Here is a 57,671-nt window from a genome sequence, read left to right as displayed (position 1 = left end):
GCCAATTAACAGTAACATCACAATATATGGTGGCGTACTTTTGATAACTTCTAAATACGGCTTTTTGAACACAGCACTTGCGGTAAATATATCGACACCAAATGGTGGTGTAGCTGAACCTAGTGCTGCTTGGAATGTAATTATGATTCCTAAATGAATTAAATTTACATCCGCTGCTTCTGCTGCCGGAGCAAAGATAGGTGTTAAAATCAAAATAACTACAATCGGATCAACAAACATACACCCAACAAAGAAGAAAATACTAACCATAATCAAGACATATAATGCACTTGGATCTGTTCCAAGTACTGCTTCTGTAATTTGTTGAGGAATTCGTGCAAATCCAAGTACCCATGTAAATAATTGTCCACCAGCAACTAAAATGAAGACAGCTGATGTAACTAGCCCTGTAGACAATGCAATACTCGGGATTTTTTTCCACGGAATTGTCTTAAATATCAATACTTCTAAGATCAACGCATATAATACCGAGATACCTGAAGCTTCTACTGGTGTGAATATTCCTAAATAAATTCCACCTACGATTAGAACAGGAAATCCTAATGGTAATAATGCTTTTCTAAAATAAACAAGTCTCTCTCTCCAACCAATGCGTTCTGCTAATGGAATATTTTTGATTTTTGCATAAACTACACTGTAAATCGCAAATGATAAAAATACGATTAAACCAGGAATAATCCCTGCAATAAATAAGTCTCCTACAGATACTCCTTTACCTGCAGCTAATGCATAAATAATCATTCCAATACTTGGCGGAATAAGTAGTGCTACGTCACTTGCATTGATAATTAATGCCATCGCACTGGAATCTTTATATCCAATTTTCAGTAGACGCTCACGCATTGGACGTCCAATTGCTACAACTGTTGCTTGAGTCGAACCAGATATAGCTCCAAATAATGTACAAGCAGCTGCAGTTGTTACCGCATACCCACCACGCATATGACCAACAAATGAACCGATAAAGTCTAATAAACGATTCGACGTCTTACCAGATGTCATAATATCTGCAGCAAATATAAATAGCGGCACACATAATAATACAGGTGATTCAATCCCTGTCATTAATTGTTTCATAAGTAAATCCATATTGATTGCTGGGTTATAAATCATCATGATAATGACTGGTGCTAAAATAAGCGGTATCATCATCGGAAAATTTAGTAACAACAGCACAATCATTATTGACATTAATGTTGTTAACATAGTTTTTTACCTCTCTACTTTTTTATACACCTAAGTCTTCTAATTTCACTTCTTTATCTTCATCTTTCGTATCGTTATAATCTACTGCATCAATACCTAAATAAACTTTATCCTTTGCCTTCGCGGTGAAATTCACATAGGTATTACGAATAAATTGGATACCTGCTAAAAAGAAACCAATCGGAATAAATACTGCCATTAAATAGCGTGGCAATTGTAAGGATGTAGTGATTGCGCCTGTATTATATTCAAACATTACATAACTGTATGAATAATATGCCATCATAAACATTACAATAGCTGTTACGAAGTTAATGATAATCATCATTACTTTTCGCACCTTGAATGGTGCAAAATCATAAAATGCTGACATACTGATATGACGGCCTTTTCTTGCTGCATAACCAATCCCCATAAATGTTGCGATAATAATTGCAAATTTACTTACTTCATAAGCAAAGAAAAAAGCACCAGAGTGAAAAATCTCGCGTGCAATTACATTTCCAACAATCATAATGGAAATTAATATAATTGCAAAGCTCAAAATAAACTCTTCGATCTTCATCATTGCTTTATCTAATAACCGAAAAATATTCAAGCCTTCTCTGCCTCCTTATTGTTTTTTGTCATGCCGATATTTCTCTTATATTAAATGTTACAGAAATGTTTCAAGCATCACAAATTTACTATACCCTTAAATGTTCGGATTAAACGACATATGATGTACTGAACAAAATATGTCCGCAAATCGTGGATATATCGTAACGAATGCTAGCAAATAATCGTTAATCCTTAAAAAATGCTACTATTTAACAAAGATATACAAATGTTTTATGACATTGCCTGAGGGAGTAATTCTTGCTATCACAAACAAATTCGGCTACGATTTAAATAAATATGGTGAGAAATTATAAGATGCTATGGGGTGAAAAAAATGAATCGTAAAGAAATAGAATTAGAGATTGAAGATTTGAAAGCAGACCATACGAGGTTATCTCACGACATGGAGAAAGTTGTCTATGTAAAAGGAAAGACAGAAATTACAGAAAAAGAACTTGAGCGTATTGAAAAAGAGATATCCAGACTCAGACAACAACTAGCTGAGTTATAAGAATTTAATTCCATTTGATTACGTGTATGTATCGTTAGTTATTAGTGTGAGCCTTTATAAAAATAGGATGATACGACACAGTTCTAATGAGCAATTTTGAAATAATTTATGTGCGTATACCCCGCTCTGGCTTGCCCACTCCCCTTTACACGGGCTTTTTTCTTGAGCTAACTTATTCACGGACAAGCCAGTGCGAGTGCCAAACACATATAAAAACTCAAAATGAAAGAATAGAATTATCTTTTAATATGAAAAAAATCCAAACGACTCGATAAATAGCTTTTCGAATCATTTGGATTTTTTTACGTTAAAGAATCCAATTGTCTCCATTTATTTTTGTTGGTTCGTACCTCATCGTGATTCCTTTTCCACGGTGAAGCGACTGTAATACCCACAACATAATATGAAGTGTGAAAAGGTAATTCTGTGTTGTGGGTAAACTGTCACTAACACCCTGATAAGTTTCGCTATCAATAAGTCATCATCGATTCGCAAGCTCATCGTGATTCCTTTATTTCTGTTAATTCGCTCCAGTCTCTACGTTTTTAATCGGTCACTTTCGCTTTTGTTTTTCCCTTCTAATTTTTGTTTTATTTTATTAAATTCTTTACTTGGGGGTGTCATGCTTACGATGATATCACCGGGTTGGGCGGTGGTATCTACACCTTCTATGAAAAATTCTAGTTGTTTGGATTGTTTTAGTACAAATAACAATATGGTTTCTTTATCTCTATCACGAAGGTATTCTTCACATGTATATTGTTCTGTTAATGTTGTTTTACGGAAAACGTATCCTGCTTTGATTTTGTATTTTAATTCTTCTAACCCTTCAGCAGGTCGGAATAATTCTTGACCACCAATTGTGTGATCAATATCATCTAGCTGGTCACCACTATGATTCTGTCTCGGTAGTCTGTATACATTTTTGCGTCCAAATTCTGGTATAAATGTGGAACTAACTAATGCATTATATGAATCATATTCTGATGCACTAATTAAATAATCATATGGCGTGAAATCAATCGTGTACTCCATTTGCTCAGACAAGATTTCTCCGTGATTATGTGCCACCCCTGCTCTTCTGGCACTATATAACCTTCCCCAAGAAGAATCAACAACGAGTACAGGAATACCGAGTTCCTCCATTACTTTGGCAAGGGAGACTGAGAATCGATTGGAACCGACGATGATTGCGCCTGGCTTTCCATCTGATGACAAATTCAATTTCTTAGCTAACCACCCAATCGAAAACCCATGTGCACACACTGTAGCAAATACTAATGCAAATGTAAGAGATGTAACGAGTGAAGCGCCTTGGAATCCCTCATCTTCTAATACTCCTGCAAAGTAACTAGCAACAGTCAATGCTACAATCCCTCTTGGAGCAATCCATCCGATTAATGTTTTTTCTTGTATAGATAATCCCGAACCAATTGTTGATAGGAAAATGGACAATGGTCTTACAACAAATAACATTAATAGAACATAACCGATGATTTCAGGACGAAACACATCTTTTAATGTATCCATTGTTAAGGATGCTGTTAACAAAATAAATACAGTAGAAATTAGCAATATAGAAATATTTTCTTTGAAATGACGCATATCTTTAATCGAAGAAATGCCTAAATTAGCCAATGTCATCCCCATTGCTGTTACCGCAAGTAATCCTGTCTCATGCCACACTTCATCTGCAATGGTAAAACAAGCAATAACAGCACTTAACACAGTTGGTGATTTCAAGAATTCTGGAATATGGCCTGCTTCAAAAAACCAACCAATTAATTTTCCGAATATATATCCAAGCAACACAGCAAAAAATGACGCTAAGAAAAATAAGAATAAAGACGAAGCATCTCTTGAATCAGATGAAATAAATAGAATTATTTCAAAAGCAAAGACAGCAAGTAGTGCACCGAATGGATCAACAACGATTCCTTCCCATTTTAAAATCTTAGCTGGTGTTGGTTTTAATTTAGATTGTCTTAATAATGGCAAAATAACGGTGGGACCTGTTACAATAAAGATACCACCAATGACAAATGCCACAGCAAGAGACAATCCTGCTACATAATAAGCTGTAAGCGAGCCAAGAATCCATGCAATAAATGCTCCCCATGTAATAATGCGAAAAACAGGTTTGCCTAATCCTTTTAACTCTTTAAAGTTTAAATTCAAACTACCTTCAAATAATATTATCGCGACAGCAATTGAAATAAACGGTCGATACAATTCCCCAAATTCTTGTTCAGGATTAATCAAGCCAAAAATCGGACCTGCAAGTAACCCTGCAATCGACATGACTACAATTGCTGGTAATTGAAATTTCCATGCGATCCATTGCGAACCAATTCCCAATACCGCAATGAACATAAATACAAGTAACAACGAATCTACCATATATTCGCCTCCCTACAATCATTTTTTCTATAGTATTACGTTTTTATAGATTAAAGGTTTTTTTCAATAGTTGCAATAATAATGTTATGATAATTTATAGAATAGTAAGAAAGGATCGTCGTGTATGTTACAAGAAGCAAAAAAAGTATTAAAAACATATTATGGATATGATGAATTTAGACATGGACAAGCATTAGCTATTGAACATATTTTACATAAACAAAATACACTTGCAATTATGCCAACAGGCGGTGGAAAATCGATATGCTATCAAATTCCTGGGTTAATTACAGATGGCACTACATTAGTTATTTCTCCACTCATTTCCTTAATGAAGGATCAAGTTGATGCATTGCAATCACTCGGAATTCAAGCAACCTTTATTAATAGTTCTCTTACAATGGAAGAACAGCGAGAGCGAATGGATTTATTACGACAAGGAGCTTATCAATTCATATATGTTGCTCCAGAACGATTCGAATCCGATTATTTTCTATCTGTGTTAAATCAAATTCATTTATCATTGATTGCATTTGATGAAGCACACTGTATTTCACAATGGGGCCATGATTTTAGACCAAGTTATCGCACAGTAGTAGATAGAGTTAAACAATTACACGTTGTTCCGACATTAATGGGATTAACAGCAACAGCTACTGATTTAGTACAAGATGATTTGCAACAATTATTAGAAGTGCAGCCTGACCATATTATCAATACTGGATTTGCTCGTGATAATCTAACTTTTTCTATCGTAAAAGGACAAGATCGTACTGCATATATTGAAGAGTATGTCCGATTCCATAAAGAAGAGCCTGGAATTATTTATGCAATTACAAGAAAACAAGTGGATCAATTATTTTACTTACTTCAATCAAAAGGTTTGCCTGTTGCTAAATACCATGCAGGCATGTCTGAGGATGCTAGAAAAAATGCACAAAATGCATTTATCCAAGATGATGTGACAATCATGATTGCAACAAATGCTTTTGGAATGGGAATTGATAAATCAAATGTGCGCTATGTGATTCATTATGCTTTACCTAAAAACTTAGAAAGTTATTACCAAGAGGCTGGACGTGCAGGACGAGATGGTGCACCAAGTGAATGTAACCTTTTATTCTCAGGTCAAGATATCCAAACACAAAAATATTTAATTGAACAATCTGAAATGATGGACGAGAAGAAAAAACAAGAATACGGCAAACTTCAAGCAATGATTAATTATTGCCATACAGGTAAATGTTTGCAGCAATATGTATTAGATTATTTCAATGATCAAACAAATAGCGAGGATTGTGGCAGATGCTCTAATTGTATCGATGATGTAGAAAAAGTTGACAGAACGAAAGAGGCACAAATGGTCTTATCATGCGTCAAACGAATGGGAGAACGATTTGGTGCGAGTTTAACTGCAAAAGTCTTAAAAGGTTCTAATGACAAAAAGGTCAAACAATTTCGTTTTAATCAATTAAGCACATACGGTCTATTACGTCATTATACAGAGAAAGAATTGACGCATTTTATTCAGTTTCTTGTGGCAGAGAATTATTTACTTGCTGAAGAAGGGAAATTCCCGATTTTACGTCTCAATCAAAAATCTCTAGCTATCTTAAAAGGTGAAATTCCTGTCTATATGCAAGTAGTTAAAGTAGAAAAGAAAATCGCAGAAGATTACAATGTCGAGTTATTTGAATTGCTACGTGAAGAACGAAAAAAAATTGCCGACGAAAATGGATTGCCTCCATATGTCGTTTTTACAGATCGTTCTTTAACAGAATTCGCCAGACTATTTCCCGAGAACAAAAGTGATATGCTCCGTATACATGGCGTCGGTGAGAAAAAATATGAGCAATATGGAGAACACTTTTTACAGTTAATTCAAACATTTAAAACAACAGTGTGAAATGAAAATCCGAACTATTTCAAAAGAATAGTTCGGATTTTTTGATTCACTCCACTCGCTACGTTTCTTAACGGACGCTTTCATTCCATCCAGCTCAAGCGTCCAGAAACTAGGGGACTTCGCAAATCAACTATCAATAAGTCATCATCGGTTCGTTCCTCACCGTGATTCCTTTATTTCTGTTGATTCACTCCAGTCTCTACGTTTTTAATCGGTCACTTTCGCTTTTGACCATCCAGCTCAAGTGACCAAAAACTAGGAGACTTCGCAAATCAACTATCAATAAGTCATCATCGGTTCGTTCCTCACCGTGATTCCTTTATTTCTGTTGATTCACTCCAGTCTCTACGTTTTTAATCGGTCGCTTTCGCTTTTGACTATTCCAAAGACCATTCGCCTTGGCGGAATACGGGTTCTAATTTTCCGTCGGCTGTTTCTCCGTCTATATTTAAATCTGCGGAACCGATCATAAAATCGACATGTGTTAAGCTATCATTCACACCATGTTGATCTAATTCTTTTTCGTTCATATCTGATCCGCCTTTTAAATTTGTCGGGTATGCCTTTCCTAATGCAATGTGACAAGATGCATTCTCATCATAAAGTGTGTTATAAAATATAAGACCGGATTGAGAAACTGGCGAAGAATGTGGCACTAAAGCAAGCTCTCCAAGACGTGTTGCTCCTTCATCTGTTTCTAACAAATGCTTCAATGTTTCATATCCTTGTTCTGCTTCAAAATCGACCACTTTACCGTCTTTAAATGTAAGACTAAATCCATCAATTCGATTTCCACCATATACAAGCGGCTTAGTTGCTGTAACTTTCCCGTTCACACCATATTTATGTGGGACTGTAAAGACTTCTTCTGTAGGCATATTTGGATTAAATGTAAATCCAGAAGTTGTTTCTGCAGAGCCGCCTTTCCAAATGTGGCCTTCAGGTAACTCAAATCGTATATCTGTACCTTCAGATTTAAAAATAAGGGCACGATATGCTTTTTTATTCAAAAATGCTCTCGCATCATGTAATAATTGATTATGTGCTTCCCAAGCAGCAATCGGATCTTCTTGATCGACACGAACAATTTTGAAGATTTCCTTCCATAAGCTTTCTATTGCTTCTTCTTTTGACAATTGAGGGAAAATCTTTTGAGCCCAATCCCCTGTCGGAATAGAAATAATCGACCACGGAATTCTGTCATTCATCGTATATTTGCGGAATTCTTTCATTGCTTCTGCACTTGCTTTATTTGCTTTTGCTACTTTTTTAGGATCAATATCTTTTAACAAATCAGGATTTGTGGAACGAATCGATAGTAATGCAGCTCCATCTTTTGCAAATGCAAGATGTTTCTCTATTTGCCAGTTAGGAATGTCTGCAAGTACGTCTTCTTCTACATGTTTGTATTTCAAAAATGTTAATTCATCATCTGTCCAATTAATGTGTACATCTTTCGCACCAATTTCATATGCTTTTCTTACAACAATTCTTGTAAAATCCGCACCTTCAATGGATGAATTAATCACTAATGCTTGCCCTTTTTGTAAATTCACACCTGTACGTAAAGCTAATTCAGCGTATTTCTCTAACATATGTTGTTCTGCCATTATACTTCCTCCTCCAATTGTTCTATTAATAATGATAATTCTTCCCATCTAGTCATTTTATGCTCTAATTGTGTTTCTACTTCTTTTTGTTTTTCAAAAAGAGGGTTGATTTTCCCAATATCACTTCCTGCAGCTACAATCTCTTGTTCAATCGTCTCCAGTTCTTGTTCTAATGCCGTAATATCTTCTTCGATTGTGTCCCATTCTTTTTGGTCTTTGTAAGAGAGTTTTTTCTTTTTTCTTTTCGGTTGTTCAGCGGATTGTTTAACAGATTGTACTTTCTCTTTTTCTTCTCTTGCTTGTTGCTCTCTAAATTCGGAATAATTCCCATAAAATTTTGTCAATGTTTCACTACCTGTAAATGCAATCACATTGTCAATCGTTTTGTCCAAAAAGTATCGATCGTGCGAGACTGTAAGCATGACACCAGGGAAACCTTCCAAATAATCTTCTAATACTGCTAATGTTTCTGTGTCTAAATCATTTGTAGGCTCATCTAAGAAAAGGACATTCGGCTCTTGCATGAGCACAGTTAATAAGTATAATCTTCTTCTTTCCCCACCAGATAATTTGCGGACATGTGTCCATTGTTGTGCTCTTGGAAACAAAAAGCGTTCGAGCATTTGCTCTGCAGAAATGGTTTGTCCATCTATCGTTGTGACCACTTCCGCCACATCGCGTACCACATCTATCACTTTTGCTTCTTCATTAAGTGGTGGATGATCTTGTGTATAATAGCCAATCTTTACTGTTTCCCCAATATCGATGGTTCCTTCATCTGGCTTTATTTTATCTGCTAATATATTTAATAAGGTTGTTTTTCCGCTGCCATTAGCCCCTACGATACCAATTCTATCTCCAGGCTTAATGAGGAAGTCGAAATGGCGAAATAGTACCTTCTCTCCATAACTTTTCCCTAAATCCTTTACTTCTATTACTTTGTTTCCTAATCTAACAGAACCTATCTCAAAACGAAAGTCACGTTTTGTTGTATCAAAGGACACTTCTTTTAGTTGTTCTGCTCGATCTATTCTTGCTTTTTGTTTGGTCGTTCTCGCCTTCACACCACTTCTTAGCCAAGCAATCTCCTTTTTCAACAAGCTTTGGTGTTTCTTCTCAGCAACTTCCAACTGTTCTTCCCTTAACGCCTTTTGTTCAAGGAATGTTTGGTAATTGCCTTCATATGTATAAAGATTTCCCTTATCTAATTCAAAAATTCGATTTGTCATACGATTTAAGAAATAACGATCATGTGTAACTAGAAGAATTGCTCCATGATAATTTGGCAAATAATCTTCCAACCATTCAATAATATCGTTATCTAAATGGTTTGTTGGTTCGTCTAATATTAATAAATCAGCAGGCTGAATTAACGCTTTTGCTATAGCAACTCTTTTTCGCTGGCCTCCTGATAATTCTTTGACATGTTGTTCTAATTTTTTTACCCCTAGCCTTGTCAAAATAGATTTTGCTACAGTCATCGCGTCCCATGCTTCTTGTTGGTCCATCTCTTCTTGCATATGTAATAGTTGTTTTTGTAATACTTCACTTTCAGGACTTTTTTCTAACTTCAACACAGCCTGTTCATAGGCACGTAATGTCACAATTATTTGTGCATTCCCATAATAGATTTGTTCTAATACCGTTAACTCTTCGTCAAGATTTGGATCTTGGTCTAAATATTCGATACGATAATCATTTGGATGTGTCATCGTCCCTGCTTCACTATGGTCGATTCCTGCAAGTACTTTCAATAATGTCGATTTACCTGTACCGTTTACTCCAATTAGCCCGATACGTTCTTTTTCTGTAATAGAAAAGGAGATATGGTCAAATAATACCTTTTCTCCAAATGTCTTTGTTAGTCCTTCTATTTTTAATTCACGCAATGGATTGTTCACCCTTTCTTTCCATAAGGCCATCTGTGATGTGAACATACATGTCTCATCGAATATATCTAGCATTCAAGAGACATATATAACACACTGCTATAATATTGGCGAAATTAAGCGTGCAATGGATTCTTTGAATTTAATCCATTTTGGTCTTTGTTGATATAGTCCATATGTCAATTGTGTCACATGTTCCATATCTTTTTCAAATTCATCAACTAGCATTTCCGCTAATGTCTCATTATATAAGAATGCATTCACTTCGAAATTAAGTCTAAAACTTCTCACATCAATATTCGCTGTTCCTACAGATGCAATTTTACTATCGACAACGATTGTCTTCGCATGTAAGAATCCTTTTTGATAAATGTATACCGTCGCACCTGCATTTAGCATTTCTCCAATATAAGAGTAAGTGGCCCAATACACAAATGGATGGTCAGGCTTGTTCGGAATCATAATTCTTACATCTACACCTGATAAACAAGCAATTTTAAGCGCATCTAATAAACTTTCATCTGGAATGAAGTATGGTGTTTGGATATATATATAATCCTTTGCTGACATTATCATTTTGATATAGCCATGTTTGATTTGTTCCCAGTCTGAATCAGGACCACTTGAAACAATTTGCATTCCGACTTTTCCTTTTCCTTTTGCTACATAATATCTTTCGTCATAGTCAATATCATGGCGAGAAGCTTGATTCCAGTCAAGAATAAATCGTGTTTGCATATTCTTCACTGCACTACCGACAACTCTCAGATGTGTATCACGCCAATAACCAAATTTCTTATCCATTCCTAAGTATTCATCGCCAATATTAAACCCACCGATGTAGCCAATTTTTCCATCAATGATTACTAATTTTCGGTGGTTCCTGTGATTAATCTTAAAGTTGACCTTAGGAATTAATGGTGGGAAGAAGCCTTCTACTTCTGCACCTGCTGCTCTCATTTCTTTAATAAGTTTACGACTTAATTGGCGCGAACCCATGTCGTCATATAAAAATCGTACTTGTACACCTTCTTTTGCCTTCTTCATTAATACTTCAGCTAATCTTCTTCCCAATTTATCTGAACGTACAATATAGTAGACTAGATGAATATGATCTGTTGCATTTTCTATATCTTCAATTAAAGAATTGAATTTTCTATTCCCATCTGTATAAATACGCACATCATTGTCTTGTGTGAAAATAGCATCATTGTTCCGTAAATGTAAATAGAATAAATCTTTGTATTGATTTAATCGATGATCATTTATTTCAAATTCATTTGCTTCAATTTCTCGTAATTGATGTTGTACTGCTGTTTTGACACCGAGCTTACTTTTTGTATCCCAAGTAAAAATAGTCTTATTACTAAGCTTACGACCAAATATAAGATATAAAATAAATCCGACTACTGGAATAAATGTTAATACCATAATCCATGCCCATGAAGCTGTTGCGTCTTTTCGTTCTAAGAAGATAATGGCTAGAGATAATATAATATTAAAAATCAAAATAATGGAGATAACTAGTTGAAAAATATCCACAGATCCCTTCCCCCTTTCTACATCTAAATATAGCACATTTCCACTAAAAAAAGGGATGGAAGCTATCAATGTATTGATTTATTTTTTCGGTATCCTCACTCGTAGAAGCCCGTTCGTAAATGTCGCCTTCATCTTGTCAATCTCTCCATCTGTTGGAATACGAATCGTTCTTTCCCTCAAGTATTCTTTTTGTTCTTTATGATAAAATCTATTTTGTTGGTCATACTGTTCTGTTTCTTCCTTGTGCACTATAGCAATCGTCATTGTTTTATCATTATACGTCACTTTAATTTGCTCTTTCTTCACATTTGGTATGTGCACATCGACAGTCCAATATGTGTCAAATTCTTTCTCTTCGATTGGAATCGCTATTTTTTGTTTGGATTGTTCAAAAAAATCATTCATCTGACTTAAAACGTCTTTTGTAGGATTCTCATATATTAATGCATCTAACTTGCGGACAATTGAAATTCCCCATTCAGGGATTAAGTTTTTACGTTCATTGTGATCCATTATTATCACCTACAATCATTATTTCTAATTAGTGTATGCACCTAAAAACGAAAAGCATAGGCAATTACCTCGACAAATTACTCAAATAATCAAATAATTCTGACAAAACAGTTGACGAATGGATAGGTTGTTGCTTATAATGTAAACAATTGAATCGAAACACTCTTATTTAGAGCGGCAGAGGGACTAGGCCCGTCGAAGCCCGGCAACCGTCAGCATAGATTATTCTAAGTTGAAATGGTGCTAATTCCTACAAGTGTATACGCACTTGGAAGATAAGAGGAGGCAAATATGACAAGACAACCTCTTCTTAAAAACTAAGAAGAGGTTTTTTATTATCCAGGAGGGGATTTCATTGACACATTCATTTAACATTACAGGAAACGAAACAACATTGCTACATGGCGGCCAACAAGTTGATCCAACAACTAATTCTCGTGCAGTGCCAATCTATCAAACTACTTCTTATGTATTTAACGATACAGAACATGCACAGAACTTATTCGCATTAGCAGAACCTGGTAACATTTATACTCGTATTATGAACCCAACTGTAGATGCATTTGAACAGCGAATCGCTCTACTTGAAGATGGCGTAGCAGCTGTTGCAACTTCTTCTGGTATGGCTGCAATTACAATGGCTATTTTGAACCTTGCCCATGCCGGTGATGAGATTATTGCAGATAGCAACTTGTATGGTGGTACATTCAATTTATTTAGTGTTACATTACCAAAATACGGTATTGACGTAAAATTTGTAGATGGAACAGATCCAGAGAATTTCCGTTCTGCAATTACAGAAAAGACAAAGGCAATCTTTGGTGAAGTGATTACAAATCCTAGTTTAAATGTTTTTGATATCGAGAAAGTAGCAGATATTGCACACGAAAATGGTATCCCACTAATTATTGATAATACATTTGCAACACCTTACTTATGTAAACCAATTCAATGGGGTGCTGACATTGTCGTTCATTCTGCTACAAAGTGGATAGGTGGACATGGTACAACAATCGGTGGAATCGTTGTAGATGGCGGGCGTTTCAACTGGAACAGCGACAAATTTCCAGGATTTACAGAACCAGATCATACGTATCATGGTATTCGATTTGGAATTGATATCGGCGCACCTGCATTTGCTATCAAATTGCGTGTACAATTACTACGTGATATCGGCGCGTGCTTAAGCCCACAAAATGCATTCTATTTCTTACAAGGACTAGAAACATTACACTTACGTATCGAGCGTCACAATGAGAATACACAAGCAGTTGCTGAATATTTGACGAAACATCCACAAATTGAATGGGTAACATATCCAGGTTTAGAAACACACCCATCACATGAAAAAGCGAAAAAATACTTAAAAGGTCAATTTGGTTCTATCATCACTTTTGGTATTAAAGGTGGTCGTGATGCCGGTCGCGCAATTATTGATCATATTACGTTATGGTCACATGTTGCAAATGTTGGTGATGCAAAATCGTTAATTATTCACCCTGCATCTACCACACACCAACAACTAAATAGTGAACAGCTAAAAACTGCTGGTGTAACGGAAGAATTAGTTCGTTTATCTGTCGGAATTGAGACAGTTGATGATATCATTCAAGATTTAGATCAAGCTATCGCTAAAGCAACAAATACTGAACCAACAGTACAACCTGATACTGAAAAAGCAATTAGTTGGGCACTTTCTTCAGCTTACGACCGTACAGATGGCGGTATTCGCGTAAAACAAATTGCTGTAATCGGGTCTAGTGAAGAAGCAACAGATACAATCAAATCTTTACGTAAAATTGGATTCCAAGTAACAGATGCAAGTGAAGCAGAAGGTGAGATTGATATTACATTAGTTGTTGATCCATCTAAGAAAGAGCTTGTGTCTCATCAATCTAAACTTGTTTGGTTCAGACATGAAGCTGATCAAACAATCAAACAACAAGCGGAAGCAAATGGACAAATTGTTGTGGAACACCGTTGTCCATTCCAAGAAGCAGACCGCTTACGTCGAGGAGAATAATTCTCCATAACCTTATGATATTTATCTCCCCAAGATAAATTAATTAAACCGTGAGTCATTAATTGATTCACGGTTTTTTCCTTTTTATGATATTATTTTAGCAACTATATTTTTTGAGTTTTCTATCCATCTACACATGTTAATCCAGTTTTTTGCATAAACTGACAGTGTAGAATCTAGTAAAATCGGGTATAGTTAATTTATACAAACGTTAATGTTACTGAAGGTGTGTACAATGAAAAAAAAGCAACGAATGCTCATTCTTACAATCACAAGTTTACTTGTATTAATACTAGGTATTTTCCTAGTTACAATAAATCAAAATGAAGAACAGATTCCTCCCACACAAGATGATACAACTGAAACGACCGAAGAGGAAGAAATTGAACAAGCAACCGAAGAGCAAGAATCTACTACAACAGGTGATATAGAAGAGACTGAAGAGACGAATGCATTTAAAGATACAGTTAAAGAAGTAGTAATAGATGCACTGAATTTCTTTAAAAAGGATACACATATCACTGCAATTGGTGACTCGCTCACTCAAGGTGTAGGTGATGAAACTGAGAATGGTGGGTATGTCGGTATATTAGAAGAACAATTTCGTGAAGCAGATGTTCAAGTAACGATTGATAACTTTGGAAAAAGAGGCAATCGCACAGATCAATTGTTAAAAAGATTAGAGAAAGAAGAAATCGTTGAATCCATCGAAGAGTCTCAAATTGTGTTAATTACAATTGGTGCAAATGATATTATGAAAATAGTAAAAGATAATTTTATGGATTTAACTGAAGAGCCATTTATACAAGAACAAGAACCATATAATGACAGGCTAACACAAATTATCGAACGTATCCAATCAATTAATAATGAAGCAGACATCTATCTTTTAGGTTTTTATAACCCTTTTGAGAAATATTTTAGCGATATTGAAGCACTCAACTCTATTTTAACTCGCTGGAATAATGAGAGTAGAGTTGTTGCTAATGAATTTGACAATGTAACGTATATCCCAATGGAGGATATTTATCAAAATCGAAGTGGAAATTTCTTTGCAGAAGACAATTTCCATCCCAACTATAATGGATATGAATTGATGGCTAATCGTGTATGGTCTTATTTGCAATCAAGTATGAACATCGACAACTCGCAGTAGGTGATAACAATGGAAGAGAAACGTATGATTAATTGGAAGAAACTCTTTATTATATTAGCAGTAATAAATGGCGCAGTACTACTCTCATTACTTCTTCTCATTAAGTGGCCAGTTAATGAAGAAGATTATCCTGAAAAAACTTTCTTAGAGGATCAATCTGGTGCTGAATTTACTATTAAATCAAGTAAAGAAAATCTAACGCAACTTGTAAATGCATATATCGATAAATTAATGAAAGATAAAAATGATCAGTATAGTGTATCGTTTGATGAAGAAGTGCATCTTATGGGAACAATTGAAGCTTTTTTTACAGAAGTGCCAGTAAAAATCACATTTGTGCCGATTGTACAAGAAAATGGTGACATTATTCTTCAATCTGAGGAAATGTCTCTAGGATTATTGCGTTTACCTCAAGATAAAATATTGAAATATGTGAATGACAAAATTGATACACCAGAATGGGTCGTCATTAATCCTAAAGAGGAATCCATTTATATTGCATTAACACAAATGGAATTAAAAAGTAACTTCAAAGTACGTGCACAGCAAATTGATTTAAAAAATGATAATATTACTTTCCGTATCAAAGTACCAAATGAAACGCTTGGTCTATAACAACTAAGAAGACTTGATACTTGAATCATGAATATTGTTCTTCACATAAGCCACGAACTATGCCATATGTGTTTTATGGCAATAAAAAGATGATATTCAATTAATAATGGTGAAATGAATGATGTGCGTATAACCGCTCCGGCTTGCCCACTCCCCTTTCCATGGGCTTTTTCCTTCAGCTAACTTTTTCACGCACAAACCGCATGAAAAAGTGGATCTTCAGGAAAAAGAATCCCATAGGAGTGGGAGTGGGCGCCTATGCTAATGGAAGTTCTACAATGTTTAGAAGTGCTGGCATTTGGGTTTGTTACGAATATGAACTGTAATCTAATGACACAATCTTAGTTGATATGAAAAAAGTCAACATTGTTATAAATACTTCAATCGTAGAGTAAAAAAAGCGTAGGTGTCCGTTTCCACTCCTGTGGGATGTTTTTACCCTAAGATCCACTTTTTTAGTGCCCTTTACTAAAAAAGTTAGCTTAGGGTAAAAACCCACGGAAAGGGAAACGGACAAGCCGGAGCGGTTGCCAAGCACATACAAAATTTAAAAACCGTCAGATAAAGTTATATATCACTTTTGTTGCTTTTGATTTACTTTAATCCATTTCGATAGCAATACACTGCTGCTTGGGTACGATCTTGTACTTGTAATTTACTTAATATATTACTCACATGGACCTTCGTTGTTTTTAATGCGATATATAACTCATCTGCAATTTCTTGATTTGACTTTCCATCTGCTATTAAGAGAAGGATCTCCATTTCGCGATTCGTCAATGCTTCATGGAGATTGGTTGATTTCGGTTGCCTGAAATTTTTCATCATTTTGGCTGTTACTTCTTTTTCTAAAACAGATTCTCCATTGTATGTATCTCGAATAGCATTAGCAATAACATCTGCTTTAGATGTTTTAAGAATATAGCTCGTTGCACCAGCTTCTAATGCAGGATATACCTTATCATCATCAATAAAGCTAGTCACAATAAGAATTTTTGCTTCAGACCATTGTTCTACAATTCTTCTTGTTGCTTCAATGCCATCCATTTCTTCCATGACTAAATCCATTAAAATGACATCAGGTCGCAGTTCAAGTGCTAAATCAATCGCTTTTCGGCCATTGTCTGCTTCTGCAATTACTTCCATATCTGGTTGTGTCGATAAAAATGCACTCACACCTATTCTTACCATCTCATGATCATCCACAAAAAGTACACGAATCATATACGATCCTCCTCTATACACGGAACACGTACTTCCAATTTAGTTCCTTCATTTGGTATGCTGACAATATGAATATGTCCACCTATTTCTTCTACTCGTTCTTTCATATTTGTCATTCCATATGAATCTACCTTTGTTTCCTCCATATTGAAGCCAATCCCATTATCTTTCACTCGCAAAATCACAAACTGATCACGCACAATACATAAAATATCAATTACTTCTGCTTTCGCATGACGTAATGCATTCGATAAGGCTTCCTGCAATACACGGAATAAATGATCTTCTACCCCTTTATTTACATAGACATCTTCAATTTTATAGGAAATAGTTATTGGAACTTTTGCTTGTAACTCTTGCAATAATTGTTCCATTCCTTCTTTTAACGTCTTATCTCTTAAAGCAACAGGCCTTAAGTGCAATAGAAGTGCGCGCATTTCTAGTTGCGCTTGTTGGATAATTGTTTCAATTTGTTCTAGTTGTCTTGTTGTTTGTTCATTTTTACCCGTATTTGTTGCATTCACTGCAGATACTAACATCGATGCTGCAAATAATTCTTGGCTAACAGAATCATGTAATTCTCTTGCCAATCGATTTCGTTCTTCTGAAATGACTTGATTCATTTTTTCTTCATAATCGTTCGCTCTGTCTTCAATTAATTTCTGTGCGCGTATGGTTTGTTGTTGAATATAATGCTGTAATTCTCTCAATTTATCTTGAACTACCACCATATCTTCAAATGATGGGTTATCCGAAAAGGTTTGGTTTTTTACAATCATAGAAAGATTTTTTTCTAAGTAATCCACACGTTTTTGCACAATGATTGATGTAATCACACCAATGGAAATGCCAAATAAAACCGTAAGTATTGGGACAATGATAATAAATGGTACTTCTAATACTTTCACTTCCCACAAAACGGATATCTTCTCTAATGGAAAGGCCAGATAATAGAGAAAACTAATAAATAGCAAAAAGGTAAATGTTAATGTAATACTTATCGCAATTAATCGACTGTATATTTTCATCCGCGCTTCACCTCAAGCTTTCCAATCCATACTTGAGTATATATACGCACCCTTTGAATCGATGTATCATAACCTTCTGATTTCATTTGTATATTTCGATTAAATCCATATTGTAATTCTTGATCAAAAACAACTGTATCTCCATACAATACGGAATGATCGATAATTACCTCTATTTCATATGGCACGATAATGGTGACTTTCCCAACAATTTGTCTAATGATTATTGTTGCTTCATCTGGCAATACTGTATTATTTAAATCTATTGTAATATCACTAACAATAGATTGAATGTTAATATCTTCCCAAACGTAAGCATGTGCACCTTGATGTATTGAGCCGAACCATTTGTTTCCATATAACTTTCCATTCTCTCTATTCGCTTCTTTTGTAGTTGGAATACAAATAGGCCCTTGTTGCTCTTGCCTTCTTTTGTACCATTTCCAAAATAAATAAATGACGATTACTAATAACAGAAATCTAACCGCAAATGTGTTTAAAATTGTGATAAATAAAAAGAACGCACCACCCCAAAACAATACCTTCCCTGTTGTTTTGTAGTAACGCTTCCGACCGTAATAGATAGCAATAGAAGCGGTAATAACAATAAATAGTAGTCCAGTTTCAATAAAAATAAACTCAATAAAAAACAAAATACATCCAATAATAACTATTAGATGAATCCATTCTGATTTTGATTTATTTTTCATTATACCGCCCCTATCTAACTTATTTATATGTAAAAAAAGTGTTGCCGCTAACATACAGTTTTTCCATGTTAGCAGCATAAAATTTCTATATTTCATCGCATTTTCGCATTATTCTATTTCATACTATATCAGAATACCATGTTTTTAGTTAGAGTTAGAAGCCTTTTTTTCTAGTTCAGCAAATCTTGCATCTAGTGTATGCAAGCGATATTCTGAGTGCACACGTTGCTCAATTCTTTCGATATAACTTTCTAATTCTGCAAACTTGGATGCGCTTTTGGAGATCAATTCTGTTTCTAGCACTTTATTCATTCCTTGTTTTGTACGTGCAATATTCTCTCTGCTTCTTAATTCAAGGCGTTTTACATATAAATCTTTTAATTTTTGTTTCATTTGCACATATTTTGTTTCTACTTGTTCCAAATCTTTAATTGCTTGTACTTCCATTGATTCTAATTGTTCCACACGTTTGTTGAATTGATCCACTTCTAATTGCACTTCATTTGCAAGCTCTGTTTCTTCCATAGATACTGCTAAATCATACTGACGATTACGTTTTTCTTTCATTAATTTTGCTTGGCTAAGTTCACGTGAAATATCATGTTTTATTTCATATTGTTTTTCTACTAATCGTTTGATTTTTTTTACTTCATTTTCGCATTCACGAATATATTGATTTACGTGTGCAATTGGATTTTTTTCTTCTTTTTGATCAACTAATTCATGTAGATCAGCTACAATGGAATCTTTAATACGTGTAAATAAGTTTGACATTTTTCATTCCTCCGATTTTTTAAAGTTTGTCCCAATTTAAATTTGTATATGTTGCATTGGTTTTCTCTTTTTTCCATTTTTTATATGTGTAATAAAGTACTACGAATGCTACCACACCAATCAATGCAGGTATGTTTGACAACGAGATGGAAGCACCTATAAGTATGACGATTGCCCACAATACTTTGGAACTTGTTGCGGCTGCTAATATGAATTTTCTTACTCCGTAATACGCAATAGCTATACTTATTGCTAACATAATCATCGGTCCAATATTCACAAGTACAGTGATACCTGCGATGACACCTAAACAAATGAGTAAAAATGTTTTCATTTGTGTTCCCTCCTTCCATATCTCTATATTAGCTTGTCCCGCTCTTTTTCATAACAGGCCTAAGACATAAATTAACTAAGACCTAAGACGTATTATCAAAAGCGGAAATGCCCGTTAAGAAACGCAGGGACTGGAACGCATCAAACAAAAATAAAGGAATCACGATGAGGAACGAATCGATGATGACTTATTTGATGGTTGATTCGTGAAGTCACCTAGTTTCTGGGCGCTTCCGCTAGCCGGTTCAAAAGCGACAACGCCCGTTAAGAAACGTAGGGACTGTAGGGAAACAAACAAAGTAATTAGAGATTTTATGTTAAAATAAAAATCAAGATTAGACAATGTTTCACACAAATTTTTGGAGGGGCAAAATGAAATCACGAATTCCCGTCATTACATTGGGAGTAGATGATTTGAAAAGATCCTTGGAATTTTATCAAACCGGACTTGGACTTCCAACTCAAGGTATCATAGGCAAAAAATCTGAACATGGAGCAGTTGCTTTCTTTGATTTACAACCTGGTTTCAAGCTTGGCATTTGGAAACGGAAAGACATCGCTCATGATACAAAAATTGGCCAAACACCAATAACTCCAACTGAATTTACTATTGGTCACAATGTTGCTACTAAAGAAGATGTCAATCTCATCATGGAACAAGCTGGGAAGGATGGTGCAGTCATTACAGTTCCAGCACACGATACCTTTTGGGGTGGGTACTCTGGATATTTTCAGGATCCAGATCATCATTTGTGGGAAGTTGTTTGGAATCCAGAATGGGAAAATTTCGAATGAAGTTAAGTAGATATCCTCTTTGACTGATTTACCATTTAATAATTAAAAGCTGTTTTCTAAAGGATTGTTGTTTTCTGATCGAATATTTGGTAAATTGCTATAATATGTTAAAATATAGAAAAACGGGAGGGGCATGCACATGAGTAAAGATAAAGAAACGCCTGAAGATAGAAGAGAAAGAATGAGACAAATAGAATTAAAAAATTCTTCAAGTAGTATTCACGGAAGCACCCTTTCTGATTTAGTGGGTAGTTTGGGCTGGAAGGGTACAGGAATACTTATTCTTGTAGTCATAATAGCTTTTATTGTCGTATCCATATTCTTAAAGTAAGACTTGCTATAGTGATTAAAATTTTACGTATCCAATAAAAAGCAGTAGAGATGCGTATTTTAAGTCGTTGGGTGATTTTTCGTAAGGTGTATCGTGAGCCTAAAAATGTGATATCAATTAGATCACTGAATGTTTCCTTGCAATCTTTAATTAACGAGTACGATATTCTCTATTATGTCTTACAAATGTATTTCCACACTAAAAAGCCAATACCGAAAAAAATCATGCCATTTGCTCTGTTTTTGGTAATTAGCTGAACTCTTCAATCAACCTACTTAAAAAAGCGCTCAGAAAATTTTCTGAGCACTTTTAATTATGTTGCCATTTTCTTATGCCATGCTTGTGGAATTTGTTGCATAGCACCTTGCTTTTGTAGATACGTTCTTAACCCGCCATGGTATATTAACGTTAACTCTTGCCATTCTTTCAAATCTTGTGGTCTTGTTAAACACGCAGGTTTTGCATCTGTATAAATACCTGCTTCATGCAAAATTGTCGCAACAAACTCTGAACAGAAGAAAGCTCGATCTCGGTTCCATTCTAAATTAAATAATACACCTATAAGTCCTAATAAATTATACCGATAATAATCTGTTCTTGCTTCCATTTGTTTGACACGACTTCTGAGTATTTCATATGTTTCTTCTGTGATAGTTAGTTGGTATATCGCGCAAGTTGCATTACTGAAAAATGATCCTCTTACATTCTCTTGTACAAATCCACCGCTCCACGGATTATACGGTTGCTTTCGTCCAAAGCTATACACTTCATTTAAATGTTCATCAAAGCTAATCGATGCATGATTCAAATTTGATTTTGTAAATAAGTTAATTACCCTTGATAATAGCGTTCCTGTATCCGTGAAAAGAAGATATACCTTTCTCACCTTCCATATCACCATCCTTTAAATTGCCAATCTTATCTAGATAGATTGCCATAAAGTGTTACGATTTCATTCACATAATTAGAAAAAAATGCAAATCAGTATGTATTATAACTATAGTACAACATGAAACGTTGTGCAAGATAGTTTTTAAAATTGGTGTGTAATTACCATATTTTGAGCTAACATTCGAATTAGTGTATGTATTACTCAAATTATATTAAAAATTCGGAGTAGTAAGTCTACTCCGAATTTGTTCATCTATGCAAAATTGACCTGATCTTGATCATTTTGCATTATTCTATTATGATTTTTCTCTACTTTTACCTTTTTTACTCGTCTATTTGAAACATCATCTACTATTATTTTCACATATTCATAATCAAAATGATCGCCAACTTCTGGTATTGCTTCGAAATTCTCGATAATCCATCCACCTAATGTGTGATAGGTACTTTCAGGAGTGACGATTCCAATATATTCTGCAAACTCATCTAATTGGCACTGTGCATCAAATGTAAAGCTGTTTTCATCGATTTGCGTCATTGCATTTGTCTTTTCATCTTGTTCATCCCAGATTTCACCAACGATTTCTTCTAACACATCCTCTAATGTAAGAAGTCCAGAAGTGCCGCCAAATTCATCTACAACAATTGCCATATGCACCTTTTCTCTTTGCAATTGTGGTAGTAATGATGAGATTTTCATTGATTCGACAACAAACAATGGCTCTCGAATTAATTCACGAATATTCACATCTTTATATTTAATCACATGTGTTAAAAATTCCTTTTCCGATAAAATCCCAATAATATTATCAATACTGTCTTCATATACAGGGATCCTAGAGAAACGCTCTTCGAAGAAAATTGTCTTAATCTCCTCGATCGATTGTTCTACATTAATAGCTATCATGTCAATTCTTGGTGTTAATATTTCTGCTGCAATTGTGTCATCAAAGTCCATGGAACGGTGAATTAATGCTCGCTCCTCCTTATCAATAACACCTTCTTCTTCACTTATATCTAACATCACTTTAATCTCTTCTTCTGTAACAGATGGCATTGGGTCATTTTTAGCAAATAACCTTGATGCTAACTTCTTCAGTTGCATGAAAAGGAAATTAATTGGTGTTAATACTTTGATTAATATAAATAACACCCCAGAAATAAGTAAAGAGTATGATTCTGCATGCTCTTTCGCAAGTGACTTCGGTAAAATCTCACCAAAAATTAAAATAAGAATTGTCATGACAACAGTACTTATCACTAATCCATAGTTCTCTCCAAATAACTCACTTGCTAGCGCTGCGGAAATACTTGCTGCAGCAATATTTACAATATTATTACCAATCAGAATTGTTGATAATGTGCTGTCAAAATTCTCTGCTAAGTGAAGTGCTTTTTTACTTCCTTTTCTAGCTTCTTCTACAAGGTTTTTCAACCTTATTTTATTCACACTCGAAAAGGCTGTTTCTGCTGATGAGAAGAAAGCTGACAACAGAATTAATGTAACTAATAAAACAATCGAACTCAGTGGTATATCGTCCAACAATTTCACTCTCCTATTATTTTTTTATGTGGAAAAAAGCAGCAATGTTTGCATTAATTCAGTTGACTTATCATGCAATGTGCTTTTCACATTAACTTGTGTTGGTGATTCCAATTTATTTAATACGTGATAAAATGCTTCTAATTCCAATTGCAATGTATGCATTTTCATAATCACATCTTCTTTTTGTAATAGTATGTCATCCCAATTCAGTTCATTCATATCCATTACTTGTTTTTTTTCTTTGATTTCTGCAAGACTTAAATTCCATTCTTTGCATTTCTCAATAAACTGTAAATCTTGGAGTGTCTTTTCGTTATACACTCTGTAATTAGAGCTATTCTTTTCACACTCTAACAAACCTAAATTCGTATAATAATCAATCGTGCGTTTTGATACATTCGCAACTGTTGCTAGTTCACCAATTCGATACACCTTCCCAATATGATCACCTCGAGACAATTATACTCGAACATAACCGAACTGTACAGTTAAACGTTATTGTTTTCAAATAAAAAAAGAGAAGCAACCAACACCTAATGTGTTCGTTCTTCTCTTCTTCTAGATTATATAAAAATATTAGCTATTGTCTTCTGTTCCTTCAATTTCCGTATCTTCCTCTACTTCACCATTATCTTCTTCTGGCTCTGTCATTTCCTCTTCTGCTGTGTCTTGATCCATTGAGTTATCTTCTTCCATTGTGTTATCCTCTTCTACAGCTGGAGCTTCTTCATCTGTCGCTGGTGTCTCTTGCATTGGTGCATCTTCTGCTGGCATCTCCTCATCTGTATCTCCACATGCTGTTAATAAACCAAATGATACAATAGATGCTCCTACTAATGTGATTAATTTTTTATTTTTCATTTTCTATTCCTCCTAGTATGTTGTTAGATAACTAATACCCGTGAGAAAAAGAATAAATCATAAATAGAGTACTTTTAACTGTTTCGTAATACAACCCTAACATTAGCAACGTTTATGAAAATAAGTTGCAACAATGTCATCATTTATTTACAGTTTACTTTTTTAAGCAATTTACAACCTATGTTGCCCCCTTCATCCTATTTTTTCAATTTTTTTAATGCATCTGCTAATGCTGTATTTACAAAGTCATCCTCTTGTTTCTTAAGATATTTATTCACATCACGCTTTGTCGCCTTGTTTTGACCTTGCTTATTTTTTCTTTTCTGGAAGTTTGATAATTTTTCTCGATAGCCACAGCTACAAGAGAAAGTCTGTGCATCGCCTTGTCCTCTAAGTTCCATACGTTTGTGACAATTCGGACAGCGGGCATTTGTTTTCTTCGCAATTGGCTTACGCTCGCCACATTCTCGATCTTGGCACACGAGCATACGTCCCTTTTTCCCATTCACTTCTAACATTAATTTCCCACAACTCGGACATTTCGTTCCTGTCACATTGTCATGTTTAAACTTCTGCTCTGTATTCTTAACCTCGTGTACGATTTGTTTTGTATATGTTTTAATTTCTTTAATAAATACATCTTTCTTCAATTTTCCACTTGCAATTTGAGCAAGCTGTTCTTCCCATTTTGCTGTTAATACTGGTGAGCGCAATTCTTCTGGTACAAGCTCTAATAATTGCTTCCCTTTTGAAGTAACATATAAATATTGACCCTTCTTTTCTACATAAAAAGTATGGAATAATTTCTCGATAATATCTGCTCGTGTCGCAACAGTTCCTAGTCCACCTGTTTGTTTCAGTGTTTGCTTTTCTTTCTCTTCGCCTTTTTCTAGAAATTTCGTTGGATTTTCCATTGCTTCAAGTAACGTGCCTTCAGTAAGGCGTTGTGGTGGCTGTGTTTCTCCTTTTACTAAAGTTATTACAGCACCTTTTATGACATCTCCGTCTTTCAAGCCACTAATTGTTTGTACATTCTCTTTTTCTTCATTTTGAAACAATTGTTTAAAACCTAGTTGAATCATTCGATTACCTGTTGCGTATAATTTCTCTCCATTGATTTCTGCCTCCACTCGCACTTGTTCATATTCGTATGGTGGTAGTAACACAGCTAAAAATCGTTTAATGACTAAATCATATATTTTTCTTTCTTGGTCTGTAAATTTAGACAAGTACACAGGCTCTTCTGTTGGGATGATGGCATGATGATCTGAGACTTTCTTATCATCCACAAATGACTTATTTGCTTTTATTTGTTTGCTTTTAATTTGATTCGCAATCAATGCGTATTCTCCAATCCCACAACTGGAGACTCGTTCTTTTAATGTTGGGACAATATCTGTTGAGATATATTTGGAATCCGTACGTGGATATGTTAATACTTTATGCTGCTCATATAACTTTTGCATAATGGACAGTGTTTGCTTACCAGAGAAGCCAAAAATCCTGTTTGCATCACGTTGTAAGTCTGTTAAATCATAGAGTGTCGGTGCAAATTGCTTTTTAAGCTTTGTTTCGACTTTCTTTATAGATAAATCATTCGCACTCACTTTTCGTTTTAACTCATTCGCGCTTTGTTCTGAGAATATACGAGACTCTCCTTTATGGTTTTTCCACAGAAAAGTGATTCCATTTGTTGTTTTAGCTTGTAATTGGTAATATTTCTTTGGTTGGAAGTGTTTAATTTCCTCTTCTCTTGCTGCAATCATTGCTAAAGTCGGTGTTTGTACACGTCCACAATTTAATTGTGCATTAAATTTCGTAGTTAATGCGCGTGTAGCATTTAATCCCACATACCAATCTGCTTCCGAACGCGCTACAGCTGATTGGTACAGATTTTCATACATATACCCTGGTTTTAATTGTTTAAAGCCTTGTTTAATTGCTTGATCTGTTACAGAGGAAATCCATAGACGTTGTACAGGTTTATGAACACGAGCTTTTGCAAGTATCCATCTTGCAACAAGTTCCCCCTCACGTCCCGCATCTGTCGCAATCACAATATCTTTTACATCTTTTCTCATTAATTGTGTCTTCACTGTCTGAAATTGTTTTCCTGTCTGTTTAATGACAACTAATTTCAAATCTTCTGGTAGCATTGGTAAATCTTCTAATTTCCATGTTTTATATTTATCATCATAATTTTCTGGATCCTGTAATGTAACCAAATGCCCTAACGCCCATGTAACGATATACTGTGAACCTTCCATATATCCATTGGCTTTTTTAGTACATTGAAGTACTCTTGCTATATCTCTTCCTACAGAAGGCTTTTCTGCGATTACTACTGTTTTACTCAAACTATCCAATCCTTCCTTTGACTAGTATATTTCTACTTTAGCTTAATCCGAAGAGAAAAACAAAATCTGCAATTATCCTATAATTTGATTATGAAATTGGATTCCTTTCAAATCATACGACTTCATTTTTCCCATACGAGAGACGGCAAAACTCATCTATTTTCACTCTGTTCGAGGCAGGTTTTTCGGCGACTACTTCCATGTAAAGTATAGCGCACTATACTTTACTACGTAAAGGTGCGCTCTGCCGAGGGCTGTTTCAGCTTTCGCCGAGCCCTACTTGAGCATGGCAAAACCTTGGGCTTCTCGTCCAAACCTAGCCAACGTAGCACGTTGAATCGCCCCTGTCTTCAACGGCTCGAAAAATGAGATTTTCTACAATGCCAAGAGGATTAGGACTATTGCAATTTGTCAACGCCTTTTCGTTCCTCTACCACGACAAGCCATTGACAAATACACAAATACTGCGTTGAAACCATAAACAGACTAACATCCAAAATGAATGGAATCTTTTTACTTTATCTTTCCATCCATTTTTAAAGAATCTCCCTAATTATTATACTAAATGGTAAAATATACATTGTCGAACTTAGCTAAATTATATTTTTTAGAAAAGAGGAGAAAGAATAAAATTTTTAAAGAAAATGTTTTTAGGTGTTATAGTTATCGCGTTCTTATTCACTTTGTTACCACATTAGAGTGAAGCAGCAACTTATAAACCAGGAGATATTTTTATCACCAAATCAACATCAGCGAAGGGAGTGACAGGTCATGTAGGAATTGCAATTGATTCAAAAACAATATTGCACACTTCAGGCAGAAAGGGAGAACCTTATCCTTTAGCAATTTCAATAAAGGATTGGGGAAAAAGATACTCAAAAACAAAAGTAATTCGTCCTAATTCATCATCACTAGGAGAAAAAGCTGCTACAATGGCGAAGAAATACTTTAAAGGCAAAAAAATATCCTATAACATTCCTTCAGCAACACTAAAAGGTTCTAAATATACTTATTGCAGTCAACTAGTATGGAAATCATATTACAAAGCAGGAAAATCTTACGAGACGGCGTCCCAAATAGGTAACGCAGGGAGATTAACTTGGAAAGTCCCTTTAAAAATATTACCCTATGATTTTAGCAATAAGACATATGTAAAACATAATGGCTTTAAATTTGTTAAAAGCACATGGGGAAAAGTCCAATAGAAGAATAAAAAGAGAGCCCAGCAATACTAGGGCTCTCTTTTTATTCTTCTATTGGATCTTCATATTCATCGCTTTCCAACTGATAAGGATAAGAAGATTCTAGTATAACTTTATCTTCTTTTGTGTCTTTATAATAATAATATATATTTTCATCATCTTTGAATCTAACAGAGACCTGAAAATTTTTATCCCCTTCTATATTTGCAATCAAAGGAGTTAACATAACGATATCATCTTCATTTACACCAGTAAACAACAAGTAATCTTCTACATCATTTTTCAAAGAAACTTTTTTAAATGTCACATATCCATATATACTCATAACAATAAGCAAAACTATTATCCCAAAAATCAACAGTCCTTTTTTCATAAAATCAACCTCGTTTTATTTGTTTATATATCATTTTCCCAACATGTTCATTCTCATGATAAGCCTTAAACACCACTGCATTTTCGTCTATCAATTGTTGCTCTAATTCCTTAACCTCTTTAGCAGTCAATGACTTCTCAGATGGCTTGATTAATCCTCTCGATTGAAAAAACAGCTTCTTGTTTTTCTTTTTTGTACTGAACCCATAAAGTTACCACTATTTTATTTTACTAAGAAGTTAGAAGTTAAGTTATACCGTGGAACGGACACTCATCTTATCTTTTATACTCTTACGCATTACTCGTGTTTTTCATATGAACGTCAAATATACGACCATTTAATTCAGAAAATTAAACATGCATAGTTTCAGCACCAATTATTAAACAAGGATTTCAAGAACTCATTCAAGTTAATGTGTTTTTTGAACATCATTATCCAACAATAATCCGCTCTTTCGGATAACGGTAATGTGTATCCTTTTCTTTTATATGAAACAAGAAAATAAATGATAAGATTCCGATTCTTCCAATAAACATTAATGCGATAATGACAATCTTACCAACCGTACTCAGATCGCTTGTAATCCCCATGGATAATCCAGTTGTTCCAAATGCTGAGCTAATTTCGAATGCAATTTGCATAAACGAAAAAGGTTCCGTAGCTGTTAAAATAATAAATGCAACAAAACAAATAAACATCGCTAAAAATGTGACGACAACAGATTTTCGAACATCTTCTTCATCAATCTCTCGTTTAAAGACTTTAATTGATTTCTGACCACGTGCAAATGCGATGATTAACAATACAATTACAGCAAATGTCGTTGTCCGAATCCCTCCACCTACAGAACTAGGCGATGCACCGATAAACATAAGTAGGCAAATAACTAATAGTGTTGGTATGGTAAATTCGCTCACATCCATTGTTGCAAGTCCACCATTTCTAGTCGTTGATGATTGAAACAAGCTATAGAATAAGGACTCATGCCAAGCTTTATCAGCAAAAAAGTGTGGTAGTTCTAGTAAAAAGATAAGTAAAGCTCCACCAAACATTAAAGAGAAAAACGTAACTGACGTTAATTTAGTGTATAAGCTAAAACGAAACGGAATAGATGTTTGTCTTTTCTTTAAAAACTCTTTCACCTCAATTAATACCGGGAATCCAATCGCTCCTAATGTAAGCAAGATAATATTAATTGTTTGAACAAAATAATCTTGTGCAAAAGGAATTAAGGATTGACCAGTAATATCGAATCCTGCATTTGTTGTTGCACTTACTGATGCAAATAAACCTTGTAAGTAGGCCTCTTGCCATGTATCAAAATATTTTAAGAAATACGTTCCTAAAACAAGTGCTCCGATGAGTTCTATTGTAATGATTAGTGTTAAGATTTGCTTCATTAATCGAACTAATCCAGACATATGTGTTTGATTTTGATCTGTACTGATTAGTTGTCGCTCTCTTAAGCCGATTTTTTTCCCAATCATAAGCCAAAAGAATGTCCCTAATGTCATAATTCCAATGCCACCAAATTGTAGAATAAACATTAGAATAAAAATTCCCGCGGTACTAAATGTGTCTACAGTAGAAATAACAGACAGACCAGTCACACTAATTGCACTTACTGCTGTAAATAACACATCTACAAAACTCCAATGCACGCCTTCTTTAAGAGCAAATGGTAAGCTCAATAGACATACAGAAATAAGTGTTGCACCAACATAAAATAAGACAATTAATTGCGCTGGTCTTAGATAATCCAACTTCAACCATCGGTACATATTCGTTCCCCTTTTCCTATAGACCTTTTTCTTCAAATTTCTTTAAATCTTGGTTACTCCCCATCACTATAAGGATGTCTCCTTCTTCTATTTTGTCATCTGATGAAGGTGAAAGATTTAAAGAATGATTGTTTTTCACGCCAAGTAATGTACAACTATAGCGTTCCCTTACATATAGATCACGGATTTTTTTATGTGCTATCTTTTTCGGTGTACTTAATTCAATAATGCTATAATCCTCTGATAATTCAATATAATCTATCACTTTATCTGAATGTAGTTGTGTTGCAATGCGAATTCCCATTTCTTCTTCTGGGTGTATAATGCGATCTGCCCCAATCTTTTCTAATAATTTATGATGCTGTGCTGTCTGAGCTTTTACCCACACTTTTCGCACACCCATCTCTTTTAATATTAATGTACACAATATACTAGATTGTATATTGTCGCCAATTGCAATAATTGCTTGATCAAAATTTCTTATCCCAAATGATTTTAGTGCTTCTTCGTCAATCGCATCTGCAACCACCGCATGTGAGCAGCCTCTCATTATTTGAGCCACTTTATCTTTATTATGGTCAATTGCTAGTATCTCATGTCCTAGCTCATGCAATTCTCGACAAACTGTACTACCAAAACTCCCTAACCCAATAACAACGAATTGCTTTTTCATTACTTCTGCCTTCTTTCATGTAAATAACTTGTATAAGAACACAAAAAAGACCATCACAAACACGAATGGTCTTTTCTTTAACGAGACCCTTCTCTCCAAATGAACGCTTACGAGGTTAGCTGTCGGATTAGGAATAGAGAGTATCCCTTCTTACAAAAGTAAGATTCACCCCAAATAAGTGGTTCCCCCGCTCAATCATGACTCAGCGATTAAAGGCGATATATAATTATCTGTTACATCTAATTTCTTGACACACAAGTGCTCACCATCATTAGAACACTGTATAATCTACTCCTGTTTATTTAAAATGTCAATATCCTTTTTTCTAATAATTTTTGTCGGACATATATGTAAAAGACAACAAAAAAACCGAACATTTCTCTGTTCGGAATTTATTGCCTTGTTCTCTCATATTCTCTTACCATCAATTCATAATTTAATGGCCCATAAACTTGATATTGTATGATACCATTTGTGTCAATAAATAAAGAAGTTGGAATTGGTCGAATGCGATACATCTCAGATGCTTTATTGCCATTATCTAATAAAATAGGGAAAGTCAATTGATATTCTTCTACAAATGATGTGATCTGGTCCATGCTTGACTCTGAATCTACCAGGTTAATTGCTAATATTTCAATATCTGTATCTTGATAGAATTTTTCCATATCAGGCATTTCCGCTCTGCATGGTGGACACCATGTTGCCCAAAAATTAAGCATCACAGTCTTTCCACGATAATCTGATAATTTCACAAATTCTCCATTTAATGTTTGCAATTCAAAATCTGGTGCTACTTCTCCTATTTCTAAACCTACTTGTTCATCCTCATTGACTATTTCATCTATTTGATACGGATATGCTTCCTTTTCCTTCGTATAGAAAGAAACGACCGCATAACCAAGCATGCCTAGTAATACAATCGAGATGAGCCATTTTTTCATCTATTTACATTCCTTTCTTTTTTTCCATCACATACATAGCAATAAGCAACAGCATTAGTGAACTATAAAATATAATGGATGGTGAGTAATAATAGAAAGTTAGATTCACAAAGAAATAAAAGATGATTTGTAAGAACAGCCATAGGATTAAACTACTATATGTAACGATAGATAATGGCACTTTCCCTGTACTTATAATCATACCTAATAACAAAACAAATGAAACAAGTAATTCTAACCATTGCGGATGATTTCCTATTGTCATTTGTAAGAAATAAAAGGTGAACAATGAAGTCAATAATACGACTGACCAAGTATATAAGGTGAGTGTCCATGATTGATTTGTACGTTGATATTTCCATCCATTATATAGTATGACAAGCATCGTTCCAATATACAGGGCATTTCCATCACCCGGATATGCTAAAACAGCAATGGGATCTTCCACAAATAAGGACAGATGTAACACTATTTTTCCTATTATTATTGCAATAACCAATTGGAATAATTGGGTTGTTACGATATCTATCAAAACTTTCTTTTGTGTTTTTTGAAAAGGACTAACACTACTAAATACTATAAGCCCTATAACGATACTTATTAGCATATACAGTATATCTGCTTTTATAACAAATGGTCCAAGTACCCAACCACCCAAAGAAACCCCTCCTCTTCTTTCATGAAAAAAAGAGACTACAACATAAGCAAGGATAATAAGGGATAAGCTTGACTGAATTGTCATCTTACCCCTATTACTTTGTTTTCGTCTCTATAAAAATATTCCTTATTTTGCTTTTTTAATCCAAAACTTGAATACACCGTTCTCTTCTACATCTTTCAGCATTTCGTGTCCACCTGATTTTGCCCATGCAGTTAAATCACTTTTAGACCCTTTATCTGTTGCGTGTACTTCTAATACTTCTCCCACTTGCAATGTTGCCATTTCCTTTTTTGTTTTCACAATTGGCATTGGGCAAGCTAATCCTTTTGCATCTAATACTTTATTTGATTCCATTTATAAAACATCTCCTTTTATTTTATCCAATTTAAATTAGTTACTTATCTTACAGCACAACGGTTTGGACCAATTTCCATTTCTCGTTGTTCTTCCTCCAAAGGGGTGATTTTACCCATATTTGTTTCACGAATTTGTTGATACGCATTTGGTTGTGGCGGTAAATTCTCTGTTACCATTTTTCTAAATATCTCTTCATCCTTCACATTCAATCCGTGATTTTCCTCAAAAAGGGTTCCTAGTCTTGCTGCAACAGAGCCATCTTCATTCAATTCCGCTACAATCATAAAATGTGCTGGTAACACAATGAGTGCTTCAGATAACTCTTTATATCTTATATATAAGCTTTCTCTTAAATCTTTTACCCAATCTTCTGCTTTCCCTGCCAAATCTGGGCGACCAATCGAGTCAATAAACAAGATATCACCAGATAATAGATATTTTTGATCTATAACAAAGGATGTAGAACCAATTGTATGACCTGGTGTATATAACGCCATAATATCTATTGTCGCGTTTCCTATTGTTACTTTGCTTCCATCTTCTAATGGTTGATAAGCAAATGTAACTTCTTCCGCATCTTTTGGTGGTAACCAATAAGTCGCATTTGTTTTTTCTGCAATATTTCGCCCACCTGAGATATGATCGGCATGTAAGTGTGTATCAAAAACATGTTTGATTTCCACACCTTTTTCATCTGCGAATCGTGCAAATACTTCTGTCATTCTTGTTGCATCAATAATTGCAGCTTCTCCATTTGATACAAGCATATAGGAAAGACACCCTTTTCCAATACGAACAAATTGGTATAACTCGCCACCACCTTGTAGGTCCCCAATCTTCACTGGTTCAAGGTGTTCACTCCATGCTTTCATACCACCCTCTAAATAGGAAACGTCTTTCCCGGCTTCAGAAAGCATCTCTGCTACCATCACAGATGAACCTTCTTTGGCACATACTACTACTACTTCTTTATCTTGTGGAAGATGGTCTAGAATATCTTCTACACCATCTAACAAATCAAAGTAAGGGATATTTAAATATTCAAAATTTACGCCTTCAACTTTCCAATCACGATATGCATCTTCTGTACGTACATCAAGAATAAACAATGATTGTTTGTCAAATATCTTTCTAGTCATTTCTGTTGCGGTCATTTTCTTCACAGTCATTCTACTTTATACCTCCTATTGTATAAAGTTTATCCTTATTATTCTATTTTCCACTTTGTTTTCTTTATTAATCATTTTTTTCGATATCAAATTGCCATTCACTCATACCCGGCAGTACATTCTTCACATGTTGAAAACCTTGTTCTTGTAACTTTTGTGCTGCAAGGTCACTTCTACTTCCTGTTCGGCATACAACATATACATCTTTATCTTTATTTATCTCATTTATTCTGTCCTCTAGTTCTCCTAAAGGAATGGAAATTGCACCATGAATATGGCCAAATGCATATTCTGCTTCTTCTCTTACATCTAAAATAGTAAAGTCTCCACCAGAATTCATAAGTTCTGCTAATCCTTCATTTGACACAGTATGTGGATGCTTCTTCTCAACAGTCTCTTCATCTGTTGCTTTGCGTAAATAATGTTTGAGCACTTCTCCTTCTTCTAATGTCCCCAAATAATGATGTCCTGAACTTTTCGCCCATGCTGCCAAATCTGCTTTAGAACCTTTGTCAGTTGCTTGTACTTCTATTACTTGCCCTGCTTCTAATTCTTGTATTGCTTTCTTTGTTTTCACAATTGGCATTGGACAAGCTAATCCTTTTGCGTCTAAGACCATATTTGTTTGAATGTTATTCATTTCATTACCTCCTATACCTATCTGGGTATAAATTTATTTAAAAAAATATTTAGTTTTGGATTTCAAACAGCGTCGATTACCCCTATGGGTATAAATATACAAGAAATACTTTTGTGTGTCAACCCTTCTCCTTTTTTTATTACAAATTTATATATACTCAACTACTAACAATTTGCCTTCTCTATCTAACACATACACCTATCTATTTATCATGAAATTAGATATAATGCTTCTGTATGCCTTATCAATTATTAGGAAGAGCGACATCTGCTTCAGTATTATGTATTCGCTCCCAACATATTAACTATACAAAGAAATGAGGGAATGAATGGTGCAAAATAATTTAGTAAAAAAAATCACGATGGTGGTTATCGGTAATTTGTTCATTGGTATTGCAGTTGCATTACTTAGGATCACAGAGTTTGGTACAGATCCATTTACTACGTTAAATCTCGGTATAAGCAGTGTATTACCAATCTCATTCGGCCTTTATCAGTTACTCTTTAATATCGTATTACTCGGATTTGTTTTTCTATACTATAAATCTTCTATCGGATTAGGAACATTAATTAATATGGTTGGTATTGGCTTTATATCTGATTTTTTAGTTTTTTGTTATCAATCTTTATTTGATGATATGCCTATTCTAGCTATACGTATTGTGTTAATTCTCTTAGCTGTCGTACTTGCAAGTTTAGGAGTTGCTCTTTATATTACACCTAATTTAGGAATGGCTCCATATGATGCGCTTGGTTTTGTTGTAGAAAAGATATCTCATCAAAAGATTTCATTCCCTGTAGCTAGAGTTAGTCTTGATATAATTAGTGTAGCTATTGGATTTACATTCGGAGCAACAGTTGGTTTTGCAACAATCATTCTCGCATTTTGCACTGGGCCATTTGTTCAATTCTTCCGAAAAACAATTGCACAGCCTATGCTTAACAAATCTTCACACATACCAAGCCATAAGAAGAAATTAGCATAATCTCTGTTTTTAAATTAAGTCCTGCAAATTGAGCCACATATCTTTCTGTATACTAAAAAAAGATACCATTATTTTTTTAAAAAAATTTTAGTGGTATCTTTTTTTTATAGTTAGAATGAACGACTTGAGTTTGGAACATAAAGGGATGATACAACACTACTATACTTAAGTATTGTGTGAAATGATTCGTGTGCGTATACCCACTACGTTTCTAAACGGGCGCTTTTGCTTTTGATTTATCCTTTTACTGATCCTGATGCTAGTCCTTTGATGAAGTATTTTTGTAAGAATAAGAAAAGGACAACCATTGGTAACATTGCGATAAAGGCTGCGGATGCTACTAGGTTTAGGTTATTTGCATTTTCACCAAAGAATCCAGATAGTGCTACTGTCATTGTTTTCACAGATTCATCTTGTAAGAAGAAAATCGCAAATTGATAGTCATTCCATATAAACACACAAGAGATGATTAGAATCGATGCAGTAACTGGCTTTAATAATGGGAAAACAATTCGGAAGAAAATCCCCATTGTACTCGCCCCATCAATTCTTGCCGCTTCTTCCAATGATTTTGGAATCGTAGAACGAATGAATCCAGCATACAAAAAGATAGTTAATGGAATAAATGATGCAACATTATTTAACACCGCTACCGTTCTTGTATTCATTAATCCGATATTTACAACTAATTGATATAACGGAACTAATGCTGCTAGTGGCGGAATTACCATAATTGAAACAAAAAACATAAACACAAATTTGTTTAATTTCGTTTGTCTCCTAGCTAGTGGATATGCCGCTAGTGATCCAATTACGATTAACAGGATTGCTGCAAAAAATGTAATGATTGTTGTATTCCATAATGCATTACCGAGATTTGCTCGTTCCCATGCCTCTGAGAAATTGGCCCAATACACTTCTTGAGGAAATTGCCATTTTGAACTGAAATCACCTTTTGGTTTGAGTGCCGTAGTCATCAGTATATAGAATGGCATAATATGAAACACAGAGATAATAATCGCAATGATTGACAATGTATATTTTTTCTTTTTAGAAGTATAATCCATTATGCTTCAACCTCCTGACGTCTAAAGTAGACTAGTGCTGCTAAGCTTAGAACAAGAATAATTACCATCATGAGTACACCTTGTGTTGCTGCATATCCCGCATCTTGACGAGAGAAATATAATGTATACATAAATGTCGACATGGATTGTGATGCATTACCAGGTCCCCCACCTGTTAAGGAGATTATGACATCAAATAATTTTAGACCACCAATAATATTAATTACCATATTAATCGTTACAGATGGCATAATAAGTGGCAATGTAATATTTTTAAATTGTTGAAACGGTGTTGCTCCATCAATATCTGCTGCCTCATAGAAATCTTTTGATATACTTTGTAAACCAGCTAAATAAATAATCATTGCAATCCCTACATATTGGAACGTATTTACAAATACAATGATCCAAATATTTAAATCAGGATTACCTAATGCATTAATTTTATCCATACCGAGCGCCATTAAGATATCGTTCAATGCACCATCTTGGTAGGCAAAGAAGAAATACCAAATATACCCCATAATTAACGGACTAATAATAACAGGTAAATAAACAATCGTTCTTGTAATCGCTTTAAATTTAATGCTTTGATTTAATAATAGCGCATACGTTAAACCGACTACATTTTGAAAAATCGTACTACCTAGACCAAATAATAACGTATTTCTAACTACGAGCCATGTATCTGGATCTGTTAGCATTCGGCTATATTGTTGTAACCCTACAAAATCGTAATTTTGTGAAAAACCATTCCAATTTGTAAAGGAGATGCGAATACCATCTAAGAATGGATATACGATAAAGAATCCAACGAATATAAAAGCAGGTACATACATCCACCATAAAGAAGAATTGGTTTCTATTTTAGATTTTTTTCTTAAGCTCATTTTTAAAATCACTCCTATTCGTGTAACGTGTGACTGTAATCAGTAGGAGTTTGTTTACTCCACTTGTTACTCGGTAAAACGTATCAGGAATGTTAGCGTCCGTTTACCTCAGGCGAAATTCCGTACATTATTCGCGCAAAGGTATTACGGACGATAACACTGTGATAAAGTAGTAGGAGTGATTATCCCTCACTCCTACTCGTTATCCAAGTATTATTCTGAACCTTTTTGTTCTAATAAACGGTTGTATTCTGTTGCCATTTTCTCTGATACGCCTTCAGGAGTAAGTGCACCTGATAATAACTCTTGACCTGCTGTTCCCATTGGTTCCCACATGCCACTTGGTAAGAATACACGATCAAAATACGGCTCTACAACTACATCTGAATACTCATCATAATATGTTTGATAATAAATATCTGCAGATGCATTTGTTAAACCTGTTGGAAGTGATGTACCTTCTGCTAGTGCTTGTACATTTTCTGGTTGTGCTAAAAATTCAATAAATTTCTTCGTTTCTTCTGGATGTTTTGTATCTTTCCATATTGCAAATGTATGTCTTTCTCCACCAATCCAGCTTTGCTTTCCACCTTCATGAATTGCTGGAACTGGCATGACACCTAATTCTGCATCTGGATTTAATTCTTTCACTGCGTTTACTGGTGTTGTTCCCATCAAAAAGGCAATTTTCCCTTGTGCTAATAAGGAATCACTTTGGTGACCTTGTGCTGTTAACGCATCTTCATTAATTAAATCTTTTTCTTGCATTTCTAGTAATTTCTCTGGTAAGAATGTGTATGCTTCCCAGTCAAATGTTCCATCAAGTAACGCTTCACTGTAGTCATGTTCAGGATGTGTAATTAATAACGGTGTTGCGAATTGATCAAAGAATTGACCGAATGCACCATAGTCAGACCCACCAAACCATAATGGTGTTACTTCTCCATTACTTTCTGCTTTAATTGTTTCTAATGCTTCCATAAATTCATCAAAAGTCTCTGGTGGAGTAATACCATACTCATCCAGTACATTTTTGTTGTATGTTAATCCATCTTTTGCTTGATTAATTGGATATGCATATACTTTTCCACTTTCATCTTTAAAAATTTGCTCTAATGCTGGATCTAAATTTTCTACCCAATCCATATCTTTCAAATCCATTGTATATTCACCGTATCGATTTTGTGCCCATCCGTGTGTATCGAATAAGTCTGGCATATCATTTGCAGCCATTTTTACACGTAATTGACTTTCATACTCTCCCGCCGGAAAATTAGCATCTATTTTAATATCAGGGTTTGCTTCTTCAAACTTTGCAATCATATCTTCCATCGCTGTTTTATCTGCTTCATTTGTCACTGTTGAATATAAAGATAATGTGACACTATCACCATTGTTATCGTTTCCATTTTCATCATTAGAAGAACATCCAATAAGTACACCTGCGATCATTACTGTTACTAAAAATGCTTGTAATAATTTGGACATGTTTTTACCCCTTTTCTTATTTAAATTCATGTTCTTAGTTGCTAGGAGCTTTCTATTCTTCTATACTAGAATTATCTATGCTCTAACAACTAGAGTGTTGATTTCGTCCTAGATGCGTTCCGCCAAAAACCTATCTAGGACGATTTACTTATACTTCTTTATTAACTCCTTGAATTCTATCACCCCTTTCAAATGATTACTTTAGTTTCTATCCCAGCCACAACTTTCTCTTTTTACAATCTTCGTTGGTAAGGTCACTTTAACCGGTAGTTCTCGTCCTTTTAAGCGATCCATCAATAACTTTACTGCAGATATTCCCATTTCTTTTGTAGGTACATGTATTGTTGATAATGGGCAACTAGCGAATTTCGCCATTTCGATATCATCAAAACTCATGATTGCTACATCCTCTGGTACTTTTATATCGTTCTCTTGAAGTGCTCGTAATGCACCGATTGCCATTGGATCACTTGCAATAAAATACGCATCAGGCAAATTTCCTTTGTCGATGGATTGCTTCATCATTCGATATCCATCTGTCATCGTGAACTCTCCAATAAAGGTATGTTCTTGAGTTAATTTCCCTTCGTTTTCCATTCTTTGATGAAATACTTTATACCTTTCATCTTCAAATAACCTTTTTTCTTTTGTCGGACCATGCGCTGCTTGTTCTCCACCAATGTAGCCAATTTTCTCATAACCCAAGTTCATTAAATGATCCAATGCTTGGTTTGTCGCTTTTTCAAAATCTATCACGACAGAATCAAATACTCCTTCATCTGGAGCGTAATCCACATACACGATATGATCCACTTTCTTTTTTAATTTATTTACTAAATCTAATTCTACTTTACCTACTACAATTAATCCGTCTAATCCTTCACTTAAATGTGATGCTTGAAAGTTATGAATACGATACATCTCTGTTGTTTCAATACCATATTCTTTACACTGTGTTTCTACACCTTGTCTAATCGACAGAAAATACGGATCATTCAATTCCTCTTCCAATGACTGGCACAGAAAAAGGCCGACTCGATAACCCGATTTTGGGTTTGGTGCTTGTTGCTTTCTCACTCTTACTGTTTTGTAATTCAATGTCTTAGCAACATCTAATATTCGTTGTCTCGTTTCTTCTGCAACTGATAAAGATATATCATTATTCAATACACGTGACACTGTTGCAGGAGAAACATTGGACTTTATCGCAATTTCCTTTATTGTCACCATAGTATGTCCCTTCCTCGCATTTACTAAATTTTATTAATTATTTAGTAAACTTTTCTTGATGTAATCTTAACATATACATAAAGCGCTTTCAACAGTTTTTTATAGTTATTTGAAAATTTACTTTGTTTATTTACTAAACTATTACTATAACAAAAAAAGACCTTTACTGAGTTTATCAATAAAGGTCTTCTATCGTTATAACTATCTCATGACAATTCGTACTTGTCTCTTCTTATTCGTAAGTTGGTAACCAATCTCCATGTGCTTCAATCAAGTCATCACATAATGAAATGATATCATCTAGAGATAACTCTGCTGCTGTATGTGGATCAAGCATTGCAGCTTGGTAAATTTTTTCTTTCTTCTTTGTTAATGCTGCTTCAACTGTTAGAAGTTGCGTATTTATATTTGTGCGATTTAATGCTGCTAATTGCTCTGGTAAATCTCCAACATATGTCGGTGTAATGCCGCTAGCATCTACTAGACATGGTACTTCTACTACAGCATTCTCTGGTAAATTCGAGATTAATCTACCAGTATTCAACACATTCCCACCAATTTTAAACGGTATATTTGTCTCCATCGCTTCAATAATATAGGAACCATACTCGTGTGAACGCTCATGTGACAGATTCACATCATGAACTAAATCATCACGCATTTTTTTCCATCCTTCAATTTGATTCACACAACGGCGTGGATATTCATCTAAAGGAATATTGTACTTCTCAATTAGTTCTGGATAGTTACTTTTAATAAAGTATGGGTGATATTCTGCATTATGCTCAGATGATTCTGTGACATAGTAGCCGAATTTATCCATTAATTCAAAACGAACCATATCATCATGTTTTTCTTTTTGTTTTTCTTTTGCTTTTTCTTTAATTTCTGGATAAATATCTTTACCATTACGAGTAATCTCTAGTAACCATGCCATATGATTAATTCCCGCAATTTTCCACTGAATGTTATCTTTCGGCATTTCTAATGCATCTAATAAGTGATCTGCACATACTTGTACACTATGACATAACCCTACTGTTTTAATTCCTTCTTTTAACATCACATTTGTTAATACAGCCATCGGATTGGTATAATTTAAAAACCATGCATCAGGACAAACTTCTTTCATGTCACGTGCGAATTCTTGCATAACAGGAATCGTTCTTAAGTTACGGAAGATTCCACCAATCCCTAATGTATCTGCTATTGTTTGACGCAAACCATATTTTTTCGGTACTTCAAAATCTGTAATCGTACATGGATCATATCCACCTACTTGAATTGCATTGATTACATACTTCGCACCACGTAACGCTTCTTTGCGATCTTGATATGCTTTTACTGTTACTGTTGAATTCATACTATTTTTTAAATTATTTAACATCATTTCTGAATCCTGTAAACGTTCCTGATCAATATCAAATAATGCAAACTCAAAATCTTGTAATGCTTCGACTGACATACAATCCCCAAGGACATTTTTTGCAAAAACCGTACTACCTGCTCCTAAAAAAGTAATTTTAGACATATGCGATACCTCCATTTATAATAGTATATTGCTTTTATACTCACTATGATATATCGCTATGTAAGCCATTACAATCGTAAATATTTTTAAAAAGAGTAATATATTGCTCTTTCAATCGATAATTAATTGATCAACAGGCATGAAAGAGTCGTTATTTCGGTATTTAGATGGTGTAATATGAAGTAGTTGTTTAAACACTTTACTAAAATAATTAGCATTCGTATATCCAACTGCTATAGCAATCTCCTCAATAGATAATTCTTTTTGTTTTAGTAGTTCGATTGCTTGTTGCATTCTTATTTTTGTTACATATTGGATTGGGGTTTGATTAGTATACTTCGTAAACAAGCGTGTAAAGTGATATTTAGATAATTGGGATACTTCCACAATATCCTCTAAACCAATATCTTGATCGTAATTTTTTTCAATAAACGAAATCGCTTCTTGGATGGGGATAGGTATTTTTACATTTGTTTGTTGCTCATATTCAAAGTATTGCATCACTTCCATTAAAAACGAATAGGCATAGCTAGAAGCCTCATAGCTATTATACACACCTACTGTTTCTAACTTTTCTAATACTCGATAAATATGTCTGATTGGTTTTGCGTTTGTTGGCATAGAAATAATATTCCCGACACTTTGCTGCATATGTTCATAAAAACGCGTTGCTTCAGTACCATATACGGAGATATAAATAAATTCCCACTCATTCGAATCGTCAGGCAAATAGTAACAATGATCACTTGGGAATTGGACAAGGAATGCTTGTCCTTTCGTTAGTGTCGTGACATGATTTCCTATTCGAATCGCACCTTTTCCATTTAGTGTATATTGAAATACGACTCTACCATTTTCTCCAGCACGTCTCATCCCATCCCAGCGATAACTTAATTCTGTTTGTACTTCTCTACCTATAGCATGTAATCCTGCCACTCTTTCTTGATGTGCTCCCTTTAATCGAAAACCATATGAATTGGAATTATTTTTTATCATGACTATTTCACCCCTGTCTGAATCTTCCTATTTTTTTCATTATAAAACACATAAGTGAAAAAAACATTTATCAAAATACCAAAAAGAGGTTAGGGTACAAATATTGTTCTTCACCCAAAACACGATTGATGCCATATGTATTGTTTCGTAGTAAAAGAGTGATATAACACTATTGTAAACAGTAATTATGAGATGATTTATGTGTGTATACTCCACTCCGGCTTGCCAACTTCCCTTTCCACTACTACGGGAAAAACCCACGGAAAGAGAAACGGACAAGCCGGAGCGAGTGCATAGCACACATAAATTCTCCAAATAACCAAATTGTTTTTTTCTTCTAATACATATAAAATCCAAACGACTCTCGGTAAATAACTTCGAATCGTTTGGATTTTTATAATGAAAGAATTCTTTTATCCTAATCTCTTGCACTTACACAGCATGCTATATTTAATTCCACACTTCATCTGCAATTTCTTTAATCAATTGTAGTTTCTTCCACTGTTGTTCTTCAGTTAGAATATTTCCCTCTTCTGTAGATGCAAATCCACATTGTGGGCTAATACATAAGCGATGTAGTGAAACAAACTTAGAAGCTTCTTCGATACGCTTCTTAATTGCTTCTTTATCCTCTAATTCGCCAGTTTTTGATGAGAACAATCCTAATACAACAAATTTATTCTCACTAACATGCGCTAGTGGCTCAAAACCACCTGAGCGTTCTGTATCGTATTCTAAGTAGTATGCAGATACATTTTCTTTTGCAAATAAGATCTCTGCAATTGGGTCATACCCACCAGATGATGCCCATGTTGAGTGATAGTTACCCCGACATACGTGTGTTGTCACAACTAAGTCTTCTGGTAAATTTGCAATCGCCGCATTATTCACATTTACATATAATTCACCAATTTGCTTTACATCTCCACCTGTATGACGACTTGCCCAGTATTTAGGATCCACAAGCATTCCCCATGTACAATCATCTAATTGCACGCTTCTACACCCTTTTGCATACAAATCTTTAATAACTGTTTGATACGCTTTCGCAATATCTGTCACTAAATCATCTATATTTGGATAAATTTCTTCTGTTTTCGCAATATTCTCAGGTCGTTGCAACTCTGCTAGAAATTGAGCTGGAGCAGGTATCGTCTGTCTCGCAATTACATCTTCTGTAGCAAATTGTTGCACAAAAGCAAAATCATCTACAAATGGATGATTTTCTCCACTTATTTTCCCTGTTAATCTAGCAGTCTCTGCTCTTGTTTCTTCTCCGTTAAACTTATATCCTTGACTACTCTTCTCTTTTTCCACACCATTTAGGCCCCACATAAAATCAAGGTGCCACCACGAACGACGGAATTCACCATCTGTAATCACTTGTAGTCCGACTTCTTTTTGTTTCTTTACTAATGCTTCAATGGATTGGTCTTCTACTTTCTTTAAATCTTCCGCACTAATTCTTCCTTCATTGTAGTCTGCACGCGCTTGTTTTAACTGTTCTGGACGTAGAAAACTCCCCACATTATCATAACGAAACGGTGTAACTACTCGTTTTCCTGCTTTCACTGCAATTGCCATGCTTGTCTCTCCCTTTGTACAAGTTGTATATACATATTTTAGCATGGTGTCTGGTTAATTATGTAAAGCGAAAAACCTATCATTTGCTATAGTTTTTTCCTATAGCTGATTCCGCTCCAAAGCTACCGTTTCTTTTAAATAATCAATATATATATTCGCCATCGGACTTCTGGTGACATTTTTATGTGTAATATATCCTACTTCCAGTTGCTCATTTACCCTTAATGGAATAGAAATAATATTATCTCCATTTAATTCTTTACTTAAAATACCAGTAGAAATGGTATATCCATTTAAACCAATAAGTAAGTTAAACAAAGTGGCACGATCACTCACATGAATATTTTTCGGTCGAGACAATGTACTAAGTATCTCTTCTGAAAAATAGAAAGAATTATATTCTCCTTGTTCATAAGATAAGTATGGGTATTCTCGTAAATCCTGTAATGTGACACAATCTTTTTTTGCTAAAGGGTTTGTAGCGCTTATAAACACATGTGGCTTCGCTTCAAATAAATGATGAAAAATAAGATTCCCTTCACGCAAAAACTTAGAGATAACATGTTGATTGAAATCATTTAAGTAAAGAATACCAATTTCACTCCGCAAATTTTTTACATCTTCAATAATTTCGTATGTTTTTGTTTCTCGAAAGGTAAATTCATATTCTGTCGTTTGATAATCTTTTAATAATCTTACAAATGCACTAACAGCAAACGCGTAATGCTGGGACGATACAGCAAAATGATGTTGGGAGGATGTTGTTTGATACCTATTCTCTAGCAATTCTGCTTGTTCAATGACTTGGCGCGCATATCCTAAGAATTCTGATCCTTCTGGCGTAATATGAATCCCGCGATTTGTTCTAGTAAATATAATAATGCCTAATTCTGTTTCCAATTCTTTTATCGCATTAGATAAACTCGGTTGACTAATGAACAAGTGTTGAGCCGCTTTGCTAATGGACCTGTTCTTTGCCACTTCAATTACATATTTTAATTGTTGTAATGTCACTTCATATACCCCTTCATCACAATTTAATCGCTTCAATTATAGCATAATATAGGAAGGAAAAATTGACTTCTTACGTTAAATAACATAAGCTTGCATTATATTAGATAATGGAGGAATTGTGTATATATGTTACAAGCGACAAATGTAAGTTTACGTTTTGGTGATAAAAAGTTGTTCGAAGACGTTAATATTAAATTCAATGCAGGAAATTGCTATGGTTTAATCGGTGCAAATGGTGCTGGTAAATCGACATTCTTAAAGGTTTTATCTGGTGAAATCGAGCCACAAACTGGTCACGTGTCATTAGGGAAAGACGAACGATTAGCTGTGTTAAAGCAGGACCACTTCGCATTTGAGGAATATGAAGTATTAGAAACAGTTATTATGGGTCACGCCCAACTTTATAAAGTAATGAAAGAAAAAGATGCAATCTATATGAAAGCAGATTTTACAGAAGAAGACGGCATGCGCGCAGCTGAATTAGAAGGTGAATTTGCTGAGATGAACGGTTGGGAAGCAGAATCAGATGCCGCTATCCTTCTAAAAGGTCTTGGAATCGGTGAAGATCTCCATACAAAGAAAATGGCTGAATTAACTGGTTCTGAGAAAGTAAAAGTATTGCTTGCACAAGCCTTATTTGGTAATCCTGATATTCTATTATTAGATGAGCCTACAAACCACTTGGATATTCAAGCAATTCAATGGTTAGAAGAATTTCTTATCAACTTTGAAAATACTGTTATTGTCGTTTCTCACGACCGTCACTTCTTAAACAAAGTGTGTACACACATCGCGGACGTGGATTACGGTAAGATTGAGCTATTTGTCGGAAACTATGACTTTTGGTATGAGTCCAGTCAATTAGCATTACAAATGGCTAAAGACCAAAATAAGAAAAAAGAAGAAAAAATGAAAGAATTACAAAACTTTATTGCGCGATTTAGTGCAAATGCATCTAAATCCAAACAAGCAACATCTCGTAAAAAAATGTTAGAAAATATTACTCTAGATGATATTAAACCATCATCTCGTCGTTATCCATATGTTGCATTTACTCCAGGACGCGAGATCGGAAATGATTTATTACGCGTAGAAGGTATTTCTAAAACCATTGATGGCGTGAAAGTACTTGATAATGTGAGCTTCATTTTAAATCCAAATGACAAAGTAGCTTTCGTTGGTCGTAATGAGTTAGCGAAATCTGTTTTATTTGATATTTTAATGGGAGAAATGGAGCCTGATGAAGGAACATTTACATGGGGTGTCACCACATCTCAATCCTACTTCCCTAAAGATAATTCGAAGTTCTTCGAGGGTAGTGATTTAACATTAGTAGAATGGTTACGCCAATTCTCACCAGAAGACCAAACAGAAACATTCTTACGCGGCTTCTTAGGTCGTATGTTGTTCTCTGGAGAAGAAGCGTTGAAAAAAGCAAGTGTCTTATCCGGTGGAGAAAAAGTTCGTTGTATGCTATCTAAAATGATGTTAAGTAATTCAAACGTACTTGTGTTAGATGAACCAACAAACCACTTAGACTTAGAGTCCATTACATCTGTGAATAATGGGCTAATGAATTTCAAAGGTTCTATTCTATTCACATCACACGATCATCAGTTCATCAATAGTATCGCCAATCGTCTAATCGAAATTACACCATCAAAAGTAATCGACAAAGAAATGACGTACGACGAATACGTAGCAGACACAAAACTACAAAAAGAAATCGCAGGATTATACAACTAAAGCGAAAGTGACCGATTAAAAACGTAGAGACTGGAGCGAATCAACAGAAATAAAGGAATCACGATGAGCTTGCGAATCGATGATGACTTATTGATAGTTGATTAGTGAAGTCTCCTAGTTTTTGGTCACTTGAGCTGGATGAACTAAAGCGACATCGCCCGTTAAGAAACGTAGTGACTGGAGTAAACCAACTGAGATAAAGGAATCACGGTGAGGTACGAACCGATGATGACTTATCGTAGGGCGGTTTACGAAGTCACCTAGTTTCTGGGCGATGGAGCTGGATGAACTAAAGCGACATCGCCCGTTAAGAAACGTAGTGACTGGAGCGCATCAACTAAGCGTATTTATCACTAAAAAATGCAAGTTGGGATTGATTACACAAATCCAACTTGCATTTTTACTTTTTACCGTATATTCATCCAAAATACAGATATTCTTTACCCTTTTGCCGCTGCAATTAATTCTTTAATTGTCTCACGGTCTCCTTTATGCAATAAATCTACTATTCTACTACCAACAACTACTCCATCACAATATGCCGTTAGATTCTGTACATGTTCTGGCGTAGAAACACCAAACCCTGCTAAAACAGGCACATTACATTGGGCTTTTAATGCTTGCAAATGTTCACTTAAATTTTCTTTAAAGGATGTTCTAGCTCCAGTTGTCCCTGTTACTGTAACAGCATATAGAAATCCTTCTGTTCGCTTCGCAATTTCTGTTAGACGATCTTTTGTACTTGTTAATGCTGCAAGCCGAATTAATGCAATATCATACTTTTCTAAATGTGGTGTCAATAATGTTTCTTCTTCTAAAGGCACATCTGGAATAATTAATCCATCTACACCTGCTTCATCACAAGCTTCTGCAAATTGTTCTACACCAAATGCATGAATTGGATTAATATATGTCATTAGTACAATTGGAATATTCCGTTCAGACTTTGATTCTTTTAATGTTGCTAATACTTTACGTAAAGTCACACCATTTTCTAATGCACGAAGTCCTGCTTCTTGGATTGTCGGTCCATCTGCGACAGGATCAGAAAAAGCTATCCCTAATTCTACAACTGTCGCCCCTGCTTCTTCTAAAAATGTAAGCTGGTCATCAAGCTGATCTAATCCGCCATCACCTGCCATGATATATGGAACAAATGCTTTATGCCCTCTTTCTTCTACTGTTTGGAATGCTTGTGCAATTTTATGTTTACCCATTTATTTCACCCCCAAGTGCAGCACGAACTGTTTCCACATCTTTATCGCCACGGCCTGATAAGCAGACAACCATCACTTCATCTTCTGACATTTCTTTCGCAAGCTTTGCAGCATATGCAATAGCATGTGAACTTTCAAGTGCCGGTATAATACCTTCTGTTCGTGATAATTCTTGCAGTCCTTCTAATGCTTCTTCATCTGTAATATGCACATAATTCACACGCCCGATATCTCTTAAGTGACTATGTTCAGGTCCTACTCCAGGGTAATCTAAACCTGCTGAAATAGAATGTGCTTCTTGAATTTGTCCATGATCATCTTGAAGTAAATAGGTCATCGTACCATGGAGAATTCCTTTTTTACCATAGGATAGTGTTACCGCATGTTTGTCTGTATCTACTCCAGCACCACCTGCTTCCACACCATATAATTTCACATCATCATCTTCAATGAATGGATAGAACATCCCCATTGAGTTACTTCCTCCACCAATACATGCAACAACTGCATCTGGTAGTCTATTTTCTTTATCACGCAATTGTTTTTTCGTTTCTGTACCAATCATACTTTGGAAATCTCGAACAATTTGCGGAAATGGGTGTGGACCAACTACAGAACCGATAATATAATGCGTATCTTCTACATTACTTACCCAATAACGTAACGCCTCATTTACAGCATCTTTTAATGTTCCACTACCTTGATCCACGCTCTCTACACGTGCGCCAAGTAATTCCATTCTAAATACATTCAATTTCTGGCGACGCACATCTTCTTTACCCATAAAAATCACACACTCTAATCCAAGTAATGCACAAACTGTTGCTGTTGCCACACCGTGCTGACCCGCTCCAGTTTCAGCAACCACTTTCTTTTTGCCCATACGTAATGTAAGTAATGCTTGCCCTAGTGCATTATTTATTTTGTGCGCACCAGTATGATTTAAGTCTTCACGCTTTAAATAAATTTTTGGACCACCTAATTTTTTTGAAAAACGCTCCGCATAGTATAATGGCGTTTCTCTTCCTACATATTCTTTTAAATAATAATCAAATTCATCTAAAAATGCTTGATCCGCAATTGCTTCTTTATAAGCTTTTTCTAACTCTAACACTGCTGGCATTAATGTTTCAGGGACAAAGCGTCCACCAAAATCACCAAAATGTCCCGTTTGATTTGGAGCGTTATATTTTCCCATTTGTCTCACCTTTCTTTGCAGCTAATAAAAATGCTCGTATTTTATCTGTGTCTTTTACACCGTTTGTTTCTACACCACTTGATACGTCTACTCCAATTGGTTTCACTTCATTAATCGCTTCTGCTACATTCTCTACAGTAAGCCCACCTGCTAAAATCATTTTGTCTTTAAGGAATGCTTGATTTTTTACTAATGACCAATCAAATGTCGTACCATTACCACCTCTGTATTTACCGTGAGGGCTATCAAGCAAATAATAATCACATGGATAACCTTTTACTTTTTCCACGTCTTCCACACTTGCTACCGAAAAAGCCTTAATGATAGGTAGAGACAATTGTGCACAAAAATCTGGAGTCTCATCTCCATGTAATTGGATATAATCTAACCCTACTTCTTCTGCTATTTCTTCTATCACTTCTTTTTTTTCATTTACGAACACGCCAACTTTTTTAATATTTGATGGAATGATAGATGCCAATTCTTTTGCTTTCTCTAGTGTAATTCTTCGCTTACTTTTGGCAAATACCAATCCAATAAAGTCCGCACCTGCATCCACCGCTGTTAAAACGGAAAGTGTGTCCATTAATCCACATATTTTTACTTTTACCATTACATTACTCTCCTAACAGAATGCGTAAATCATCAAACGTACTTTTCACATCTCTAGAGCGCATCATTGTTTCACCTACTAAGATTGCCCTTGCTCCTGCACGTGCTACACGCTCGACATCTTCTTTCACCTTTATCCCACTTTCACTTACTAATAGTGTAGTTGTTGAATCAATTAATTTTGCCAAGCGTTCTGTTACTGCTAAGTCTACTTCAAATGTCTTTAAATCACGATTGTTTACACCGATGATCTTAGCACCAATTCTTTTTGCTACTTCTAATTCCTCTTCATTATGCACTTCGAATAAAATCTCTAATCCTTTATTTGTTGCATAATTATATAATGCCTGTAATCTAGATTCAGGTAATGCAGCAGCGATTAATAAAATCAGATTTGCACCAGCGTCATAAGCTCTGTCAATTTGAACTTCATCTATGATAAAATCTTTATTCAACAAAGGAATATCTACTACCTCTCTTACTGCAAGCATATCTTCTATCGTCCCTTTGAAAAATGGCTGATCTGTTAAGACAGAAATCGCACTAGCTCCACTTTTTTCATATAGCGCGCCTTGCTCAGCTGGTTCCACACCATCATTAATGACTCCTTTGGATGGGGATGCTCGCTTCATCTCAGCAATAATATTCATTCTATTTGATTGCATACATGTCTCATACAATGAGTGATGTACACGTTTTGCTTGAATCGAACCAGATTGATACGTTTCTTTTAACTTTGCTACTTCTTTTTTCTTTTCCGCAATAATCTTATCTAATATTGTAGTCATATTATACTCCTTGCTTCATACGATTACTGATTGTGATTAGATTTTCTAATTTTTCTAACGCCTTCTTAGAATCAATTGACTCTCTTGCTAATTCAATACCTTCTTGCACTGTTCGTGCTTTTCCGTTAGCAAAAATGCCGAGTCCTGCATTAAGCAATACCGTGTCACGATGCGGACCTTCTTTTCCTTCTAATACCGCTCGTAATATCCCTGCATTTTCTTTTGCATCGCCACCTTTTATTTCTTCATTTGTGACAATTGGCAAATTCACTTCCTCAGGCGTTAATGTAAAACGAATAATTTCTCCACGGTCAAGTAACACTAAATGATTCTCTCCTGCTAAAGAAGCTTCATCCATATAACCTGCGCCATTAATAATTAGTGCGCGCTTGCGACCTAGTTTGTGTAACACACTCGCCATTGTTTCTAATGTATCTCGACGATATGTCCCGACTAATTGCGAAGATAATTTAACTGGGTTGGTTAATGGACCGATGATATTGAATATCGTTGGCACACCAATTTCTCTTCTGACCTTCATCGCACGCTTCATTGCTGGATGCACATTCGGCGCGAACAAAAATGCAATGCCGTTTTCTTTTAGTATTTCATATGTTTCCGGTCTTGTAAATTCTAGTGGAACACCTAAATGTTCTAATACGTCCGCACTACCTGTTTTACTTGATATACTTCTGTTCCCATGCTTCGCGACAGTAATTCCTGCACCCGCAATCACAAAGGCAGAAGTTGTGCTTACATTAAAACTTTGGGATCCGTCCCCACCTGTACCGCAGTTATCCATTGCGTCTGTCAATTCATCTGGAATCGCAAGTGGAGAATTTTCTAATAACACATTTACTAATCCAGTAATCTCATCAACCGTTTCTCCTTTTGCCTTTAAAGTTGCTAGGAACGCTCCGACTAACACATCACTTGTTTCTTCTGAAAGAATTAGTTTTGTTGCTTCCTCCATCTCGTGCAATGTTAAATTCTCATTGTTCATTACTTTCTTTAAATATTCCTTCATATTTTTTGCTCCTTTCTTATCGCTTTAAAAAAGTTGTTTAATAATTGTTTTCCTTTACCTGTTCCAATGGATTCTGGGTGGAATTGCAATCCATACACTGGTAAATACGTGTGTTTGACTGCCATAATTTCTCCGTCATCCATTGCAGTTGCGGTTATAATTAACTCATCTGGAATTGTTTCACGCTCAATGACCAATGAGTGGTATCGCATGACCTCTAATGGTTGCTCCAAATAACTAAAAATCTCATCATTATTATGTCTGATCATAGACGTCTTCCCGTGTTTAACCTTTCCTGCATGAATCACTCTTGCACCAAATGCTTCTCCAATTGATTGATGGCCTAAACAAATACCTAAAATCGGAAATTTCGTTGCTAAATGCTGGACAACATCGATACATATACCCGCTTCTGTTGGTGTTCCAGGACCTGGTGATAAGATAATCGCTTCAGGTTGTAATTCCTCAATTTCACTTAAAGTGATTTTGTTATTTCTAACTACTTGCACTTCTTTTCCTAATTCAGATATATATTGAAATAAGTTATAGGTAAATGAATCGTAATTATCAATTAATAAAATCATTTTTTTGTGACCTCCAATAATGATTTTGCCTTGTTCAATGTTTCTTGATATTCTGATTCAGGATTGGAATCATAGACAATCCCGGCACCTGCTTGCACATATGCTTGATTCGCTTTAATCACCATTGTACGAATCGCTAACGCTAAATCCAAATCACCATTCATATTGATATAACCAACCGCACCTGCGTATACTCCGCGCTTCTTATCTTCTAATTCATTGATAATTTGCATTGCACGAATCTTCGGTGCACCAGATACAGTACCTGCAGGCAATGTAGAGACAAGTGCATCTAATCCGCTATACGCATCCGTTAATTCACCATGTACTTCTGAAACAATGTGCATGACATGTTGATAACGTTCAATTGTCATATATTTTGGAATGGTGATAGATCCAATTTCGCATACGCGTCCCAAATCATTTCGACTTAAGTCAACAAGCATCTTATGCTCCGCTAATTCTTTATCATCTGCTAACAAATCATGTTCTAAAGCGACATCTTCTTTAACTGTTTTCCCTCTTGGTCTCGTACCTGCAATCGGATTTGTAATGACATGCTTTCCAGTTGTTTTAATAAGACTCTCTGGTGACGCCCCAAGTACGATATACTCATCAAAATCAATAAAATACATATATGGTGATGGATTTGCTACACGTAATTTACGATAAAATTGAAATGGGTCTTGACTAAATGTCGCTTTCATTCGTTGTGATAATACAACTTGAAAAATATCTCCATCTATAATGTGCTGCTTTGCTTTTTCTACCATCTCAAGAAACCTTTCTTTCTTAAGTGATGGTGTAAAATCAACTTGTAATGTTACTTCTTCACTGAGTGGCTCTGGAATAGATACCTCTTCCATTAATTGTTCTAACCTTTCTTGTAATACCTGTTCTGTCCTTGTGCCATCTAAATCAATCACAATTAATGTAACGGTCTGTTTCACATGATCAAATACAAGTACTTCTTGATAAAAAAGCATGTGCACATCAGGCATGTCAATTTCGTCTTGTAATAATTGCCCGATTTCTTCATATTGCCTAATTGCATCATAGCCAATATAACCTATTGCTCCACCATAAAAAGCATATGGTAATGGTAACTGTACATTTGGAATATGTGCTTTCACTACTTCTAATGGTAATTCGTCTACTTCTTCTTCCCTGTTCTTTACATGATGAATAATTTTTGTCTTGGATGCTGTACCGATGATTTCTTTATATGGATTTAATCCAATAAAAGAAAAGCGTCCTTTTTCTCCATGATTTCCTGAACTTTCTAACAAGAATTTCTTCTTACCTTTTACTCTATTGAATATCGAAATTGGTGTAACCGTGTCTCCATTCATTGTCTTACTTATATAATTCACCATCGTATCTACTCCCTTTCTTCTTTTACTATCGAAATTATATTAATGTGCTATTTTTTTAAGATTTTTTATACAAAAAGTCCCTATATATACTTTTACATATATATAGGGACGGTTAGATTCGACCGCGGTGCCACCACTACTTGAAGTATGACGACATACTTCCACTTTTTCATCTTGTAACGTAGATGAGACGTTGCTTTATACTACGATTTCCAAAGCACTCTCGAAGGTCCATTCTTTATATGTTGTATGCTAGGATTCCACCACCCCTAACTCTCTTATATACATTACATATACTTACTAATCCTTCTCATTGAAGTAAATATTTACGCTATTTTTACATTTTAAAAATAAAAACAAAACGGGCCTCCGCATCCTAAAAGGACGAGGAAACCCGTGGTACCACCTTCATTAATTGTATCAACTACAATTCACTAATCACGTCAAACAAGTATATTGTTTTAACGTTCCTCGATTGTAACGAGTGAGTCTCTCGCCAATTCCTACTAGTATTCTACGTTCAGATTGGAAGCTCAGAAGCCCATTCACTTATCTTCTCACACTGGTTCACACCAACCACCAGCTCTCTTTTGTGTTTCAATAAGTTACTCTTCTTCTTCATAGCCTTTTTTTATGATGTTGCTACTATCATAGTATGGATTGTATTCATTTGTCAATCATTTTTACATAAATTATCTGAATATTTGTACTATATTTCATTATACTAGTGTATTAAATTAGGATTCTATTTAAAATAGTTCATTTACTTTTCCACAATTTCTTCTTGAATTTTTTCTCCTAGATGACGACCCGCTTGGTCCAATTTCACGTATACTTTGTCACCTTCTTTTAGTTGAATCACTTGTTTTTCTTCCATATTTTCACCAAGAATATGTACACTATCTGCTTCTTGCATCGTAACAGAGATATTGTGATCATTTACTTTAGCTTCTACCCGGACAAATGGTCGTTTCTCTATTTTTACACGTCCTACTGGAATTTTTCTATATGTTCCGTCTTCACAAAAGACTGGAATGTGATTACCTGGTTGTATCTCTTGTAAATAATTCGTTTTGTCTTCATCTGTGACAATGTAGTGATGAATCGCTCCCGCATTGACCCGAAAAGGTCTTTTAGGATAGGTGTCTGTTTGTCTATTTTCTGCCAAAACAAAAAAGTACCCATGCCCTGTGTTGCCGACAAGGACACCCTCTGTTGGTGATAATTGGTCAATGAAATCGATACAAACACGTGCACCTTCACCAATTGGTGTGACACGTTTGATTTCTGCTAATTCAAATTCTACCTGCATGTAAAGTACACCTCTTTTTCCACAATTTTTCTACAAATTTTATATAGCTATTTATTGGATAATCATATAAAATATAAATCGATTTGACAAATTAGGAGGGCTACACATTGCGGAAATTATTAGTAATGCTATTTCTGTTATTGATTGCTAGTTTTAGTATGCTCGGCATTAGCAATGCAAGCCAATATGGAGATAGTGAAACAATTGAAATAGATGAATAATACTATTTTACGTATAAATCGAACAAAATAAAAATAGCTAGCTCCTATTCTGTTATGGAATGCTAGCTATTTTTATTTTGTTATTTTTTCAAGTCTACTAAGTCACTCACTTTAACTGCTTGCCCTGTTTGTAATGATAGATTTCCTGCTATTCCTGTTAAAATCGAAATGGCTCCATCAATGTGTGATGCTGCTCGATCAAATTCGTCCTCTTCAGGTACACCAAACAGATCATTTAACAAAACAGGATCTCCACCGCCATGTCCGCCCTCTTTCTCTTCTACCTCTACTTCATAAGGCTCTCCGAACATAGGTAAGACACGCAATACCTTTTCTTTTAATTTACCTTCTTCCTCTTTCTTCCCGCCTGAATTAATATAAGATTGTTCGCGAACTTGAACTTCTATTCTTCCTTTCGTTCCATTAAATGCGATTTGGAATCCTTCCCAAGGCAAATATGCATTCAATGAATAGGTCAATATTGCCTTATTTTTATATGTGACAACTACACCCAATGTATCCTCAATACTGATTCCATCACCAAAAACACTTTGATCACGTTGATAACCATCTTCTTTCTCTGCATCAAGGTACATGGATTTTAGATGTTCATTTGCTTCTAAATCAATCGCAAATGGGTCGCCTTTTGCCAATTCGCTACCATGTGCACGTTGGTAAAATTGTGTCACACCTCTTCGTTCCGCATTTTCTTTCCCATAAAAACGTAATCCACCTGTTGCATACACTGTTTCCGGAATGGAATCTAACCAGAAATTGACCAAATCAAAATGATGGGTAGATTTATGTACGAGCAGCCCACCGCTATTCCGTTTATCTCGATGCCATCTTCTAAAATAATCTGCACCATGTTGCGTATCTAATGCCCATTCAAAATGAACAGAATTGACATCTCCAATTACACCATCTCGAATCAATTCGCGAATTTTTGTATTATGAGGTGCATATCTATAATTAAATGTTACTCGAACTTCCCTTCCAGTCCGTTCAATTGCATCTATAATTGCTTGCGTTTTTTCTGCGTCAACTGTCATCGGCTTCTCTGTTATGACATCACAACCAAGTTCTAATGCTCTAATAATATATAGGTGATGCGTTCGATCGATTGATGTAACAATGACAATATCTGGTTTTACTGTGTCAATCATCTCATCAAATTGACTTGCAAGAAATGTACGAATAGGTTCTACACCATATTTTTCTTGCAGTAACTTATTTGCATAATTTAGCCTAGTTTGATTAGAATCACAAAATGCGATTAAATCACAAGTCTCTTGAAAATCACGTACCATTGCACGATAAAAAAACTCTGCGCGACCGCCTGTACCAACAAGAACATACTTTTTCTTCATCGTAAACACTCCCAGTATATTGTAATCGTTACCAAAATATGATACTCTAATAACAACGTTGTTAAAATTATAATAGATACTACTTTAAATAGCAACAATGAATTTTTTAATGCTTATCAGAAAGGAGAATATATGTGGCGAAAATGCTTATAGGAACTGGCATTACTCTTGTTATTGTAAGTATACTGACCGGAATCTTACATGGTGACTTTTGGGAGTTCATCTTATTTTCTGTTAGCGGCGTCTCTTTTGCTATGATATTGTTCGGCCTAAGTTATCTCATTCGTTTAAAAGAAGAGATGTTAGATGTCATTACAATTCACCATCATTATTATCGTGAACTTCATATGACAAAAAGGACATGCTCGAACTGTAGTCATGAATACGACGCAATCCATAACACATGCCCACAATGTGGATCAAAAGCGAAAGCGTCCGTTTAGAAACGTAGCGACTGGAACGAAGCAACGGAAATAAAGGAATCACGATGAGGGACGAATCGATGATGACTTATTGATGGTTGATTCGTGAAGTCTCCTAGTTTCTGGACGCTTGAGCTGGATGGATCAAAAGCGAAAGCGTCCTGCCTATCGACGTAGCAACTGGAACGAAGCAACGGAGATAAAGGAATCACGATGAGCTTGCGAATCGATGATGACTTATCGTAGGGCGCTTTGTGAAGTTGCCTAGTCGATGGACGCTTGAGCTGGATGGATCAAAAGCGAAAGCGTCCTGCCTATCGACGTAGCAACTGGAACGAAGCAACGGAGATAAAGGAATCACGATGAGCTTG

General features: G+C 35.2%; 53 protein-coding genes, 2 pseudogenes, 2 riboswitches and 2 other annotated features (1 of these 59 cut by a window edge). Of the genes and pseudogenes, 11 read left to right on the top strand and 44 right to left on the bottom strand.

The genetic code is table 11. The annotated features are described in order from the left end of the window. Nucleotides 1–1,227: the 5' portion of a TRAP transporter large permease gene (locus tag ACFOZ1_RS01400; protein WP_390195073.1), read on the bottom strand. Its footprint begins 48 nt before the window's first position; the window shows 1,227 of its 1,275 coding nt (coding positions 1–1,227); its start codon is at nucleotides 1,225–1,227; its stop codon lies off the left edge, out of view. A gap of 22 nt (nucleotides 1,228–1,249) precedes the next feature. Continuing rightward, nucleotides 1,250–1,825 (bottom strand): TRAP transporter small permease, encoded by a 576-nt coding sequence (locus ACFOZ1_RS01395; RefSeq protein ID WP_390195071.1) that lies wholly within the window; start codon nucleotides 1,823–1,825, stop codon nucleotides 1,250–1,252. 336 nt (nucleotides 1,826–2,161) lie between these two features. Here ACFOZ1_RS01395 and ACFOZ1_RS01390 point away from each other — a divergent pair, with 336 nt between their 5' ends. Beyond that, nucleotides 2,162–2,338 carry an SE1832 family protein gene (locus ACFOZ1_RS01390; RefSeq protein ID WP_390195069.1) on the top strand — a complete coding sequence of 59 codons (177 nt, stop codon included), beginning with the start codon at nucleotides 2,162–2,164 and terminating at the stop codon, nucleotides 2,336–2,338. Between the two features lie 537 nt (nucleotides 2,339–2,875). Here the strand turns inward: ACFOZ1_RS01390 and ACFOZ1_RS01385 are convergent. Continuing rightward, on the bottom strand, nucleotides 2,876–4,738 hold the full coding sequence (locus ACFOZ1_RS01385; RefSeq protein WP_390195067.1) for a cation:proton antiporter: 1,863 nt from the start codon (nucleotides 4,736–4,738) through the stop codon (nucleotides 2,876–2,878). 124 nt (nucleotides 4,739–4,862) lie between these two features. Between ACFOZ1_RS01385 and recQ the strand changes: the two genes are divergently transcribed. After that, nucleotides 4,863–6,644 (top strand): DNA helicase RecQ, encoded by a 1,782-nt coding sequence (gene recQ / locus ACFOZ1_RS01380; protein ID WP_390195065.1) that lies wholly within the window; start codon nucleotides 4,863–4,865, stop codon nucleotides 6,642–6,644. A 377-nt stretch (nucleotides 6,645–7,021) separates the two neighbouring features. On the opposite strand, the gene ACFOZ1_RS01375 is transcribed toward recQ, so the two are convergent. The 6 genes and pseudogenes from ACFOZ1_RS01375 to ACFOZ1_RS01360 all read right to left on the bottom strand — a co-directional run bounded on the left by ACFOZ1_RS01375 (nucleotide 7,022) and on the right by ACFOZ1_RS01360 (nucleotide 12,198). After that, nucleotides 7,022–8,254, bottom strand: a complete 1,233-nt coding sequence (locus ACFOZ1_RS01375; protein ID WP_390195063.1) for an aminopeptidase — start codon at nucleotides 8,252–8,254, stop codon at nucleotides 7,022–7,024. Continuing rightward, entirely contained in the window at nucleotides 8,254–8,676 is a 423-nt protein-coding gene (locus ACFOZ1_RS16480; RefSeq protein ID WP_417398453.1) for an ATP-binding cassette domain-containing protein, read from the bottom strand. Before ACFOZ1_RS16480 ends, ACFOZ1_RS01375 begins: the two co-directional genes overlap by 1 nt. 72 nt (nucleotides 8,677–8,748) lie before the next feature. After that, a pseudogene (locus tag ACFOZ1_RS16475) lies at nucleotides 8,749–9,258 on the bottom strand (ATP-binding cassette domain-containing protein); the annotation flags it as partial. Then, nucleotides 9,235–10,176, bottom strand: a pseudogene (locus ACFOZ1_RS16470) (ABC-F family ATP-binding cassette domain-containing protein); the annotation flags it as partial. The pseudogenes ACFOZ1_RS16470 and ACFOZ1_RS16475, both read right to left, overlap by 24 nt. A 66-nt stretch (nucleotides 10,177–10,242) precedes the next feature. Beyond that, nucleotides 10,243–11,685, bottom strand: a complete 1,443-nt coding sequence (cls, locus tag ACFOZ1_RS01365) for a cardiolipin synthase (protein ID WP_390195060.1) — start codon at nucleotides 11,683–11,685, stop codon at nucleotides 10,243–10,245. A 78-nt stretch (nucleotides 11,686–11,763) separates the two neighbouring features. Further along, complete coding sequence (locus ACFOZ1_RS01360; RefSeq protein ID WP_390195058.1) at nucleotides 11,764–12,198, bottom strand: Hsp20/alpha crystallin family protein; 435 nt, start codon at nucleotides 12,196–12,198, stop codon at nucleotides 11,764–11,766. A 162-nt stretch (nucleotides 12,199–12,360) separates the two neighbouring features. Beyond that, nucleotides 12,361–12,480: riboswitch (SAM riboswitch) on the top strand. Between the two features lie 73 nt (nucleotides 12,481–12,553). On the opposite strand from ACFOZ1_RS01360, the gene ACFOZ1_RS01355 reads away from it, so the two are divergent. From ACFOZ1_RS01355 to ACFOZ1_RS01345, 3 genes are all read left to right on the top strand, one after another. Further along, complete coding sequence (locus tag ACFOZ1_RS01355) at nucleotides 12,554–14,221, top strand: PLP-dependent aspartate aminotransferase family protein (protein ID WP_390195056.1); 1,668 nt, start codon at nucleotides 12,554–12,556, stop codon at nucleotides 14,219–14,221. Nucleotides 14,222–14,456: 235 nt separating this feature from the next. Next, nucleotides 14,457–15,377 carry a GDSL-type esterase/lipase family protein gene (locus ACFOZ1_RS01350; protein WP_390195055.1) on the top strand — a complete coding sequence of 307 codons (921 nt, stop codon included), beginning with the start codon at nucleotides 14,457–14,459 and terminating at the stop codon, nucleotides 15,375–15,377. 9 nt (nucleotides 15,378–15,386) lie between these two features. Next, a complete protein-coding gene (locus tag ACFOZ1_RS01345) occupies nucleotides 15,387–15,992 on the top strand; it encodes a YpmS family protein (protein WP_390195053.1) in 606 nt (201 codons plus the stop codon). 594 nt (nucleotides 15,993–16,586) lie between these two features. Here the strand turns inward: ACFOZ1_RS01345 and ACFOZ1_RS01340 are convergent. From ACFOZ1_RS01340 to ACFOZ1_RS01320, 5 genes are all read right to left on the bottom strand, one after another. After that, entirely contained in the window at nucleotides 16,587–17,216 is a 630-nt protein-coding gene (locus ACFOZ1_RS01340; RefSeq protein WP_390195051.1) for a response regulator, read from the bottom strand. Further along, entirely contained in the window at nucleotides 17,213–18,244 is a 1,032-nt protein-coding gene (locus ACFOZ1_RS01335; RefSeq protein WP_390195049.1) for a sensor histidine kinase, read from the bottom strand. Before ACFOZ1_RS01335 ends, ACFOZ1_RS01340 begins: the two co-directional genes overlap by 4 nt. After that, entirely contained in the window at nucleotides 18,241–18,954 is a 714-nt protein-coding gene (gene liaF / locus ACFOZ1_RS01330) for a cell wall-active antibiotics response protein LiaF (RefSeq protein ID WP_390195047.1), read from the bottom strand. Before liaF ends, ACFOZ1_RS01335 begins: the two co-directional genes overlap by 4 nt. 144 nt (nucleotides 18,955–19,098) lie before the next feature. Then, nucleotides 19,099–19,728 carry a PspA/IM30 family protein gene (locus tag ACFOZ1_RS01325; protein WP_390195045.1) on the bottom strand — a complete coding sequence of 210 codons (630 nt, stop codon included), beginning with the start codon at nucleotides 19,726–19,728 and terminating at the stop codon, nucleotides 19,099–19,101. A gap of 19 nt (nucleotides 19,729–19,747) precedes the next feature. Then, complete coding sequence (locus ACFOZ1_RS01320) at nucleotides 19,748–20,062, bottom strand: lmo0954 family membrane protein (RefSeq protein ID WP_390195043.1); 315 nt, start codon at nucleotides 20,060–20,062, stop codon at nucleotides 19,748–19,750. Between the two features lie 371 nt (nucleotides 20,063–20,433). On the opposite strand from ACFOZ1_RS01320, the gene ACFOZ1_RS01315 reads away from it, so the two are divergent. Beyond that, a complete protein-coding gene (locus tag ACFOZ1_RS01315) occupies nucleotides 20,434–20,856 on the top strand; it encodes a VOC family protein (RefSeq protein ID WP_390195041.1) in 423 nt (140 codons plus the stop codon). A 139-nt stretch (nucleotides 20,857–20,995) separates the two neighbouring features. Continuing rightward, on the top strand, nucleotides 20,996–21,187 hold the full coding sequence (locus tag ACFOZ1_RS01310; RefSeq protein ID WP_390195039.1) for a DUF6366 family protein: 192 nt from the start codon (nucleotides 20,996–20,998) through the stop codon (nucleotides 21,185–21,187). A gap of 313 nt (nucleotides 21,188–21,500) precedes the next feature. On the opposite strand, the gene ACFOZ1_RS01305 is transcribed toward ACFOZ1_RS01310, so the two are convergent. The 5 genes from ACFOZ1_RS01305 to ACFOZ1_RS01285 form a co-directional block, all read right to left on the bottom strand. Further along, nucleotides 21,501–22,073, bottom strand: coding sequence for a hypothetical protein (locus ACFOZ1_RS01305; RefSeq protein WP_390195037.1), 573 nt, complete (start codon nucleotides 22,071–22,073; stop codon nucleotides 21,501–21,503). 258 nt (nucleotides 22,074–22,331) lie between these two features. Next, complete coding sequence (locus ACFOZ1_RS01300) at nucleotides 22,332–23,621, bottom strand: hemolysin family protein (protein WP_390198008.1); 1,290 nt, start codon at nucleotides 23,619–23,621, stop codon at nucleotides 22,332–22,334. Nucleotides 23,622–23,645: 24 nt separating this feature from the next. Continuing rightward, nucleotides 23,646–24,056 (bottom strand): MerR family transcriptional regulator, encoded by a 411-nt coding sequence (locus ACFOZ1_RS01295; protein WP_390195035.1) that lies wholly within the window; start codon nucleotides 24,054–24,056, stop codon nucleotides 23,646–23,648. 144 nt (nucleotides 24,057–24,200) lie between these two features. Continuing rightward, nucleotides 24,201–24,485, bottom strand: a complete 285-nt coding sequence (locus tag ACFOZ1_RS01290; protein WP_390195033.1) for a hypothetical protein — start codon at nucleotides 24,483–24,485, stop codon at nucleotides 24,201–24,203. 197 nt (nucleotides 24,486–24,682) lie between these two features. Continuing rightward, nucleotides 24,683–26,842, bottom strand: coding sequence for a DNA topoisomerase III (locus tag ACFOZ1_RS01285; protein ID WP_390195032.1), 2,160 nt, complete (start codon nucleotides 26,840–26,842; stop codon nucleotides 24,683–24,685). Between the two features lie 761 nt (nucleotides 26,843–27,603). On the opposite strand from ACFOZ1_RS01285, the gene ACFOZ1_RS01280 reads away from it, so the two are divergent. Beyond that, entirely contained in the window at nucleotides 27,604–28,047 is a 444-nt protein-coding gene (locus ACFOZ1_RS01280) for a hypothetical protein (RefSeq protein ID WP_390195030.1), read from the top strand. Nucleotides 28,048–28,087: 40 nt separating this feature from the next. Here the strand turns inward: ACFOZ1_RS01280 and ACFOZ1_RS01275 are convergent, their stop codons facing one another. The 8 genes from ACFOZ1_RS01275 to ACFOZ1_RS01240 all read right to left on the bottom strand — a co-directional run bounded on the left by ACFOZ1_RS01275 (nucleotide 28,088) and on the right by ACFOZ1_RS01240 (nucleotide 34,642). Continuing rightward, nucleotides 28,088–28,417 (bottom strand): hypothetical protein, encoded by a 330-nt coding sequence (locus ACFOZ1_RS01275; RefSeq protein WP_390195029.1) that lies wholly within the window; start codon nucleotides 28,415–28,417, stop codon nucleotides 28,088–28,090. A 431-nt stretch (nucleotides 28,418–28,848) separates the two neighbouring features. Further along, the gene (locus ACFOZ1_RS01270) at nucleotides 28,849–30,198 is read right to left on the bottom strand and encodes a TrkH family potassium uptake protein (protein ID WP_390195027.1); all 1,350 of its coding nucleotides are present in this window, start codon (nucleotides 30,196–30,198) and stop codon (nucleotides 28,849–28,851) included. Between the two features lie 16 nt (nucleotides 30,199–30,214). Then, nucleotides 30,215–30,871 (bottom strand): potassium channel family protein, encoded by a 657-nt coding sequence (locus ACFOZ1_RS01265; protein ID WP_390195025.1) that lies wholly within the window; start codon nucleotides 30,869–30,871, stop codon nucleotides 30,215–30,217. 89 nt (nucleotides 30,872–30,960) lie between these two features. Beyond that, nucleotides 30,961–31,089: riboswitch (cyclic di-AMP (ydaO/yuaA leader) on the bottom strand. Between the two features lie 174 nt (nucleotides 31,090–31,263). After that, the gene (locus ACFOZ1_RS01260; protein ID WP_390195023.1) at nucleotides 31,264–31,815 is read right to left on the bottom strand and encodes a redoxin domain-containing protein; all 552 of its coding nucleotides are present in this window, start codon (nucleotides 31,813–31,815) and stop codon (nucleotides 31,264–31,266) included. Nucleotides 31,816–31,819: 4 nt separating this feature from the next. Next, nucleotides 31,820–32,473, bottom strand: a complete 654-nt coding sequence (locus ACFOZ1_RS01255) for a hypothetical protein (RefSeq protein WP_390195021.1) — start codon at nucleotides 32,471–32,473, stop codon at nucleotides 31,820–31,822. A gap of 126 nt (nucleotides 32,474–32,599) precedes the next feature. Further along, nucleotides 32,600–32,830: a sulfurtransferase TusA family protein gene (locus ACFOZ1_RS01250; protein WP_390195019.1), complete on the bottom strand. Its 231-nt coding sequence runs from the start codon at nucleotides 32,828–32,830 to the stop codon at nucleotides 32,600–32,602. 44 nt (nucleotides 32,831–32,874) lie between these two features. After that, entirely contained in the window at nucleotides 32,875–34,002 is a 1,128-nt protein-coding gene (locus ACFOZ1_RS01245) for an MBL fold metallo-hydrolase (protein WP_390195018.1), read from the bottom strand. A gap of 67 nt (nucleotides 34,003–34,069) precedes the next feature. Next, entirely contained in the window at nucleotides 34,070–34,642 is a 573-nt protein-coding gene (locus ACFOZ1_RS01240) for a sulfurtransferase TusA family protein (protein WP_390195016.1), read from the bottom strand. Nucleotides 34,643–34,970: 328 nt separating this feature from the next. Here ACFOZ1_RS01240 and ACFOZ1_RS01235 point away from each other — a divergent pair, with 328 nt between their 5' ends. Beyond that, nucleotides 34,971–35,627 (top strand): YczE/YyaS/YitT family protein, encoded by a 657-nt coding sequence (locus ACFOZ1_RS01235; protein ID WP_390195014.1) that lies wholly within the window; start codon nucleotides 34,971–34,973, stop codon nucleotides 35,625–35,627. Nucleotides 35,628–35,863: 236 nt separating this feature from the next. On the opposite strand, the gene ACFOZ1_RS01230 is transcribed toward ACFOZ1_RS01235, so the two are convergent. The 8 genes from ACFOZ1_RS01230 to ACFOZ1_RS01195 form a co-directional block, all read right to left on the bottom strand. Continuing rightward, on the bottom strand, nucleotides 35,864–36,694 hold the full coding sequence (locus tag ACFOZ1_RS01230; protein ID WP_390195012.1) for a carbohydrate ABC transporter permease: 831 nt from the start codon (nucleotides 36,692–36,694) through the stop codon (nucleotides 35,864–35,866). Next, the gene (locus ACFOZ1_RS01225) at nucleotides 36,694–37,584 is read right to left on the bottom strand and encodes a carbohydrate ABC transporter permease (protein ID WP_390195010.1); all 891 of its coding nucleotides are present in this window, start codon (nucleotides 37,582–37,584) and stop codon (nucleotides 36,694–36,696) included. The genes ACFOZ1_RS01230 and ACFOZ1_RS01225 overlap by 1 nt, the downstream gene beginning before the upstream one ends. A 213-nt stretch (nucleotides 37,585–37,797) precedes the next feature. Continuing rightward, nucleotides 37,798–39,072: an ABC transporter substrate-binding protein gene (locus tag ACFOZ1_RS01220; RefSeq protein ID WP_390195008.1), complete on the bottom strand. Its 1,275-nt coding sequence runs from the start codon at nucleotides 39,070–39,072 to the stop codon at nucleotides 37,798–37,800. A gap of 201 nt (nucleotides 39,073–39,273) precedes the next feature. Continuing rightward, nucleotides 39,274–40,302: a LacI family DNA-binding transcriptional regulator gene (locus tag ACFOZ1_RS01215; RefSeq protein ID WP_390195006.1), complete on the bottom strand. Its 1,029-nt coding sequence runs from the start codon at nucleotides 40,300–40,302 to the stop codon at nucleotides 39,274–39,276. 232 nt (nucleotides 40,303–40,534) lie between these two features. Beyond that, nucleotides 40,535–41,833: an alpha-glucosidase/alpha-galactosidase gene (gene melA / locus ACFOZ1_RS01210; RefSeq protein ID WP_390195004.1), complete on the bottom strand. Its 1,299-nt coding sequence runs from the start codon at nucleotides 41,831–41,833 to the stop codon at nucleotides 40,535–40,537. Between the two features lie 111 nt (nucleotides 41,834–41,944). Continuing rightward, on the bottom strand, nucleotides 41,945–42,829 hold the full coding sequence (locus ACFOZ1_RS01205; protein ID WP_390195002.1) for a helix-turn-helix domain-containing protein: 885 nt from the start codon (nucleotides 42,827–42,829) through the stop codon (nucleotides 41,945–41,947). 450 nt (nucleotides 42,830–43,279) lie between these two features. Continuing rightward, the gene (locus ACFOZ1_RS01200; RefSeq protein ID WP_390195000.1) at nucleotides 43,280–44,413 is read right to left on the bottom strand and encodes a 5-methyltetrahydropteroyltriglutamate--homocysteine S-methyltransferase; all 1,134 of its coding nucleotides are present in this window, start codon (nucleotides 44,411–44,413) and stop codon (nucleotides 43,280–43,282) included. 99 nt (nucleotides 44,414–44,512) lie between these two features. Then, nucleotides 44,513–45,427 carry a LysR family transcriptional regulator gene (locus ACFOZ1_RS01195; RefSeq protein ID WP_390194998.1) on the bottom strand — a complete coding sequence of 305 codons (915 nt, stop codon included), beginning with the start codon at nucleotides 45,425–45,427 and terminating at the stop codon, nucleotides 44,513–44,515. A 126-nt stretch (nucleotides 45,428–45,553) separates the two neighbouring features. Between ACFOZ1_RS01195 and ACFOZ1_RS01190 the strand changes: the two genes are divergently transcribed. Continuing rightward, the gene (locus tag ACFOZ1_RS01190) at nucleotides 45,554–47,173 is read left to right on the top strand and encodes an ABC-F family ATP-binding cassette domain-containing protein (protein WP_390194996.1); all 1,620 of its coding nucleotides are present in this window, start codon (nucleotides 45,554–45,556) and stop codon (nucleotides 47,171–47,173) included. Between the two features lie 440 nt (nucleotides 47,174–47,613). On the opposite strand, the gene trpA is transcribed toward ACFOZ1_RS01190, so the two are convergent. The 9 genes from trpA to ACFOZ1_RS01145 form a co-directional block, all read right to left on the bottom strand. Further along, nucleotides 47,614–48,390, bottom strand: coding sequence for a tryptophan synthase subunit alpha (gene trpA, locus ACFOZ1_RS01185; protein ID WP_390194994.1), 777 nt, complete (start codon nucleotides 48,388–48,390; stop codon nucleotides 47,614–47,616). After that, nucleotides 48,383–49,588: a tryptophan synthase subunit beta gene (gene trpB, locus ACFOZ1_RS01180; protein WP_390194992.1), complete on the bottom strand. Its 1,206-nt coding sequence runs from the start codon at nucleotides 49,586–49,588 to the stop codon at nucleotides 48,383–48,385. The genes trpA and trpB overlap by 8 nt, the downstream gene beginning before the upstream one ends. After that, nucleotides 49,575–50,201, bottom strand: coding sequence for a phosphoribosylanthranilate isomerase (locus ACFOZ1_RS01175; RefSeq protein WP_390194990.1), 627 nt, complete (start codon nucleotides 50,199–50,201; stop codon nucleotides 49,575–49,577). Before ACFOZ1_RS01175 ends, trpB begins: the two co-directional genes overlap by 14 nt. Before the next feature lie 4 nt (nucleotides 50,202–50,205). Next, complete coding sequence (gene trpC / locus ACFOZ1_RS01170) at nucleotides 50,206–50,988, bottom strand: indole-3-glycerol phosphate synthase TrpC (RefSeq protein ID WP_390194988.1); 783 nt, start codon at nucleotides 50,986–50,988, stop codon at nucleotides 50,206–50,208. A gap of 1 nt (nucleotide 50,989) precedes the next feature. Next, nucleotides 50,990–52,015: an anthranilate phosphoribosyltransferase gene (gene trpD, locus ACFOZ1_RS01165; RefSeq protein ID WP_390194986.1), complete on the bottom strand. Its 1,026-nt coding sequence runs from the start codon at nucleotides 52,013–52,015 to the stop codon at nucleotides 50,990–50,992. Then, on the bottom strand, nucleotides 52,012–52,599 hold the full coding sequence (locus ACFOZ1_RS01160) for an anthranilate synthase component II (RefSeq protein WP_390194984.1): 588 nt from the start codon (nucleotides 52,597–52,599) through the stop codon (nucleotides 52,012–52,014). The genes trpD and ACFOZ1_RS01160 overlap by 4 nt, the downstream gene beginning before the upstream one ends. After that, nucleotides 52,596–53,975 carry an anthranilate synthase component I gene (gene trpE, locus ACFOZ1_RS01155; RefSeq protein WP_390194982.1) on the bottom strand — a complete coding sequence of 460 codons (1,380 nt, stop codon included), beginning with the start codon at nucleotides 53,973–53,975 and terminating at the stop codon, nucleotides 52,596–52,598. Before trpE ends, ACFOZ1_RS01160 begins: the two co-directional genes overlap by 4 nt. A 101-nt stretch (nucleotides 53,976–54,076) precedes the next feature. Continuing rightward, nucleotides 54,077–54,298: a binding site (T-box leader), on the bottom strand. Between the two features lie 54 nt (nucleotides 54,299–54,352). Beyond that, nucleotides 54,353–54,606: a binding site (T-box leader), on the bottom strand. 132 nt (nucleotides 54,607–54,738) lie between these two features. Further along, nucleotides 54,739–55,287: a 3-dehydroquinate synthase II domain-containing protein gene (locus ACFOZ1_RS01150; protein WP_390194980.1), complete on the bottom strand. Its 549-nt coding sequence runs from the start codon at nucleotides 55,285–55,287 to the stop codon at nucleotides 54,739–54,741. A 301-nt stretch (nucleotides 55,288–55,588) separates the two neighbouring features. Beyond that, nucleotides 55,589–56,878, bottom strand: coding sequence for a Gfo/Idh/MocA family protein (locus tag ACFOZ1_RS01145; protein WP_390194978.1), 1,290 nt, complete (start codon nucleotides 56,876–56,878; stop codon nucleotides 55,589–55,591). A gap of 134 nt (nucleotides 56,879–57,012) precedes the next feature. Between ACFOZ1_RS01145 and ACFOZ1_RS01140 the strand changes: the two genes are divergently transcribed. Beyond that, on the top strand, nucleotides 57,013–57,321 hold the full coding sequence (locus ACFOZ1_RS01140; protein WP_390194977.1) for a hypothetical protein: 309 nt from the start codon (nucleotides 57,013–57,015) through the stop codon (nucleotides 57,319–57,321). Nucleotides 57,322–57,671: the final 350 nt, after the last annotated feature.

It is taken from the genome of Gracilibacillus marinus (assembly GCF_042651725.1).
GTDB classification, from domain to species: Bacteria; Bacillota; Bacilli; order Bacillales; family Amphibacillaceae; genus Gracilibacillus; species Gracilibacillus marinus.
Note: the sequence above shows the minus strand (reverse complement) of the source record. Positions and strands in the feature narration are given on the sequence as shown.

Coding starts and splice junctions, on each gene's coding strand:
- ACFOZ1_RS01390 (WP_390195069.1), top strand. CDS start 2,162: ATGAATCGTAAAGAAATAGAATTAGAGATTGAAGATTTGAAAGCAGAC.
- ACFOZ1_RS01385 (WP_390195067.1), bottom strand. CDS start 4,738: ATGGTAGATTCGTTGTTACTTGTATTTATGTTCATTGCGGTATTGGGA.
- recQ (WP_390195065.1), top strand. CDS start 4,863: ATGTTACAAGAAGCAAAAAAAGTATTAAAAACATATTATGGATATGAT.
- ACFOZ1_RS01375 (WP_390195063.1), bottom strand. CDS start 8,254: ATGGCAGAACAACATATGTTAGAGAAATACGCTGAATTAGCTTTACGT.
- ACFOZ1_RS16480 (WP_417398453.1), bottom strand. CDS start 8,676: ATGCTTACAGTCTCGCACGATCGATACTTTTTGGACAAAACGATTGAC.
- ACFOZ1_RS01360 (WP_390195058.1), bottom strand. CDS start 12,198: ATGGATCACAATGAACGTAAAAACTTAATCCCTGAATGGGGAATTTCA.
- ACFOZ1_RS01350 (WP_390195055.1), top strand. CDS start 14,457: ATGAAAAAAAAGCAACGAATGCTCATTCTTACAATCACAAGTTTACTT.
- ACFOZ1_RS01345 (WP_390195053.1), top strand. CDS start 15,387: ATGGAAGAGAAACGTATGATTAATTGGAAGAAACTCTTTATTATATTA.
- ACFOZ1_RS01340 (WP_390195051.1), bottom strand. CDS start 17,216: ATGATTCGTGTACTTTTTGTGGATGATCATGAGATGGTAAGAATAGGT.
- ACFOZ1_RS01335 (WP_390195049.1), bottom strand. CDS start 18,244: ATGAAAATATACAGTCGATTAATTGCGATAAGTATTACATTAACATTT.
- liaF (WP_390195047.1), bottom strand. CDS start 18,954: ATGAAAAATAAATCAAAATCAGAATGGATTCATCTAATAGTTATTATT.
- ACFOZ1_RS01325 (WP_390195045.1), bottom strand. CDS start 19,728: ATGTCAAACTTATTTACACGTATTAAAGATTCCATTGTAGCTGATCTA.
- ACFOZ1_RS01320 (WP_390195043.1), bottom strand. CDS start 20,062: ATGAAAACATTTTTACTCATTTGTTTAGGTGTCATCGCAGGTATCACT.
- ACFOZ1_RS01315 (WP_390195041.1), top strand. CDS start 20,434: ATGAAATCACGAATTCCCGTCATTACATTGGGAGTAGATGATTTGAAA.
- ACFOZ1_RS01310 (WP_390195039.1), top strand. CDS start 20,996: ATGAGTAAAGATAAAGAAACGCCTGAAGATAGAAGAGAAAGAATGAGA.
- ACFOZ1_RS01290 (WP_390195033.1), bottom strand. CDS start 24,485: ATGAAAAATAAAAAATTAATCACATTAGTAGGAGCATCTATTGTATCA.
- ACFOZ1_RS01275 (WP_390195029.1), bottom strand. CDS start 28,417: ATGAAAAAAGGACTGTTGATTTTTGGGATAATAGTTTTGCTTATTGTT.
- ACFOZ1_RS01270 (WP_390195027.1), bottom strand. CDS start 30,198: ATGTACCGATGGTTGAAGTTGGATTATCTAAGACCAGCGCAATTAATT.
- ACFOZ1_RS01265 (WP_390195025.1), bottom strand. CDS start 30,871: ATGAAAAAGCAATTCGTTGTTATTGGGTTAGGGAGTTTTGGTAGTACA.
- ACFOZ1_RS01260 (WP_390195023.1), bottom strand. CDS start 31,815: ATGAAAAAATGGCTCATCTCGATTGTATTACTAGGCATGCTTGGTTAT.
- ACFOZ1_RS01250 (WP_390195019.1), bottom strand. CDS start 32,830: ATGGAATCAAATAAAGTATTAGATGCAAAAGGATTAGCTTGCCCAATG.
- ACFOZ1_RS01245 (WP_390195018.1), bottom strand. CDS start 34,002: ATGACTGTGAAGAAAATGACCGCAACAGAAATGACTAGAAAGATATTT.
- ACFOZ1_RS01240 (WP_390195016.1), bottom strand. CDS start 34,642: ATGAATAACATTCAAACAAATATGGTCTTAGACGCAAAAGGATTAGCT.
- ACFOZ1_RS01235 (WP_390195014.1), top strand. CDS start 34,971: ATGGTGCAAAATAATTTAGTAAAAAAAATCACGATGGTGGTTATCGGT.
- ACFOZ1_RS01230 (WP_390195012.1), bottom strand. CDS start 36,694: ATGGATTATACTTCTAAAAAGAAAAAATATACATTGTCAATCATTGCG.
- ACFOZ1_RS01225 (WP_390195010.1), bottom strand. CDS start 37,584: ATGAGCTTAAGAAAAAAATCTAAAATAGAAACCAATTCTTCTTTATGG.
- ACFOZ1_RS01220 (WP_390195008.1), bottom strand. CDS start 39,072: ATGTCCAAATTATTACAAGCATTTTTAGTAACAGTAATGATCGCAGGT.
- ACFOZ1_RS01215 (WP_390195006.1), bottom strand. CDS start 40,302: ATGGTGACAATAAAGGAAATTGCGATAAAGTCCAATGTTTCTCCTGCA.
- melA (WP_390195004.1), bottom strand. CDS start 41,833: ATGTCTAAAATTACTTTTTTAGGAGCAGGTAGTACGGTTTTTGCAAAA.
- ACFOZ1_RS01205 (WP_390195002.1), bottom strand. CDS start 42,829: ATGATAAAAAATAATTCCAATTCATATGGTTTTCGATTAAAGGGAGCA.
- ACFOZ1_RS01200 (WP_390195000.1), bottom strand. CDS start 44,413: ATGGCAATTGCAGTGAAAGCAGGAAAACGAGTAGTTACACCGTTTCGT.
- ACFOZ1_RS01190 (WP_390194996.1), top strand. CDS start 45,554: ATGTTACAAGCGACAAATGTAAGTTTACGTTTTGGTGATAAAAAGTTG.
- trpA (WP_390194994.1), bottom strand. CDS start 48,390: ATGGGTAAACATAAAATTGCACAAGCATTCCAAACAGTAGAAGAAAGA.
- trpB (WP_390194992.1), bottom strand. CDS start 49,588: ATGGGAAAATATAACGCTCCAAATCAAACGGGACATTTTGGTGATTTT.
- ACFOZ1_RS01175 (WP_390194990.1), bottom strand. CDS start 50,201: ATGGTAAAAGTAAAAATATGTGGATTAATGGACACACTTTCCGTTTTA.
- trpC (WP_390194988.1), bottom strand. CDS start 50,988: ATGACTACAATATTAGATAAGATTATTGCGGAAAAGAAAAAAGAAGTA.
- trpD (WP_390194986.1), bottom strand. CDS start 52,015: ATGAAGGAATATTTAAAGAAAGTAATGAACAATGAGAATTTAACATTG.
- ACFOZ1_RS01160 (WP_390194984.1), bottom strand. CDS start 52,599: ATGATTTTATTAATTGATAATTACGATTCATTTACCTATAACTTATTT.
- trpE (WP_390194982.1), bottom strand. CDS start 53,975: ATGGTGAATTATATAAGTAAGACAATGAATGGAGACACGGTTACACCA.
- ACFOZ1_RS01150 (WP_390194980.1), bottom strand. CDS start 55,287: ATGCAGGTAGAATTTGAATTAGCAGAAATCAAACGTGTCACACCAATT.
- ACFOZ1_RS01145 (WP_390194978.1), bottom strand. CDS start 56,878: ATGAAGAAAAAGTATGTTCTTGTTGGTACAGGCGGTCGCGCAGAGTTT.